The sequence below is a fragment of the Pseudoalteromonas sp. UBA6610 genome (assembly GCF_002433295.1).
In the GTDB taxonomy this organism is placed as follows: domain Bacteria; phylum Pseudomonadota; class Gammaproteobacteria; order Enterobacterales; family Alteromonadaceae; genus Pseudoalteromonas; species Pseudoalteromonas atlantica.
This window is the reverse complement of the sequence record NZ_DJHW01000013.1, coordinates 1-42047: the sequence shown is the minus strand read 5'-3', so window position 1 is coordinate 42047 and position 42047 is coordinate 1. Positions and strand designations below refer to the sequence as shown.

Genomic DNA, 42047 nt, shown 5'->3' with positions numbered 1-42047 from the left:
CGTATTAATCTAATGAAAGCGACACATACCTTACAATTAAAACGACTATATATAAGTACTTTACTGCTAAGTGCATTAGCTGGCTGCGGCCAAAGCGGGCCTTTGTATTTACCAGAGCAACAGGCTGAGCAAAACACACCCCCTAATACGGCACAGCCAACGCCCGTAAAAAAAACCAACACCGAGCAAGTGCAGGAGCAATAAATGGATTATTTTAACTATCAAAACAATCAATTATTTGCCGAAGATGTCAGCATTGCCACAATTGCTCAGCACTATGGTACGCCGTGTTATGTGTACTCGCGTGCTACTTTTGAGCGCCATTATTTAGCCTTTGCAAATGCCACTAAAAATCATAAAAGCTTGGTGTGCTACGCAGTTAAAGCTAATTCTAATATTGCAGTATTAAATATATTAGCGCGTTTAGGTTCAGGGTTTGACATAGTGTCTAAAGGTGAGCTGGCGCGTGTAATAAAAGCCGGCGGTGATGCCAGTAAAGTAGTGTTTTCAGGTGTGGCTAAAACCGCCGACGAAATTGCTTATGCACTAAAGTTAGGCATTAAATGCTTTAACGTTGAGTCGGCCTCAGAGCTTGAGCGTATTTCTGAGGTAGCGTGCGAGTTAAATTTAGAAGCCCCTATTTCTATTCGTGTAAACCCTGATATAGATGCCAAAACACACCCGTATATTTCTACCGGTTTAAAAGAAAACAAGTTTGGTATCGATATTCAAACGGCTGTGAGCGTTTATCAGCATGCGGCGTCTTTACCAGGTCTAAAAGTAACAGGCGTAGATTGCCACATAGGCTCGCAATTAACTGAGGTTAAACCTTTTTTAGAAGCACTTGATAAGCTAATGGCATTAATAGATGAGCTTAAAGCAAATGGTATTGAGCTTACTCATTTAGATATTGGCGGCGGGTTAGGCGTTCCTTATAATGATGAACAGCCACCTCACCCAAGTGAATATGCTGCGCAAGTTACCGAGCGCTTAGCCAATTACAAACACCTTGAACTTATTTTTGAGCCAGGGCGCGCTATAGCCGCTAATGCTGGAATTTTAGTAACCCAGGTTGAGTTTATTAAGCAAAACCAGGATAAATTTTTTGCCATTGTCGATGCAGGTATGAACGACATGCTTCGCCCTTCGCTTTATCAGGCATGGCAAAAAATCATTCCTGTATCGGTGCGCGATGACGACACCCCAACACATAACTTTGATATTGTGGGCCCAGTGTGCGAAACCGGCGACTTTTTAGGAAAAGACCGCGAACTAGCCCTTAAACAAGGCGACTTATTGGCGCAGCGAAGTGCTGGTGCCTATGGTTTTACAATGAGTTCAAACTACAACTCTCGCCCACGCGTGGCCGAAATAATGGTAGATGGTGAGCAACACCACCTTATTCGCCAACGCGAAACCATCGAGAGCCTTTATCAAGGTGAGAAAATTTTACCATAAACGTTTTTGTTAAGGCGCTGCTCTGTGGCATGATTAGCGCAGAGCAAACCCGAATTAGAGCGCTATGTTAGTTAATTTTTCCAAAATGCACGGCTTAGGCAACGACTTTGTTGTAATTGATAACATTACACAAAATGTATTTTTGTCTCGCGATCAAATCAAAAAACTGGCTGATCGCCACTTTGGTATTGGCTTTGACCAATTACTTATGGTTGAAGCCCCTTACTCCCCTGATCTCGACTTCCATTACCGTATATTTAATGCCGATGGCAATGAAGTAGAACAATGCGGAAATGGCGCACGCTGTTTTGCCCGCTTTGTGCGCATGAAAGGCTTAACTAACAAGCACAAAATTAGTGTCTCGACTAAGTCGGGCAACCTCACGCTATATATAGAAAAAGACGGCCAAGTGACGGTAAACATGGGCCATCCTAATTTTGAGCCTGCTAAAATCCCGCTTAAAGCCAGCAAGCGAGAACTAACTTATATAATAAGAGCTCAAGAGCACACAGTATTTAGTGGCGCTGTGTCTATGGGTAACCCGCATTGCGTGTTAGAAGTTGACGATATAGCTACCGCACAAGTTGAGGTGCTTGGTCCGCTGCTTGAAAACCACGAACGTTTTCCAAATCGTGCCAATATTGGCTTTATGCAAGTGGTCTCGCAAGATCATATTAAACTTAGAGTGTGGGAGCGCGGCGTTAGTGAAACCCTAGCGTGTGGCACGGGTGCCTGCGCAGCAATGGTAATTGGCCACATTCAAAGCAAACTTAACACCACGGTACAAGTTGATTTACCCGGCGGCACATTACAAGTACGTTGGAGCGGCGAAGGCCACCCTGTCCGCATGACCGGCCCAGCCGAGCATGTATTTGATGGGCAAGTTGCCTTATGAGCGAGCTAACAAAAGAGCAAGTCGCTGAGTATTTAGCGCGCCACCCTGATTTTTTAATAGAGCAGCCAGAGCTGCTTGCACAACTTGAGTTACATCACAAAACGCAAGGCGCCACCTCGCTTGTGCACATACAACAGCGCCAATTGCGCGAGCACAATACTCAGTTAAAAAATCAAATACACAGTATGAGCGAACACGCTACGCAAAATGAGCTAGTGTATCGCTTGTTTAGCCAATGCCACCGCCAACTGTGGACAAACTATGACTTTAATACGCTTGCCGCAAATTTGCGCAATATTATTTGTACCAGCCCACACATTAGCGAGTGTAGGTTGGTTAAATACAACAACACTTTAGATGGGCTTATTGAGCACCGCCTTAGCCAATTTGGGCACTACTTAGGACGCGTTAATCAGCAAGAGCATGAGCTATTATTTTGCGAAAACACGCAGTCTTCTGCTATTTATCTTATTGGTTGCGCTGAAAAACCCGTCGCTATATTGGCCTTTGGCAGCCATGATGAAAACCATTTTGAACCCGCACAAGATAACCTATTCGTGCTTGATTTTGTTCATGCATTGCAACTTAGGCTGTTGGAATTGGCATGAGCGACGAGACGCCTAACACTGAGCAATTAAGTGAGCATTGGCGTACACCCATTCATTTATTTAGTGACTATTTAAAGTACGAAAGACAGTACTCAGAGCACACTGTAAATCAGTATGTTAGCCAACTAAACTTTGCCGCCCTGTATTTTAGTAAATTATGTGATGACTGGTTTGGCGTACAAGGCGAGCATATTCGCCGCTACAGCATGGCGCTTCGTTCAAAGCAATTAAGTGGGCGCACCATTAGTTTAAAATTAAGCTGCATTCGTAGTTTGTATAAATTTTTAAAAGCCAAAAACATTGCTCAGCATGCGCATTATCATAATCCGGCACAAGGCATTAAAGGGCCTAAATTTTCTAAGCCTTTACCTAAAAATCTCGATGTAGATCAGATGGCAAGTCTATTGGAGATTAACGATGACGATCCATTAGCCATACGAGACAAGGCTATGATGGAGCTTATGTATTCATCTGGGTTGCGCATTAGCGAGTTAGTTGGCACCAACTTACGCGATATAAACGCCGCGAGCGGCGAAATATTAGTCAAAGGTAAAGGTAACAAAGAGCGCCTCATTCCCGTAGGTCGTAAAGCGCTCACAGCGTTAAAAAATTGGCTCAACATACGAGGGCAATTTGCAAAGCCTGACGAAATGGCGGTGTTTTTAAGCAGTAAAAAAAATCGTATTTCGGTTCGCCAAGTTCGCTTACGCATGCAAGAGTGGGGAATAAAACAAGGCATTAGCTCACAAGTGCACCCGCATAAACTTCGCCACTCGTTTGCCTCTCATATTTTAGAATCATCTGGCGATTTACGCGCTGTGCAAGAATTATTAGGGCACAGTAGTTTATCGGCTACGCAAGTATATACGCATTTAGATTTTCAGCATTTAGCAAAAGTGTACGACAACACTCATCCGCGTGCTAAAAAACAAACCGATTAGGAATGTAATTATGATCCGATTTAATCGTGCTCCTCGCCCTTTTTCAGTTATGAGCTTTGATTTAGACGACACCCTGTATAACAACCACCCCATAATAAAAGCCGCGGTTAAAGCCCAGCAAGATTATTTAAACGCGCTACCCAGCTACTTACAACAAGGCCCAAAATACTGGCAACAATGCCGCAACGAGGCTGTATTACAGTTACCAGAGCTTGCTGATAATGTAACTAAATGGCGCCAACATACGCTTCGCTTAGCTCTTTCAAAGCTAGATTTAAATGAGCAAGAGGTAGAGCATCATGCCGATGCTGCCTATAACGCTTTTGCCGATGCGCGCAGTAAAATAGTGGTAACTGACGACGTACTAAAGCTGCTAGATAACTTAGCCCAGCACTTTACGCTGGTTGCAATAACCAATGGCAATGTTGAAATTGAGCGCTTTAACTTACGCGATAAATTTGAGCTGGTATTGCAAGCTGGTATGCACGGTAAAGCCAAACCCCACGGTACACTGTTTGATAAAGCCGCCGCGCATTTAAACGTGGCTAAAAGTGAAATTTTACATATTGGCGATAGCCTAGATACCGACGTACAAGGCGCTAATAATGCAGGCTGCCAATCGGTTTGGTTAAACGACCAAGGCGCGGCTTATCACTACAAAGGCCTTGCCGATGTTGAAATTGCGAATATTCATGCCTTAGCGCACTTTATCAAATAGCCTAAATAGAACGAAGAGGTTGCAATGAGCCATTATACCAAGCTAATTACCTTGCTATTAATAGGCTCGCTTAGCCTAAACGCTTACTTATTGTGGCCACAAAAACAGCCTGTAGTTGGCACACAAAAAATCCACAGCGGCAAGAGCATCAAAGCGCCAAAAAGTAACCTGCTCAGCCAAGCTCAACAGCAATTTACACAACACAAATTTGATGATGCTCTAAATACGTATCAGCAACTAAATCTAAACGCTCCAAAAAAAGCACATACTTTATACGCTTCGTGGGTAGCACAACTAAAGCAATGGCTAAACACAAACCTACCGCTTAGCCAGTCATTGTTAAATGCACTTTTAAATAAAGACCCTTACAATACCGAGTTACTCACTTTACACGTAGATTACCTAGTAAAAAGCGGGCAACGGCAAAACGCAATTATTGCGCTATTTGAGCTCTACCCATTGTTAAATAAGCACCAACAAGGCCCTGTAGATAGGCGCCTTGTGCATTTAACGACTAACGAACTGCATAGTTTGAGTGAGCAGCAAAATTGGCAAACAATTATTGAACAAACTCAAATTTGGCTCGACTATCAAAACGACAATAGCCATTTTTTATACGCACTCGCTCATGCTTATTATCAACTAGAGGACTTTATTAGCGCCTTAACAACTATTGAGCGCATGCCATCAAATCACCCACTACAAGCCGAAGTAACTGCCTTACACGCAATGATAGAGAAAGCTCAATCGCAAGATGACTTTATTGCGCTTACCCCCTACGGCGCACATTACTTAATTAGCACCGAGCTAAATAGCTCAATCCAAACAGAGCTAATGATAGATACCGGCGCAAGTATTACTTCTCTTTCGAGTGACGTGCTTAACCAACTTTCACCCAGACCACTGTATTTAGGCGATGTAACCGTAAACACGGCGAATGGGCAAATTAGAGTAAAACGCTACCAAATTGAGTCGTTTAAAGTAGGGATGCAAACTATTTACGGTTTTGAAGTGCTCAGTATTGAAAACACCCGCGGCCAAGGTTTGTTAGGAATGAACTTTTTATCTAGATATAAATTTAATATAAATCAACAAACAGATGAGTTAGAGTTGAGTGCTAAATAATTTAAATTTAAGGAAAAAACATGACCCTAAACGATTTTTTACAGCAACTTGCAGACAACCCTAAAAGCATACAATTTAGCGATACCATGGCGGTAATAGAAGCTAATTACGATTTTACCGCGTGTGGATTTAATAACCACGGCTTACTTAGCTCTGCAAGCGAGAACAACGGCTCATGTAAAATTTTTGCGTTTGCTAAATTAAACGATTTAAGCAAGCAAAATACATTGGATTGTTTTGGTAAGTTTTACCGCGAAGACGTACTACAAAACCCTAAAGGCGATGATCACATGAACATTCGCACGTTTATGTTAGCGCCAGAAGCGACTCCATTTTTAGGCCTGAGCTTTGATGGTGAGCCACTAAAAGAGAAATAACACTAAGCTACTAAATTAAAGCGCTTTTTCCATAAAGTAACGCGTACCAGAGCGTGGATAGTTGTTAAGCTGATACTTAACCACGTATCCGCGCTTTTCATAAAAAGGCTTGGCCTGAAAATCGAGTGTATCGAGCTGTGCGGTATTAGCGCCGCGCTCAATAGCAGCAAGCTCAAGCGCATTTATAAGCTTGCCTGCTAACCCCTTGCCCCGCGCGGTATCGCTACACCAAAGCCAGTTAATCATTAGCCAATTACCAAACACATAACCACTCACGCCCGCAATTAAGCTGCCTTTTTCATCTACAAATTTATAGCCTAATGGCACTTTAGCCGCATCAAAATGCTGCGCGTTAAATTCAACTATTTCACTACGCAGTGAAGAGCTTAATGCGTCGGAATGATCAGCTCGTAATTGGTACATATTACGCGTCTTAAAAAGCGAATATTAACAAACTTAATTAAAAAAGGTTATTTTTTCCATAAGGTACTTCTAGCAGATTGCTGCTTGTTTTCTCGGGTTGGCCGCACATTTCATCGTAAGCGCTAGTATGTCGCAGTACCATTTCGGCGTAGGCTATTTTTTCAAAACGTTTTTGAATATGCAGCGGGCTGAGCGCTTTTACAAACTCGCCATTTTCTTCAGTAACGTAATACTCTACGTTATTTATAATGACAGACACTTGATAGAGCGCCATTTCAAGGGAGTGCGCGACCACTTTTTGTAATGGTTCGTGCTTTTTTAACTCAGAAAATTTCATACCCATAACAATCGCCTTTTAATAAAAAGTAACTTTATAGATACGCACCTTTGCTATAATCGCGATCAAATTATTACATCACTGCCTTTTAAGCTTATGAGCAATAAAATTCGACTCGCTAAATACATTGCTCACGCTGGTGTGTGCTCACGAAAACAAGCATCACGCTTAATAGATGATGGGAGAGTAACGGTAAATAATCGCCCTGCTAATCATATTGATCACGTTAATGAGCAAGACGACGTAATAGTTAATGGCCAAGCAGTAAAAGGGGCTGCCGATTTAGTTTATTTTGCGTATCACAAACCTATAGGTATTGACTGCAAATTAAATGAAAATGACCCCGCCAGCCTTATTCACCATTTACCTACCCTCACTCGGGTTTACCCCATTGGCCGATTAGATAAAGACTCTCGCGGATTGCTTATTTTGACCAACGACGGAGATTTTTGTAATCAACTTATTCACCCTGACTTCCACCAGCCGAAACATTATTTAGTCACAGTAAATAAACCTATTAATAATGCGTTTTGTGAAAAAATGGCCGCAGGAATCCCCGTAGATAAACAAGTAACCTTACCGTGTGAAGTAACAAAAATAGCTGACAACCAGTTTAGTATTATTTTAAAGCAAGGGCTTAACAGACAAATACGTAAAATGGCGCAGTACTGCGGCTTTAAAGTAATTGATTTATATCGGGCACAATTTAGCGAACTTGCTCTTTCAAGACTAAACCTACCTGAAAACCACTATATACAAATTAATAAAACAGATATTTCAAAAATCTAACCTTCGTTTAAATAGCGCACAAAAAAGTTAAAATAACCTTGCAAAAATAGATTACAGGTGTAGTCTTAATTTAAAGATTACATTTGTAGGCAATAAAATGATTGAGTTATCAAAAGCAGAATTCGACGTGCTTGATGCGCTTTGGATTAATTACCCAGCAACCGCCAGCCAAATTATTGAGCGCTTAAGCGATGATAAACAATGGCACGAAAAAACCATTAAAACCCTACTGGGTCGATTAGTTAAAAAAGGCGCACTGACCTTTGAAAAAGACGGCCGCCAATATATTTATACTCCTTGTATGGAGCGCGCCGACTACACATTAAAAGAAAGCAAAAACTTTATTGAGCGCTTTTTTAGTGGCCGCATAGCGCCGCTGGTAAGCGGGTTTGCTAAATCAGAGCAGCTTTCGCAACAAGATATAAACGAGTTAAAAAAGGTCATTGATGACTGGGAAAAAAACCAAAAGTAAGGAGTGGCTATGGATATTCAAACCCTGTTTAACTGGTTACTAGAGCAGCAATTATTACTCAGCATAATGCTTGGCGGGTTTATTATATGTGAGCGTTTTAGTTTAAGGCTGCTTGGCCCAGGCTTTGTGTATAAATTAGTATGCCTAATCCCCGTATCGTTACTGGTTGCAAACTTACCAAGTAACATTAAGCCACTGCAAAATAGCGCCATTAGCCATTATTTAATAACGCCTAACCAACCCCTTATTAATAACTTAGGCCTAAATTGGGCCGTGCTTTATGTAGTGGTTAGCCTAGTGCTGTTTAGCATAGCGTTTGTTGTGCATATTCGCTTTATAAAAAATCTGCAGCTCAATTATTTAATTAATAGCGAACACACTCTAACCTCACACATTAAAACCTATACCAGTAACCATATTGCATCGCCAATGGTGGTAGGTATTTTGCAAAGTAAGCTCATACTGCCTAGTAATTACAAAACCCAGTTTGATAAAGCCACTTTGGCACTTATTTTAGAGCATGAGGCTGTGCACATAAAACGCAAAGATAACCTAATAAATGCCCTGCTGTTACTGACTACTATTTTAATGTGGTTTAACCCGCTCGCCTGGATGGCTTACGCAAGCTTTAGACGCTTGCAGGAGCTAACTTGTGATCAGCAGGTACTTGCCAATAAAACCACACACCAACACATTTTATACAGCAAAGCCTTAGTTAACTGCGCGGCGGCAGCGCCCGCAGGCCTAATGGCTTATTCACACTACGGAGATAAAAAAACCATGTTACAACGACTTACCAATATAAAGCACAGTGGCAATCACTCTCGCCTTGCCAAAGGTGGCTTACTGCTAATGGCAACAAGCATGCTTAGCGGTTTAGCCATTGCAAAACAGCCCCAAACTGAAATAACGAAAGAGGATCATATTTCACCAACAATACGCATTGAACCTGTCTACCCAGCCCAAGCCGCTAAGCAAGGCATTGGCGGCTCGGTTGTATTAAAGTACGATATAGCCGCCAATGGCAGAACAAAAAACATTAGTGTCATTCAATCTAAGCCGTCAGACGTTTTTGATAAATCAGCTAAAGAAGCGCTGGCAAAGTGGGAGTATAAAATCTCTGAGGCAGGCTTTAATGATGTACTTGTACAGCTCGATTTTGCTATAAACAGCGAGGTTGCTAATACCGATTTAATCGAGCGAATTAAAGTATCGCATTAATGCTATTTAGTTATTCAAGAGCACAAAGCAAGCGCCCTTTTAGGCCGCTTGCTTTGTGGTTTTACTTATAAAATTAGATACTCACTACAATCATGGCAATGGCAGTTCCTAAGCCAATAAACCATACAAGCGAACGTAAAATATCTAAGTTTAACCAATAAAAAATGCAATACAAAGTGCGCGAGACTATATGGGTAACCGCCAAGGTTTCTGTTACTGCATTTACCGAGTTAGTTCCCAATATCACCGCAATAGCAACGGCAAACACTGCAAGTGATTCAAAACAATTTTGATGAGCAGCGAGCGTTCGCGCACCAAAGCCCGTTAATTTTGCTTGTTGAGAGCGCGGGTGTTTATTGTCGTATTGGCCAAGCTTTGCCATTGCAATGGCCACTGGTATTTTTGCAAAATAAGGCATTAATACAGCAAGTAATGCGCATACTACTAATGTTGTCATAATTTATTCTCTTATCTTAAAACCTAGTTATTTAACCAATACATATAACACACATACACAAAAAAGCCGCCAACACGTTTTATGACATACGCAGGCGGCTAAACAATAACATCATACTTACTATAGCTAAGTTTACCTATAAAGCAGTGCGGCATAATGTCGCAGGTGATGAATATTCACTATTACCCTTAATGCATCGCATTAATAACTAAAGATTGTTAACTTATAGACCTTATTTTTTACCGACGACCCCTATGACCTGGATCTTTTTCACTTTTTTAGCCGCCTTTATGCAAGCATGGCGAAATGCCCTGCAAAGTAAATTAAGCGCACATGCAAGTGTGGCTGGCGTAACCCTTTCGCGCTTTATTTTAGCCGGCCCTATTGCTGCAGTGTATTTGTATGGTCTTTATCAATATGAAGACACAGCCATGCCTACCTTTAATAATGCCTTTTGGGGGTTTGTTATTGGCGCAAGTGTTATGCAAATACTCGCCACCGGCTTAATGGTAAAGCTGTTTAAAATGAATAATTACGCCATAGGTGCAGGGCTTGCTAAAAGTGAGGCGTTAGTAGCGGCTATTTTAGGGGTATTGTTTTTTGGTTCTGCGCTTAGCCTTCTTGGTTGGCTGGGTGTATTTTTAGGCGCTATTGCGGTGCTTTTACTTAGCGGCATAACCAGCGTAAAACACTTTGATGCTAAAACAGCGTTACTTGGCCTAGCCTGTGGTACCAGCTTTGCCCTTACATCACTGTGGGTGCGTGAAGCGAGCTTAAATTCAGGGTTATTGTTTCCACACTCAGCTGCATGGGTTTTACTGTTTGTAATAAGCCTACAAACGCTTATATTACTTGGCTATTTATTACTAAAAGAGCCACACACTGTTGGCAAACTTTGGCAATATAAAGGCACCACTGCCGCAATTAGTACTTTTAGCTGTGTAGGCTCTATTGGCTGGTTTAGCGCGATGAGTTTACAGCACGTAGCGTATGTTAAAACGCTTGGTCAGGTAGAGGTATTTTTTACCATGCTAATTGCTGTACTTTGGCTCAAACAGCCACTTAAAAAGCAAGATACCGCGGGCTTAATACTTATAGCCATTGCCGCTATTTTGGTGATACTGCCAAATTGAGAACATAAAAAAGCGCAGGCTTTTAAACCTGCGCTACTATAAGCTGCTTATAACGTTTAAAGCGAGTATTAAGCGCTCTTTTTAAGAGCTAATTTTTAGCGTTATCACACCGCAAATGATCATGAGTACACCAGCAATACGGCCAAACGTGGCTGCATCACCGTAAAGTAATATACCCACTAAAAACGTACCCGCAGCACCTATTCCGGTCCATACGGCGTAGGACGTCCCCATTGATATTTGCTTTTGTGCAAGCCACAACATAAAACCACTGGCTGTTAAAAATGCAATTGCCATTACTATACCCTGCCAGCGTGTGTCGGGATTTTGTGAAATTTTTAAACCAATTGGCCAGCCTATTTCAAGCAAGCCGGCAATGACTAAATAAATCCATGCCATTAAACATCTCTCTTTTTCAAAATTACGTCGTATAAGTCTTCGCGGCGATCTTTTAAATTGCGCACCGTACCTTCGCTATGAAGAATTTTTAGCTTATCCATATCAAGGTCGCTGAATAGTAACATTTCGGTATTAGGTGTGGCTTCATTTAATGTTGCATCGTGCGGAAAAGAAAAGTCAGACGGGGTCAACACTGCCGATTGCGAGTACTGTACGTCTAGGCTTTCTACCTCAGGTAAGTTACCCACTGAACCTGCAATAACCACATAACATTCGTTTTCGATTGCGCGCGCTTGCGCACAATGGCGAACCCGTAAATAACTATTTTTAGTATCGGTCCAAAACGGCACAAAGAGTATATCAAGCCCCTGCTTGGCTAATATGCGCGAAAGCTCTGGGAACTCTACATCGTAACAAATTTGAATACCTACACGCCCAGCATCGGTATCAAACACGGCAATTTTGTCGCCGCCTTGAATCACCCAATCATTTTGTTCATGCGGGGTTATGTGTATTTTTCGCTGCTCGTCTATTTTACCGCTACGGTGGCATAAGTAACTTACGTTATAAATTTTATCGTCTTCGGCAAGTGGCATAGAGCCGGTAATAATATTGGCGTTATACTCTATTGCCATACGCGACATCGCGTTTTTAAATGTTTCGGTATATTCGGCTAAATAGCGGATTGCTTCGGTTTGATTATTCTGATCGCCTAAACCCATAAGTGGCGCGTTAAAAAATTCCGGAAATAATATAAAATCGCTTTTGTAGTCAGATACCGTATCTACAAAGTATTCTACCTGCTTGAGCATTTCGTCAACCGACTCTACACAGCGCATTTGCCATTGCACCGCACCTATACGCACTATCGATTTAGTTGATTCGAGCACGGTATCGGTTGGCTCGTACATTATGTTATTCCACTCAAGCAAGGTGGCGTAACCTACAGACTCTTGATCCTCCGGCAGGTACTTTTTAAGTAACCGTTTTACCTGAAAGTCGTTAGAAAGCTGAAAACTTAAAATTGGGTCGTAAAGCTCTTTTTGGTCAACCTTTTCAATGTATTCCATTGGCGTCATTTCACTGCTGTGATTGTAATAACGCGGAATACGGCCACCGGCTAAAATAGCGCGCAAGTTATATTGGCGGCACAACTCTTTACGGGCATCGTATAATCTGCGCCCTAAGCGCATGCCTCGGTGGGTTTCGCTAATTGCTACATCTAAACCGTATAGTGCATCGCCGTCGGAGTCACTAAATACCCGGTCGTGCCCATCGGCTATGTCTTCGTAAGTGTGAGGATTTGAAAAACGCGCGTAGTCTACTTGCACGCTTAGTGCTAAGCCCACCAGCACGCCATCATCTACAATGCCTATTTGCCCTTCAGGGAACTGATCTATCAATCTAAAAATAGTATGGCTTGGCCACGCGCCACCTAAATCGGGATAAGCCTGATCCATCAAAGTTTTAATTTGCGGATACTGCTCTTTTGTTAAGTTACAAATTTCTAGGTGGGTTTTTTCTGCCGACATACACAACTCCTTTGGGCATAATAAAATAAAAGCCGAATGTACGCTAAAGTACACTCAGCTTTGTATCATGTTTTTTACGTTACGCGTACTACTTTAAGCTGCGATAAAAAAGTGTAGTCACTTTCTCTTTTGGCAACCAGCCTGCGTATTCAAGGCCAAGCTCTGCCAATGGATCGGCTTTTAGTACTTGCTCTAAGCTTGCGTCATTTTGCATTGCTTTTAGCATTAAATCTTTGGCTTTTTTAACAAGTTTAGCATACGTTTCCAGCCCTGAACGGTCACTTACCGGCCCATGCCCGGGTATCACTATGGTGCGCTCGTCTATTTGCTTAATAACGTCATTTACGGCTGCTAATATTCCGTCAACACTGCCGCCGCTATCTACATCAACAAACGGCAAGCTGCCAAAGTTAAAGTAAATATCGCCCATGTGCACTATGTTATCGTTATTAAAAAATATCACCGAATCACCGTCGGTATGTGCATGGGCGTAGTGCACTACATGGGCGTGTTCGTTATTAAAATGCAGTTTTAAATCGTGGCCAAAGCTAATGCGTGGCAGGTAATCTGAGTTTGCACCGTGTTTTTCTTCTAATCGCTTATGTACGTTGTCGTGCGCAATGACATGCGCACCGGCTTTGGCAAAGTTTTCGTTGCCGCCAGTGTGGTCGCCATGATGATGCGTATTAATTACAAACTCTGCACTACCGGGTTTTAAATCGCTAATGGTTTTTTTAATGTCGTTTGAAAGCTTGGCAAATTGGTCATCAATAATGTAAATGCCATCTTCTCCTACACTTGCGGCAATGTTACCGCCTTGGCCAAACAGTACATACACACTGTCGCTTAGTTTTTCTGCCGTTACCGGATTTTCATCTGCATGTGTTGCATTGCTAAGTAATAAGCCTGTTATTAATGCGGGTAGTATTTTTTTCATTTTAGTTCTCTGTTGATTTATTAATGATTATATAGAACGTGATTAACTGTAATTTAGTTCATCGTGCTGGCTCTATCACTATTTGATGTATTAGCGTTTGTGGCAATAAAGGCGTGTGCTTACCTTCAATGTAGTCACTAAAGCCTGCACGATAAAACGCGGATAGCGGATGCCCCGACTGCCCACCGGGCACTGCCATAATGGCGTTTTCTAAATGCCCTGGTTGGGCAATAAAGCGCTGCGATGCACCAAAGCTTTTGCCTTGTACGGCGGGCATGTAGCTATCGCCAAAAGCTGGCGCTACAGGCATATTTAAAAGCTTAGCCAGTATGGGCATTTGTTTAGCAAACGGGTGCTCAATATTAAGCGCATTAACTTTACCCCACTGCCAATTTTGTAAGTTATCCCCATACTCAGCCCCAAGTGCTGTCACTGTTTGGCTGAATGCACCTAATAACTGCTCGTCCCAATTTTTATACTCAGGGTTTACCCATGAGCCCGGCCTATCTTTAATAAGCTGCCATATAGCTGGTTCTAGATCGCGTTTTACATATCTAAGCGTGGCGTCTTGCTCATTAAGTTTGTTCTCCATGCTTGCAAATACAGTATTAATTAATGTGCTGCGGTAGTGTTTAACTAAGGTGTAACCTACCGAGCTTGCACATGCGCATTGCTGCCAGTTTTCAAGTGCACTTATGTACTGTGCGTTTTTGGCTTTGTCTTTTTTAAGCTGATTAAGTAGCAATGTGTGCCATGGCGTTAAAAAGCGGGCTTGGTTATCAAGCTGTAGCGCGTAAAAGTCGCTCTCAGCAAAGCTTTGTTTTTCAAATAACCTATCACGAATTTGGCTCGAGCGAGCCCCTAGCGCGTACCCGCCATTGCCAAAGCGTGCATTATCAGTGGCCGACACAACGCGGGAATTACCTGTCCATAATCGTCCATTTTGCGGGTTTTTAACATAAGGGCGCTGATGCTCATTTTGCTGCCAGTCGGGTGAGTATTCGTTTGCATTAACACTTAGCTCACTCGGTGTTTTACGCGCCGGTATAGCGCCAATATGTTGCCATGCAGCACTGCCTTGGCTATCTACCACCATTAAATTTTGTACCGGAATACCCACATCGCTTGCCACATCTAGCGCATCATCTACGCTAGTGGCTTGCTCTAGTTTGAGCAGGTCCATGTTTACAGCATAAAGTTGGTGTGCAGCCCAGCTAAGTGCATAAGGCTGTTTATTTATATATTTTACTGGGCCATATTCGCTTAACGTTAATGGGTAGTTTTCTACCTCATCATTTGGCAGCGCTATTGGCTCATTTACTTGCCATGTTTTACTGTCATCATTTAGCGCTATCCAATCAGCGGTATCTATGTAGCCGTTAGTAAAGCCCCAGGCAATTTTATTATTGGTACCCACCACAATAGCAGGGGCGCCAGGTAGTGATACGCCAGTTACCTGAGCTTGCTCGCCATTTTGTGTGTAGTTAAGCTGCGCCCTGTACCAAATAACCGGCACCGCCATAGATAAATGCATATCATCAGAGAGCATGGCTGCTCCCGTTTGGGTATGCGCACCGGTTACTGCCCAGTTATTGCTACCGCGCTCTTGGTTTGCCTGAATATTTTTAACCGTGTGCTGTGCTTGCTCTGGAAGTTGAGGAATGGTGCCTGTAAACGGGGCAAGTTTACTGCCATCAAGCGCCGCTTGGTATTGGCTAGGTTGTGTTAAAAAAGCAACCATGTGTTGTCCGTATGCTTGCTCAATATGCATGAGAGCTTCATCTCGCTCAAAGGTGGCACTTTGCAAATCAAGGTACATGCTAAATATAACTAATAGGCTATCTTCACTTTGCCATGTTTTTTGCGCTCCGCCTGTAAGTAAATACTCAAAGCTTGCAAAACCAACTTGTGCCAGCCCTTCGTTTACACCTTGGGCGTAGCTGTTTAATAGTTGTTTATCGCTTTCGGGTAAGGTGTTTAATATAGCGCGGCTACGTTTTCGCAATTGATGAAAGCGCATTTTTTTATCAAGCCCAAGGGCCGCTTTACCAAATAACCCACTAAGCTCACCTGCGGCGTTACGTCTTAATAAGTCCATTTGAAAAAAACGGTCTTGCCCATGCGCATAACCTAACCCGTATGCAGCGCTATTGCGGTTTTCGGCCTTTATAACCGCCTGTCCTAGTGCATCACGCGAAATAGTAACCGGCTTATTAATTGCTGTACTTTGACCTTTACCATCAAGTGTGGGCATACTTAAACTTAATACGCCATACACAAGCGCTGTAACAGCTAAGCCTAAAACCACAACGAGTAATACTAGCCATTTGATTACTTTAAACATTAATTTGTCCTTTGCACCATTTGTTGCACATATAATAACCATAGTTTTATTAAATAATAATGTTCTTACTCGCAAAGGGTGAAATAAACATCAAAATCCACGATAATAGCCATTCCACATTTTGTGCAGATCTAGTTGAGACTCATATGACTGAAAAAACATTTATCAAAGGTAAAGACCGCGACCTAGAATCGTCTATCTCTACCATGCAAAACAAGCTAAAAGCGCTAAACATCAATGTTGAAGAAGCACTTTGGCTTAACCCTGTAGCTAACTGTTATTCAGTTCATATAAAAGACAGCGACTGCGGTGTTATGTTTACCAATGGTAAAGGCGCAACCGATAAAGCATCTATTGCCTCTGCGTTAGGTGAATACTTTGAACGATTAAGCTGTAATTACTTTTTTGCCGACTTTTACCTAGGTGAAGAATTTGCAAACAGCGACTTTACTCATTATCCAAATGAGAAATGGTTTAAAGTTCAAGGCAATGAAGTGCCAGAAGGCATAATGGACGAAAGCCTTTGGGATTACTTTGACCCAGAGCGTGAGCTTGATGCCTCACACCTTTTTGACTTTAACTCAGGTAATAACGAGCGCGGCATTTGTACATTGCCATACACACGCCAACGCGATAACCAAGACGTATACATTCCGGTAAACGTAATTGGTAATATTTTTGTTTCTAACGGCATGAGCGCTGGTAATACTAAGTTTGAAGCACGCGTACAAGGGCTATCAGAAGTATTTGAGCGCGCCATTAAAAACCGTATTATCGCAGAAGGTATTTGTTTACCTATCGTCCCTGAAGAGGTTGTAAAGCAATACCCTAAAATTCACGAGGCGTGTGAAGAGCTACGCAGCCATGGTTTTCATTTACGTATTGCCGATGCATCACTAGGCGGTAAATACCCTGTAATGAGCGTAACGCTTATTAACCCTGTTGATGGCTCTGTGTTTGCCTCATTTGGTGCTCACCCATCATTTGAAGTTGCCCTTGAGCGTACGGTTACCGAGCTACTGCAAGGACGTCGCCTTGATCAACTTGATGTGTTCCAACCAGCTACTTTTGATAACGATGAAGTTGCAACGCCTGAAAACATTGAGCTGCACTTTATCGACTCAAGCGGTTTAATCTCGCATGACTTTTTCCGTGCCGACGCCGACTTTGACTTTGTTCATTGGGACTTTAGCGGTACTACAGAGCAAGAATACAACTTCTGTACTGACTTAATTCACAGCATGGGCCACGACATTTACATTATGGATTACACACACTTAAACGTGTATGCATGTCGTATTTTAGTACCAGGTATGTCAGACATTTACCCAGTAGATGAACTAATTTGGCGTAACAACAACGAAGGCGCTAAATTCCGTGAAGCATTCCTATCGCTTGATCAGTACGATGCGCAGCAGTGGATGGACATTTACGACAGCCTAGAAGAAGCAGGCCACAGCGATATTATCCGTGCTGCTGAATTTATTGGCCTTGCCACCGATGCCGACACACCATGGCATACACTGCGTATTGGTGAGCTTAAAGCGCACTTATGTTTAGCCGCAGGCAACGAAGAAGCTATTGATTGGGTAGACTGGATACTACACACAGGCCAAGTAAACGAAGATGCAATGCGCCACTTCCGCTGTTTAAAAGCCATTCTTGAAATTAAATACGATGACGAGCGCGACTACGCCGACTACCAAGATGCACTGGGTTTAATGTTTGGCAGCGATAACGTAACGCTGGCTATTGAAATAGCAGAAGGCCGTAAATTATTTAATGGTTTAACCTTCCCAGGTTTATCGCTTGAAGGCTTTAAAAAGCATGCAGCACTACTTGATGGTTACCGTAAGTTACATGTCGCTAAGCAAAACCATTGGGCACGTGAAGTAACCGACGCTTAATAGTTAAACTACTAATTATAAAAATAAAACGGCGCTAATTTATCAGCGCCGTTTTTATTTATACAATAAATTAGCTATAGTTAAATTGCCTAAAATAACAGCATGACTTAGCCAATGCCGCCAAAAAATAACAACAAAAAAAACACTATTAGCAACTATAAGCTGACCTTTTGGTTATCGCTTACGCTAATAATATTAGTGAGCATTGTGTTAGATAGAATTAACTACAATCGCGCAAAAGACGCCCACCGCCTACAAATTTTATCTCAAGTAAGTACATACCGTGCACAACTAGAGGCCACCTTGGTATCAAACATTCAGCTAGTTCGTGGATTAGCGGTTGCTGTATCAGCTGAACCTGAGTTACAACAAGCACGGTTTGAACAAATTGCCGCGCCTTTGTTTAAAACCTCCAGTGAGCTGCGCCATATTGGTGGTGCACCCGACATGATAATTCGTATGTCTTACCCACTAAAAGGTAACGAAAAAGCCATTGGCTTAAACTTTTTAGAAAACAAAAACCAACGCCTAGATGCCATTAGAGCCCGTGATACCAATACTATTGTTATGGCAGGACCACTTAAACTAGTGCAAGGCGACATTGCCCTTATTGCCAGAGTGCCTGTTTATATTCCGCCCGAAAACCGCTTTTGGGGGTTGTTATCGGTGGTGCTCGACATTGAAAAAGTATATAAAAACTCAGGCATAAAAGAGCTTGAAAAAAACTACAACATTGCTATTCAAGGGCGTCATGGTTTAGGCAAAAAAGGCGAGTTTTTTTATGGCAATAACAATATAACCACACAAGAGCCGCTTGATTTTACGCTTAATTTTCAAGGGGGAAGCTGGCAATTATACGTAGCCCCTAAAGAAGGTTGGAGCCCTGCACCTTCAACTATATGGCCGCTTAGAATTGCCATTATAATTATTTGCGGATTACTAATATGGGCGTTCTTATTCTTTTTAAAAATGCTAAACCGCCAGCAACAAAACGAAAAAATGCTGGAGGCAATGAGCGACCTTGCCCAAATTGGGGCGTGGTCATTTAATTTAGAAACCAAACAAGTGTATTGGTCAGATATGACCAAAAAAATCTTTAAATACCCGCTAAATAAAGAGCCTACCTGGCCTACAAACTTAAATTACTTTAAAGCAGGCGAAAGCAGAGAACGTATCACTCAGCTGGTTGAATCTGCAATTAAAGAAGGCAAAAGTTACGAAGCCGAACTTGAAGTAATTGACTCTGAAGGGCGCGAAATGTGGGTGCTTATTCATGGTGAAGCTGAGCGAAAAAACGAGCGCTGTGTAAGAATATTTGGCTCATTGCAAAATATTGATACCCGTAAGCGCATTGAACTTGAAAACAGCAAAATTGCCCTACATAACGAAATTTTAGCGTCGCTTACAGCCAACGACCTTATTTTAAGTGGCCAATTAAGCCAATCTAAACAAGTTATTACTGAATCTATTTGCCATGCTCTAAACATTGAGCAAGCCAGTATTTGGTTTTTTAATAGCTCAAAAACCTCATTGAGTCCTATAGCATCCCATAATATTGAAAACAGAATGGGTAATAATAATGCGGTTTGGCTTAAAAAAGAGGCGCCAGATTTTTTTGAAGCCATCGAAAAACACGCTGTGTTTAGCACCAGTGATGCCCAAAATCACCCTCTACTAAAACCCCTTAAAGCGCATTACTTTGCGCCGCTCAATATTAATGCCATGCTGTGCGCAATCATACCGGCGGGAAGTGGCTCCATTGGCATAGTATGCGCTGAGCAATGTGCTTCAATGCGCCCGTGGTCACGTAACGAAGAAAGCTTTTTAATTGCTGTAGCCGCCCTCGTGGGCAGCTTGCATTCAAGTCAGCAACGTATTGAAACAGAGCAACAGCTAGTCACCGCCAAAGAAGCTGCAGAGCAAGCAGTAATGGCTAAAAGTGAATTTTTAGCCAGTATGAGCCACGAAATCAGAACCCCCATGAACGGCGTACTGGGCATGCTAAATATTATCAAGCGCACTCAGCTCAACCAACAGCAGGAGCACCATATTGAGCTTGCACAATCTTCAGCTCAGTCGCTCTTAAATATAATTAACGACATTTTAGACTTTTCTAAAATTGAAGCAGGTAAACTTGATATAGAAAATGTGCAATTTAACTTACCTAAATTACTTGGTGAAGTTGTTGAGTCGTTTGCGCTTAAAGTGGAGCAAAATAATACCAATCTCATTTTAGATGCCACCCAAATTACTATCAGCGAAATAATTAGCGATCCGAATAGGTTGCGTCAAATTTTAAATAACCTGATTGGCAATGCCGTTAAGTTTACTATTGATGGGCAAATTCTGGTGACCGCGCAGATAGATGAAACCACCGATGGCAGTTTTTTACATTGCTCTATTATTGATACCGGCATAGGAATAGACGCAGAAAAACAAAAAACTTTATTCGACTCATTCACTCAGGCCGATGCCTCAACCACCCGCCAGTTTGGCGGCACAGGCCTTGGCCTAGCTATTGTTAAGCAGCTTTGTGAACTAATGGAAGGCGAAGTAAGCGTAACCAGCATGCTAAATGAAGGCAGCACTTTTTCGTTTTCTATAAAAATACAGCCCCGTTTAACTAAAGCGCAAGATTTACCCAGCCACTTAATTAATAACAAACATATTTTAATTATTGATGCCTGCACACTTAACGCCAATATTGCCGCCAAACAATTACGCGTATGGGGCGCACACGTTAATATTTTAAATGACTATAGCGGCATCATTAATTATTTTGATAACTGCGATACCCAACCAGACGCATTGCTAGTCGATTATCATTTTTTTGAGCAAGCTGCACATCCGCAAATAAATACATTAAAAAACCGAGTAACCACCAAGCAAAGCAAACTGGTTGTTATGGCACCAATGAGTTATTCGCAAGAGCATAACAACATTGGCATAAATATAGATTGCCTGATATTTAAACCGCTCACCCCCTCAGATTTATTTGATTCACTCACTAACGATAAATACATTGAGCAACAACAGCGCCAAGCACAACTGCAAAATGAGTTAACCGAAAAGCCCAAAGAAATATCAGCGCACGCGCAAGTGCTTTTAGTCGAAGATAACAAAGTAAATCAGGTGGTGGCCTCAGCGTTGTTAAAACAAGTTGGGCTTACCTTTGATATTGCACAAAACGGCCAAGATGCACTAGATAAGCTAAACAGCAGCCAAGACAAAAAATACCAGTTAGTTTTAATGGACTGCCAAATGCCCGTGATGGATGGCTACCAAGCCACGCAAGCTATACGCGAAGGAAAAGCGGGCAAGCATAATAAACATATTACAATCATTGCGTTAACGGCAAACGCAATGCAGGGCGACAAAGAGAAGTGCCTCGATGCAGGAATGAACGATTATTTAACCAAACCTTTAGATTCAGCAGCTCTAGAGCCTAAATTACAACAATGGCTTGGTACACAATAAAGGTGTAAGCTAAAAATACTGTTTACTAATAAAGAAAAGCCATGCATTTATCAGCAAATCAGCAGCGCGTTATTGGCTGCCTTTTAGAAAAACAAAGCACTACACCCGAGCATTATCCACTGTCGTTGAACGCACTGACGAATGCGTGTAACCAAAAATCAAATCGAGACCCGGTTGTAAACTTGAGCGAAAGTGAGGTGCAACAAACACTTGATGAGCTTATAAGTCAGCGCCTTGTAACGCTAGACGAAGGGCTTTCGGGACGAGTTAATAAATACGATCACCGTTTTTGTAATACAGAATTTAGTAGCTTACAGTTAAGCACGCAGCAACGGGCAATTATATGTTTACTGCTGTTACGCGGCGCACAAACACCCGGTGAGCTAAGAACGCGCAGCGCTCGCCTAGCTGAATTTACAAACGTTAGCGAAGTAGAAACCGCCCTGAGCACGTTAGCAAAAGATGACTACGTAACAAAGCTTGAGCGTGAGCCTGGCAAACGAGAAAGTCGCTACATGCACCTTTTTGCTGACCCAGCAGTAGCGCCAAGCCCAGTGCCAGCTACAGAAGTCGCAGAAGTTAAAAACGATGAAATTAACGAGTTACTTGCAGAAATTGAGGAACTAAAAGCTGAGCTTAGCCGTATAAAAGCACATTTAGGACTTTAATTAATAACCACTAAACCAGATAATGTAAGCCTATTTAAAAACAACTTATTAAATAACGAGGAGCTGGCCATGCGCGCCGAAATTATGGCTGAAATGAAAGTTCAGCCAACTATTGATGTAAACGCCGAAATTACCCGTCGAGTTAACTTTATAAAAGCACGTTTAGTGGCAGCCCATAGTGTATCGCTAGTGCTTGGAATTAGCGGCGGTGTTGACTCATCGACCTGCGGGCGCTTGTGCCAATTAGCCGTAGATGAACTAAACGCAGAGCAAAACACTAATAAGTACCAATTTATTGCGGTTCGTTTGCCATACGGTGTACAAGCAGATGAAGACGAAGCGCAAATGGCCGTTGATTTTATCAAGCCAAGTAAACGCATGACCGTTAACGTAAAACCTGCTGCCGATGCATTACACGAGCAAGCTATGGCGGCAGTAGTAGGCAGTGGTGAAGATCTACCAGAGCAAGCTAAAATTGACTTTGTAAAAGGTAATGTAAAAGCACGCCAACGCATGGTAGCGCAATACGAAATAGCTGGTTTTTGCCAAGGCCTCGTTGTAGGTACCGATCACAGCGCTGAAAACATTACTGGTTTTTACACCAAATTTGGTGATGGCGCATGCGATTTAGCCCCGTTATTTGGCTTATCAAAACGTCAAGTTCGAGCACTTGCAACTGCCTTAGGTGCGCCTGAGCTATTAGTAACAAAAGCCCCAACAGCTGATTTAGAAAGTGACCGCCCAGGCCTCACCGATGAAGAAGCATTAGGACTGAGCTATGATCAAATTGACGACTTTTTAGAAGGCAAACCGGTGGCTGCAGAGGTTGAGCAAAAGCTAACTGATATTTATGTTCGCACTCAGCATAAGCGCCAACCCATTCCGACTATTTACGATGATTTATAACGGCTAAACAGCTAGTGCTGCATATGCACTAGCTGATCTATTCGCCGTAATGTTACGTAAAACAAAAAAACTGATTTATAGTTAATTTTAACGCCTGCCAAAGAGAAAACTGCATTACATGACATCTCCTATTTTAATAACAGGCGCTGGTCAACGTATTGGCCTTGCGCTTGCTAAGCACTTTTTATCGCAAGGCCAAGCTATTATTATTACCTATCGTACGCGCCACGATGCAGTCGACGACTTAGAACAACAAGGCGCCGTATGTATACACGCCGACTTTAGCAGCGATGCCGGTATAGCTAGCTTTATTGAAACACTCAAACAGCAAACTCACTCTTTACGTGCTATTGTACACAATGCCTCTAGCTGGGACTGCGAAGCCAGTAACCCTGATTTTTCGAGTTTGTTTGATAACATGATGCGCATTCATGCCAAAACACCGTATTTAATTAATAATGCCTGTGCACAGCTATTAATGGCATACCAAGCTGATGCTTGCACACCGGCTGACATTATTCATCTTACCGATTATGTTGTTGAAACAGGTAGCCCAAAGCACATTGCCTATGCCGCAAGTAAGGCTGCACTTGATAACTTAACCAAGTCGTTTAGCGCTAAGTACGCACCAAATATAAAGGTGAATTCGGTTGCGCCATCGTTGATTATTTTTAATCAGCACGATGACGAGGCTTACCGTGCTAAAACCCTTAAAAAATCTCTTATGGGTATAGAACCAGGTTGCCAAGAAATTATTAATAGTATTGATTTATTACTGCGCAGCCACTACATCACAGGCCGCGCTTTGCCTGTGGATGGCGGCCGCCATTTAAAGTAGAACACACATTAAACTGAGAAATTTATGCATGACGATTTAAAGCAAAGCTACCAAAATATTATTACCGCTGTGGGTGAAGATGCAGGCCGAGAAGGTCTTCTCGATACACCAAAACGTGCAGCAAAAGCCATGGAGTATTTAACCAAAGGGTATCGTCAAACGCTTGATGAAATCACCAATAATGCTGTGTTTAGCTCAGACGCTGATGACATGGTACTTGTCCAAGATATAGAGCTTTATTCTATGTGTGAGCACCACCTATTACCTTTTATTGGGCGTTGCCATATTGCTTATATTCCCGATGGCAAAGTACTAGGTTTATCTAAGTTTGCGCGTATTGTTGATATGTTTGCTCGTCGCTTTCAGATACAAGAGCAACTTACTCATCAAATTGCTAAAGCCGTTGAAGAAGTAACCGGCGCAAAAGGCGTGGGCGTTATTGTTGAAGCTAAACACATGTGTATGATGATGCGCGGTGTAGAAAAGCAAAACTCAAGCATGCGTACCTCTGTAATGCTAGGTAACTTTAGAAGTGACTCTAAAACGCGTAACGAGTTTTTACAGCTTATTAAGGGTTAATTATGGCCAACGCAATTATTAACGTAACCAACTTACGCTTACGTACATTTATTGGTTTTAACCCAGAAGAACGGGAAAAAAAGCAAGATGTAGTGATTAATTTAGAAATTCACTACCCTGCTGATGACGCCTGTAAAACAGACGAAGTAGACCAAGCGCTTAACTATAAAGTGATCACCAAAGAGGTGATAAACCTAGTAGAGCAAGGGCACTTTTTGTTGCTTGAAAAGCTGGTTGCCGAAATACTTGCAGTATGCCACAAACACCCAAGCGTACATTACGCAAAAGCCAGAGTAGATAAACCGCATGCACTGCGCTTTGCCGACTCAGTTTCGCTCACGCTTGATTGGTCAAAGTAACTTTACAAAACCGCTTGTGCACCACTGGCAAGGGCAATAACGGCTAAATACCGCGCGCCTTTGCCAATGCTCACTAATAATAAAAACAGACTAAAACGCACTTTAAATATGCCGCCAATTACCGTTAGTGGGTCGCCAACAATCGGCAGCCAAGCAAACAGTAAGCTATATACCCCATATTTTTTAAATTGAGATTGCGCTTTTTCAAGCCCCTTGGCCGATACCGGAAACCACTTTTTGTGCTTAAAACGCAGTACATGAGTTCCCAACCAATAATTAACACAACTTCCTAATACATTACCTGAAGTAGCGGCTAACCACAGCAGCCACAGATTAGCTTTTGCTTGGCTTATCATGGTAACAAGTACCACTTCTGAAGAACTTGGTAATAAAGTAGCGGACACAAACGCACTAAAAAATAAGGTGATATAAAGCATTAAGTACTTAAAGTAAAAACCCAGCATACAGCTGGGTTTATTAAAGGGTCGTCATTTATTTTATCAAATTTAGACTCAGTGGGTAATTAAACTCTTTCCCTTCGTTGGCTTTAATACTGGCTAAAACCACCATGATAAAAGAAAAAATAGCCACTAAAGGCAGCAAAACGAGGCCGATTACGGCAAATACTAGTAAAAAACATACAAAGTAAGCTATAGCCATAGTAATTTGAAAATTAAGCGATTTTTTACCGTGTAAATCGACAATTGGCATTTCATCTTTTTTAATAAGCCATACCACTAATGGCCCAAGTATAGAGCCAAACGGAATAACAAAACCGGCTACAGCGCTTAAATGGCAAAGCATAGCCCATGTTTTTTCGTCTTTTGATAACGGCTCAAGCTGTTGATTTTCTTCCATTACGCTCTCCTTATTAGTTAATATATACTGCCTTTTTATTGAGCAGGTGTCTATATAGAGGTAGCTATATTGTTAAATAACACGCCCTAACCCGCTGTGATAAAAAAGTGATAACTTTGTGAGAGTTTCTTGAGGTGGTTATTCAATACTTAGCCTGAATCATCACTTACAGGAAATAATAATGAAAGCTTCAGCATTTACAGTTGCAACCCTTTTAGCAGTAGCTAGCCAATCAACATTGGCAGCAGAGCTAGAAGTAGAAATTACTAACCTTACTAAAGGCCTTTATTTTACACCGGTACTAATAACAGCACACGATAGCGAAGATAAATTATTTGAAGTTGCAACCGAAGCCTCTGCTGCACTGCAAGCAATGGCTGAAGGCGGCGATATATCAGCACTTGTTACTCAAGCGTCAGCATCGAGCAGCGATATTGCAGAAAACCCAGCGGCAGGCCTTTTAGCACCCGCGGCATCTGCAACAGCAGAGCTCACAACTACCGATGGTAACGAATACCTATCTGTAGCGGCTATGTTACTGCCAACCAATGATGGCTTTGTAGGTCTAGATAGCTGGAAAGTTCCAACAGAAGCAGGCACCTATACTGTTTACCTCAATGGTTATGATGCAGGTACAGAAGCAAATAACGAACTTGTAGTAGAAGGCTCGGGTGCACCTGGTGTATTAGGTATTCCTGCTGCGCCGGGCGGCCAAGCAGGCACTAACGGTACAGGTATTACAACTGGCGATACAAATACGATGGTGCACATTCACCCGGGTGCCCTTGGCGATGATGACCTAGAAGGTGGAAACAGTGATTTGAATAACACTGTACACAGATGGTTAAACCCCGTTGCAAAATTAACTGTGACGGTTAAATAGGAGAGTTAATTATGTCATCTCTTTCTAATTTTAAAAAAAGTGCGCTTATTTTACTGTTAGCCAGCTCAATAGCCGCATGTGGCGATAACGATAATAACGACTCTATTGAAGATCAAGAACCTGTGGTTGTTGTAGAGCCCGAACCTGTTGTTTATGAGTTTACTATCACTTTTAGTAACTTAACGGCTGGACAACCACTATCACCACTCTCGGTCATTGCATTTGATGAAACCCCACCATGGAAATTTGGTGAGACGGCTTCTGTCGATTTAGAAATGATTGCAGAAAGCGGCGCTAATGAAGAGTACCTTAGCGATGAAAATGCACTTGCTTCAGCCTCGGCTGAAGGCGGCATTGGCCCTGGCGAAACAACCTCTGTAACCCTTTTAGTTGATGCACAAGATGTTCTTAATTTATCTTTTGCTGCCATGCTTGGGAATACAAATGACGCTTTTACCGGTCTTAGTTCTGTAGATGTATCAACATTGGAAGTAGGCAGTTCAATATCACGAACGACGCCCGCTTACGATGCAGGTACGGAGGCGAATACAGAAACAGCTGACACTGTGCCTGGTCCCGCTGCTGGCGGCGAAGGGTTTAACGAAATACGCGACGATATTGCCGATATAATCACAATGCACCCAGGTGTTGTGTCTAATCAAGATGGCTTATCAAACTCTGCACTAGGTGCTGAACATAAGTTTGATAACCCAGTATCAAAAATCGTGATCACTCGTACACAGTAAAACAGCTTGTAATGGGGATGTGAGGCGACACGGATGTCCCTTTTTTACGAGGTTAACCATGCGGCACGAAAAAATACTGGTAGTAGAAGACGACAGAGAAATAGGGCAATTAATAACAACTCAACTTGCTGCGTTAAATTTGCATGTTGACCATGTTGTAAGCGCTGAGCTCGCACTTAAAAAAATAGCAAAACAACCTTACGGGCTTATTTTACTAGATATAAACCTGCCACAAATGGATGGCTTGAGTTTATGCCGTAAAATTAAAGAGCACTACCCTACCATTTCCGTTATTTTACTTACCGCGCTCAGTAGCGATATGGACCGTGTAATTGGTCTTGAAATGGGTGCTGATGACTATATTTGCAAACCCTTTTTTGCTCGCGAATTACAAGCCCGCGTTAAAACACAACTACGCCACCGCTCACAGCTTCTAGCAATTCAAAATAACGAAAACGACAGCCCGTGCAGCGAACAAAGGCTAAATATCGGCTCACTCAATATTGAATTTAGCTCACATCAAGTTTATTTAGACGAACAAGCACTTAACCTCACCGCCACTGAATTTGATTTACTGGTATATTTTGCTCGCCACCCAAACCATGTTTTTAGCCGCCAGCAATTACTCGACAAAGTATGGGGGTATCAGCACAGCGGGTACGAGCATACCGTTAACTCACATATAAATAGGTTACGCGCCAAACTTGAGCTACATCATCAAGCGCCTATTATCGAAACCGTTTGGGGCGTTGGCTACAAACTAAATCCAAGCCAACTTACTTAAGAGCCTTATTATGAACCTATCTTTGTATCAAAAATTAGCGGTGTCGTTGGTGGTTATATTTTGCTTTATTTGTGCACTCGTTTACAGCTGGAGTAAACAACTAGAGCTCACCTCAAAACATCATGGCGAGCAAAACCTGCACTTAGCCCTAGCTGAGCATTTAGTACAAGATAACCCATTAATAAAAGAGGGTGTATACGACTACGCAGCTCTAGAAAACCTATTTCATACCTTAATGTTATTAGGCCCCGCATTTGAGTTTTATTTTGTAGATGAAAACGGAAAAATCCTCACTTACTCAGCAAAGCCTGGTAAAGTTAAACGCACTCATATTAATTTAGCCCCCTTAAAAAAACTGATTAACAACCCAGCTGCAGCGCCAATTTATGGTGATGATCCAAGAAATAAAGCGCAGCAAAAAATATTCTCTGTAGCGCCTGTTTTTAATAACGATAAGCTACAAGGGTACTTGTATGTAATTATTGGCGGTGAAGCTTACGATACCTCTTTAAACACAATTAAAAATAATGACAAACTATGGCTTGCCGCATTATGGCTTGGAGCTGCACTTGCATTTTTACTGATTGCGATGCTTATTTTACTGCGCTTTTTTACCAATCCTATTCAGCGATTAGCCCGTGATGTAAGCAATATTGAAGCAGCTAATTACAGCCTTACCGATACCAAGCTCAGCAACTATTCGACCCAAAAAAGTAACGAAGTGCACAGTTTAGGCCGTAACATTCAAGCCATGGTTACCCGTATTGACGAGCAATTTAAAGCACTTGAGCAAAGCGATAAACAGCGCAAAGAGTTGCTTACCCACTTATCTCACGATTTAAGAACCCCCCTTGCCTCTTTGCAGGGGTTTTTAGAGGTGCTTAATCAGTCGGGGTCACAATTAAGCGCTCAAGAGCAACAAGAATACTTACATGTATCCCTTAATAACTGCGCGCAGCTTAAACAGCTTATTGAACAAATTTTTGAATTAGCCCATTTAGAAAACGGCGAAATAAGCATTCACAAAGAAACCTTTAATTTAGGTGAGCTTATTTACGATTGCATTGCTAAGTTTTCTCTAACCGCTGAGAAAAAAGGCCTTAACTTAACGGTAAAGCCTGCAATTTGCGATTTTCCTGTTGTAGCCGATATTGCAAAACTTGAGCGTGTTTTAAGTAATTTAATTGATAACGCAATAAGGCACACACCTAAAGGCGGCAGCATAGCTGTAAACGTTAAGCGTATTGATGAAAAGCAATTATTTGTGCAGGTTTCTGATACCGGCGTGGGTATTAAGCATGATGAGCTAAACGCTATTTTTAATCCGCATTACCAGGCTTCAAATTCAAATAACGAAGGGCGCCAACAAGGTGGCTTAGGGCTGGCTATTTGTAAGGGGTTACTAAAACTTATGGACAGTGAAATAAATGTACAAAGTGAGCTGGGCAAAGGCACTATGTTTAGCTTTAACTTGCCGCAAAAAATAAAGGTATAGCCAACGGCTATACCTTTAGAACATTACTTAATTTTGATTTTGTTAGTTTTTAATACCGGCTAAATCAAGCATAAATGCATAGTTTAGCGCAGTATCTTCTAGGCGTTTAAAGCGACCAGACGCCCCGCCATGGCCGGCTTCCATATCTATTTTAAACAGCAGTTTATTATCATCTGTTTTATAGTCACGCAGCTTTGCAACCCACTTAGCTGGCTCAAAATATTGAACTTGTGAGTCATGTAAACCGGTAGTCACTAACATATTAGGATACGCTTGCTTTGAGACTTGATCATACGGCGAGTACGACAGCATGTAATCGTAATATTCTTTTTCATTTGGGTTACCCCACTCACCATACTCATTGGTAGTAAGTGGTATGCTTGCATCAAGCATAGTGGTAACTACATCAACAAAAGGCACTGCTGCAACCACCCCTTTATATAGCTCTGGTGCTTGGTTAACCACCGCGCCCATTAATAAACCACCAGCACTACCACCGTAGGCAAATATTTCGTCTTTTGCGCCATAACCTTGTGCCACTAATGATTTGGTTACATCAACAAAGTCGTTAAAAGTGTTCTTTTTAGTTAATAATTTTCCGTCTTCATACCATGGGCGCCCTAACATTTGCGAACCACGCACATGCGCTATAGCAAACACAAAGCCACGGTCTAATAAGCTTAAACGTGAGCTTGAAAAAGTAGGGTCCATGGTAGCGCCGTACGAGCCATAACCATATTGCAGTAATGGGTTTGTGCCATCCTTTTTAAATGCATCTTTACGGTACACTAAGCTTACCGGCACTTTTATACCATCGCGCGCACCTACAAAAATACGCTCCGAGGCATAGTTATCTGCGTTAAAATCACCTAACACGGCTTGCTGTTTAAGCAGGGTTTTATCACCCGATTTAAGGTCAATATCGTACGACGAAACCGGTGTCGTCATACTGGTATAATAAACACGTAATTTGTCGCTGTTTATATCGTTGTTGCCATAGCTTGCAATGGTATAAGCACTGTCGTTAAAGCTTAGCGTGTGCTCATCTCCAGTCGTTAAATGGCGTACAATAAGGCGCGACTGACCCAGTTCTCGCTCTTGATATACAAGGTAGTCTTTAAATAAATCAACGCCTTCTAGCTTAATATCATCGCGCGGCGCAATTACCGTTTGCCAATTTGCTTTATCATGCGCTTTATCTACATCCACCTTCATAAGCTGAAAGTTAACCGCATTTAAGTTAGTGACGATGTAATACGTATTGCCAAGCTTTGAAATACTGTATTCTAGGTCGTCCTCACGCTCAATTAAGCGCTTAGGTTTTGCTTTATTATCATCTGCGCTGAGTACCGACATACCAGAGGCATTGGTGCTGCTGTGCCAAATATATATTTCTGAGCCATCTTTGCTCTTACTAATACCCGTGTAATAACTTGTATCAGCTTCTTCGTAAATAAGTTCATCATCGCTTTGCGGTGTACCTAACGTATGGCGAAAAACTTGATAGCCAAGTAAGGTTTGTGCATCTTTTTTAATGTAGTAAAAGGTTTTATTATCGTTTGCCCAAATAACGCCGCCATTTGTTCCCTCAAGCGTGTCTTCGAGTAAATGACCTGTGGTTAAATCTTTTACCTTTATGGTGTAAATTCTACGGCTAACGGTGTCTTCCCCATACGCCATTAAATTTCCGTTAGTACTTACAGATAAGCCACTTACAGCAAAGTAGTCGTGATCTTTGGCCAACGCATTTACATCTAAAATAACTTGCTGATCAGTGCCTTTAAAATCGCTACTGCGAACATAGGTAGGGTATTCGTTTTCGCCACGCGTTTGCGATGAATAAAAATAGTCGCCTTTTTTAACAGGCACCGAGTCATCGTCTTTTTTAATACGCCCTTTTAACTCTTCAAATAACTTATCTTGCAATGTTTGAGTATGCGCAAGCATTGCCTCGGTATAAACGTTTTCAGCATTTAAGTAACTTATAACGTCTGGTGCTTTACGCTCGTCGTCACGCAACCAGTAGTAATCATCAATACGCGTATCGCCATGAATCGTCATTTCATGAGGTACTTTTTTAGCAATTGGCGCCACGGCGCTCACTGGTTTTTCTGTTTGTTGTGTTTGCATAGTAGTTGCTGTATCTGAAGGTGTACTTTTAGGCGCATTATCACAGCCGGCTAGCACAGCGAGTGATAACGCGGCTAGCGTGAATGAAGAACGAATCATTATGAAATCTCTATAGTTTTTATTATTGGTGCTATTAAATATACCTAATAATAAAGCGTGGTGTAATTTAGTTTGTGAAGCTATGTAAAAAGGGAGCCGAGGCTCCCTTTAAAATAACGTGCTAGTTATAAAATTACTTTTGTTTACGACGACGCATAAATGCAAACGGCGCAGCAAGTAATGTTAACCAAGCTAGTGAGCCCGATGAACCATTGCTTTCAGGCTCTGGTGTTGGCGTCACTGGCTGAGGGTCTGCAATGGTATCGTTAACAACGATTGATACCATAGTTTCTTCGGCGCTAGTGCCTGATGCTTCACGCACTGTGTATGTAAAGCTATCTTCACCAGAGAACTGTGCATTTGGCGTATAATCAATCGTGCCATCTTCATTCACGGTTGTAGAGCCATTTGCAGGTGCAGAAACCACCTCAACAGTTGATGCCACTAAGCTGCCTTTAATTCTTACACCTTTATGGGCAGAGAATTCTGCGTTTTCTGTTTCTGAAGAAGCTACTGCGTCAAATACAAAACGCGACTCAGCCATATCATTAGCCAATACATCAATAGTCACTGTTTGTTCTTCATCAACTTCTACTGCATCTGCAGCTGTGTAATGGCTGCGATCTTTTGCAAAAGCTTGATATTGAATATCAACAACACCGCCTTTGATTTGATCGACTAAGTAGCCACTACCAATAGCATTACCCGTTGGAACTGTGTCCAGCATTGCACCTACGTTGCCATCAGCAGACTCTACACCCGCTGAGTAAGGTGCAGGTAAAGCAGGCACATCAATGTAGTTCATACGAACTTCATCAGTGCCTTCTTTTAAGATCACTTGGAACGTGTACTTATCACCTAAAGAACTACCCCAAAGCTCAACGTCATGCCATTCTACAACTACATAGCCGCTATCAAATTTAGCCACATAAAGATCACCGCCACCGCTCGTGCCACCGGCTAAATCAAAGTCAGCCCAAAGCGGCGCAATAACACCATTAGGTGTACGTGCATTAGGCATTGCTTGAGGGCTCCAAGAGTTAGTTGTATTTACATCTGCACCAACAGCAATAAAGCCGTTATCTGAGATAGTAAATGCTGAGTACTCTTTCCCATCAAAAATAAAGTCAGCTTCAACCGTAATGGTTATCTCATCACACCCGTCAGGACACGCTTGTGGTTCAATGCCTTCATCAGCCAATGAGAAGGTACCTAAGAAATCACTGCTGTTAATAGCAAATTCTTTTGGCCCTAATGTGCCCGTCCAAGTTAGTTCTTTATTGTCTTCACTTAATGTTACTTCACCTGCACCATTAGTCACTTCAACAACAGGGGCTGCACCTTTAAGAAGTTCTGCATTTTCATCAAGTTTAACATTTACTGATAGCTCGTCAGTGAACAGAGTATTATTAAATTGCACGCCCACTTTTGCTGGAGTAGAAGAATTTAAAGAATCGGCATCGACTGTTGCACTAAACACACTGCTATTTGTTGCTTCGTTATCGTAGATAGCAAATGGTAAGTGAGCGATTTGACCTGTCTCAGTATGAGTCCACACTACATGGCCAAAGTTCCAACCTTTAACATCGTTAAATGTTGAATCAATATCTAAGTTAAATTCAGCCATGTCTGTGCTTGTTTCTGCACCTTCAGAGTCTGTAGAGGTAGAACCGTGCGCGCCAAGCATAACGGTGCTAGGCGAAACCGTAATTTCAGCGCCTTGCATATCGGTTACTACTTTTGCAGTCCACTCACCAGCAACATCAGTCATATTTTGCACGGTATTTGAGAAGCTACAAACGCTTAAACAACTTGGATCGGCGTAAGAGCCATGATCAAATGTAAGTGCTGCCTCTAGCGCATTAGGCATATCTAATCGGCCGGCACCTACATCAAATGCATCAGCTTTGGTTACTAAGTCTTCTTTATGTAGGCCATCCATTTTAGATGAGCTCATAAGCGCCGTTTTGATTTGTACCGCATTCCACTCTGGGTGAGCTTGCTTCATCAATGCTGCTGCACCAGCAACATGAGGGCTCGCCATACTTGTGCCTGAAATAGCATTAAAGGTAATACCATTACCTTCATCTGGCGAGTACGCAGATAAAATATCTGTACCTGGCGCTGCAATATCAGGTTTTAAGAAGCTAGGCTCACCATTAGGACCACGCGAACTTGAAGAGTTTACTGCATCAGTAAATTTCTCTTGAATTGTTCTTTTAACACTAGGGTCGAGTGAAGCAATAACCGGCTCTTCAGCTGCAGTTAACAGCTCAACCAAGCTTAAACCATCTTCTTGACTAATCGCTGAGGCTGGAATTGTGGCGTCATCCATAGACATACCCATTGCACCGCCAGCAACATTGTTGTGGATAATTACCGCTGTTGCACCTGCTTTCGCCGCATTTTCAGCTTTGGCTGAAAACGCACAGCTACCACGAGAGATAAGCGCTACAGAGTCTGCAAATGAGATATCTTCAGCAAACTCTTCACACCCTTCAAAATTATCAGGAGCAATCACTTGCGCCGAAATAATAGGAAGTGAAATAGGGTCTGTTAATAAACCATTGCTTCCTTCAATACTTAAATAGGTTTCACCTGCCACTTCAATTTGCTGAGAGAAGAAACGCCCTGTTTGCGTATTGGCAACTGTTAAACCAGACTCAATACAGCTAGGACAACCAATAGTTTGTGCGCCGTTACCATCGTTACCTGCTGCGGTTACAACCACTACACCCGCTTCTTCTGCAGCAGTGAATAAATCACTGTATGCACTGCTTGATGGATTACCACCAGCACCACCGCCCCACGAGTTATTAATTACGTCTGCGCCATCTTTAATGGCCGCTTCTAATGCCCCCATTAGTGCAACGGTAGTACCGCTGCCTCGTCCATCAGCTGTGTGCCAAAGCGCTTTATAAGCCATTAACTGTGCCGCTGGTGCAACACCTGAAATTGACACGTTATTGTCTTGGTAAGTAATTTCAATTGGGTTACCTACAGCAGTACCAGCAACATGCGTTCCGTGACCGTCGTAACCGAGTGGAGAACCAATATATTCATCAGGGTGAACATCACTTGGTGTTGGGCCAAATGCACGCGCCACTATTAATTTATTATTACAAAAATCGGCTTCACCACCCTCTATACGACAGTAATCGGGGTTTTCTGCGATGTAAGCCGCTTCTTCTTCACTAAACTCTGCAGCTGCAAAACCCACATCTGAAAACATAGGGTTTTCTGGGCGAATACCCGAGTCAATAATAGCAACTTTAACGCCTTTACCAGCTTCAGATTGACCACCAAGCGCCTGCCATGCCTCAACGCCTCTAATCACATCAATAGAAGCATCCATTAATGTGTGGTACTCAGTATCTAAAAATACTTTTTTTACACCCGCAAGTTTAGCGAGCTTTTCACGTTGACCTTGCTCACCTTCTACCACGATACCGTTGAATAACGTACTAAATGAATGTGAAACCGAGCCACCGCTAACAGATGCGGCTACTTGCGCTACACTTTTTTGTTTTGCTTTTAAGTAGCTGCTGTACTTTAACGCAGGTGCTGAAGATAGATTAACTTTACTATCCCCAGTTACTGCTGCAGAGGTTGCTTCAAGCCCTGCAATGCCGCCTTTGTAGGTTGCTAGCGGCTCGTCTTCAAGCTGGATAATATAGCGTGCTTTAGTAGAAATGGTTTTATCTTGAGAGTATGTTTTTACACTTGATGTTTCTGGGACATATCCTTTAGATAAATCAGGTGCGGCGGCTGCACCGTATGACATCATAGCTAAACCTATAGCTGATGAAATAGCGGTTCTTTTCAGTGTTATATTAGACATTATTTCCCCTGGAGTGAGTTTTATATTATTGTATTTACTCAATTCAATGTGATTAGAATTGTGATTTTAATATAGAACTACAGCCCTCAGGCTAGCAACAACTCAATTACAAGTGGATTACAAAACTGCAGGAATAGCATCGCAAAAACATCACAACAAACTAATTTTAAATAAGTTTTTCCATTTCTGTGATTTGTAAATCACTGTAAACAAAACCTAACTTCTCTATGGAAAATGAATGAGTAACGACGTTATAAATATTTTAACCATGGCTAAAGTAATTCAGACTGCCGTCGCCCCTGTCTTTTTAATTACGGGTATTGCTGCCACGCTCGGGGTTTTATCTAATCGCTTAGCCCGCATTACTGACCGTGCGCGACAACTTGAGCGAAAACTCAAGGTAAGCACCGATGAAGACTTTAATAAAACCCTAGCCACAGAGCTGCGAGCCCTGTTAAAACGCTCTCGATGTATTCATATTGCTTTTAGTATGAGCGTGCTAAGCGCCTTGCTAGTATGCGCTGTGGTTATGCTGCTGTTTTTATCACACATTCAGTCTATTAATTTAGGGGTAACAATTGCCAGCTGTTTTGTGGCTGCAATGGCCTTATTAATATGTGGTTTTATGTCGTTACTTGGCGAGGTATTTTTGGCCACACGTAGTATGCGCCGAGGGATGATATTTGCTGATATTAACGATTAGCAATAAAAAAGCCCGAGATTTTCTCGGGCTTTTATCACAACATTTTAATTTTATTGTGCAGTATAAATAGTCTCTAGCACTTCAATTCGCGCTTCTTTAGTATAATCAGATGACTTTAATTGCTCTGCAGCAGCTAAAATATCTTGACCCTCATTAACAGCTAAAACCGCTATTTTAGTACCTGGGAAAACAGACACTACCTTTAAGCCAGACAGCTGAGCTACCTCTGTTGCGTTCATGCCATCTTTAAGCAAAACAGTAATATTGCCAGAAAGCGACGTTAAGTTGTTTGTTAGGACATTACGTACCAGTGTACCTTTTGTTACTAACGATGAAGCCTCAGAAGACTCAACAACCGCCATCTCACCTTTGGTAGAAACAACATACTCATCAGCAGCAACACTTGTTGGTACTAAACGTAAGTTTTTTTCTACAACGTAAGAGCCAAAGTCGGTTTTGCTGTATTTCACACTATTTACCGGCTTTTTTGGAAGTTGCAGCTCTTTATCTGCTACTGAACTCGCTGTTGCACTTAGAGAAATACACGCAGCAGCACCTAAAATAACTAATTTATTCATTTTCATATCTATATTCCTTACTCTTGACCTGCGTGACCAAATGCTCTCAACGAAACGCCTTCTAAAACGCTTGCGGCACGGTTATTTGAAATACCTGTAACTTCAAGACCATTATCAGTACCATCAGTAAAAGCAAAGCTATCTGCTGCAGCATCAAGAACACGAATAGTCCAAGTACCTTTTGTTGTCTCGCCATAGAAAGCATTAGACAGTAGTACCGCATCTTTTAAAACATAGCCTGTGTTCCAACCGTTAGTAAAGCTATAAGCTGGGTAAAATAGAGCTTGCTTAGACGCTAGTAATACACTGCGTGTGCCTGATGGAGACGTCACTTCAATTGCTAAATCGGTACCAGCAGATGTTTGCGTACCATCCGCTAAACCAAAGCCCATTTCAGTATTGCTCACATCAAACTTAAACTGCATTGCTTCAATGTTTAGCTCTTCTTCAACAATAATTTGCTGTGTAACACCCGCGGCACTGTTATCTGGGATTTCTAGCGTAAGAGCCTCTTCTTCAACAACAGAGCCAACACCACTCCAATCTGTAATAACTTGCTCACCTAATGCTACGTCGTACTCTTTTGCCATCGCAACGGCAGCACCAGCATCTACACGTCCAAAACCATATAAGTTATTAAAGTTATAACCTGCGGCATTTTCAACCCAGCCGTCATGCGCTACAAATTCACCTTCACCAACGCTTAGCGTTACAACTTCATCTTCTGCATCGTTGACTGTGCTTGTAGTAGCTAAGATATGACGAACATCACGCCATGTTAGCTCTGAATTAGCTGATAAAATCAGTGATACTACACCTGACGCATTAGGTGCTGCCGAAGAAGTACCATTAAACGTAGAGGTATAGTTACAGCTAGCGTTATCTTCATGTCCTGGGTAGTTGAATGGGTATTGCGATGCAGCAAAGTCTTCACCATATGCTGCAGCCCATGCCGTAATCGAGCTACCATTAAAGCCTGAGTACCCATTAATACAGGTCATTTGATCAGTTGTTACCATGGCAGGCGCCCAGCGCCCATATTCACCCGCAGGGGCTGAAACCATTAAGTTAGCACCACCGCTTGAGTAGCTTGTATGCGTACCATCAGCATTTACAGCTGCAACGCTTAAGTAATATGGATGACCTTGGCTTGGCTCAAACGCGCCGTTATAACAAGTAAGACCTAGCTCATTTGCGCCATTATCGGCACATAATGACCCTTCACCGCTACCATCTACAAACGAGTTACCGCTCGATTTCATGTTTAGGGCACCTTTACCATCACGAAGGTTAAGGTTAGGGTAAGACTCGATAGCTTCATCTAGCTCTGAGTAGCCAATAAACGTTGGGAAGGTAATACCGTAGCTGCGGTTAAAAGCAGAAATATTTTCTGACGTGCTAATGCCGCTACCTGGGAAACCATGCGCGAGTAAATCAGTTTGCTCAATTTTATCGCCACCTAGGTAGTTCATGCCAATTAGACCAGCATCTGGTGCAACACCGCGCCCGCCCTTACCATTCCAACCTTTCGCTGCAATTAAGCCTGCAACACTGGTACCGTGGTCGCCACTGTTTGACATACTTGTAGGGTCGGTGCGATCCAACACATCAACATCTAAATTTAAAGAACGGTTTGGTAAAACGTTATCAACTAAGTCTTCGTGACGAATTTCCATACCAGAGTCAACAACAACCGCCGTTACGCCAGCACCTGTAACACCTTGAGCGTACGCAGCTGCTACGTTCATATCTTCGCCAGCAACCAATTCTTCTGCTTCTGATTCAGCAAAATCCTCGTCAAAAATAGTTTGCGCTTCTTCTTCGCTGTAACCTAATTGGTTGACATATAAATCAATTAGGCCTTGTTTCATTTCATCGCTTAGAGCGTACGACTTTTGACCTGTGTTACGCAGGTGCCATTGCTGATTAGCCAAAGGATCTGACGCAATATCACTAATTGTTAATTGCGCAGACGCCGATTTACCATTTGCATTAGCGGTGTAATCAATTACCGCGTCTTCGCCTGAAACAGGAACGTAAGTAAAGGTATCGCCTTCAACAGTTAGTAAGCCATGGCTAAAAGTATATACGCCATCCTGCGCTTCAACCGCTTCACCATTTTCAGTAAATGTATAACTAAGTGTATCGCCATCGTTATCATTTGCATTAAACTCAGCAGTTACAGGTACCCATTGCTTTAAACCGGCAACGGCTACATCGCTTGCTTTTGGTGCAACATCAGTTACTACAGCAACTTGGCTATTATTGTCATTGTCGCTGCCACCACACCCTGCTAGCGTCATAACTACTGCGGCAGAAAGTGCCGACATTTTAAAAATATTATGCTTCATAAACTTCCTTCGTTAATTATTTTTATGATGACTCAAGGTACACAACAGGGGTATTAATAGCAACTCACCGTTTACAGTCGTTAACAATAAACTGACAAGGTGTAATGATATATTCAGAAAACAAGCTGCGAGACATTAAAGTTTCACTTGAATAAAATAAGTAATCGATTCAAGATGTCTAATTTAGTAGATATAATTTCTTACAGGGGCAAAACATGAAATTAAAACAATTTTTAGCAGGGGTTGCTTTAGCAACATGTACACTTAGCGTATCTGCAAATACTGCATTTAAAGAGCCAAGTGATGCTATTGAATACCGTCAAGCTGCGTTTTCTATGATTTCAGTTCAAATTAGCGATATGGGCGCGATGCTAAAAGGTAAAATTCCTTTTGATGCAGAGCAATTTAAAATGCGCGCTAATAACGCAGCAGCCCTTTCTAAAATGCCATGGGAAGCGTTTTACGAAGGCACTGATAAAGGCGATACAGCAGCATTAGCTGATGTATGGTCTGATAATGCAACCTTTGTTAAAAAAGCCAATGCCTTTGCTGCCAATGCAGATAAGCTAGCTTTAGCAGCTCAATCTGGCGATAAGGCGGTAATTGGTAAGGCATTTGGCGCATGGGCCAAAGGCTGTAAAGATTGCCACAAGCAATTTAAAGACTAATTACAATTAAAACAATACACACTAAAACGGCGCTTTATGCGCCGTTTTGTTTTTTTGTTAGCTATTAACTTAGCAAATAACTAAGTGGTTCTTTGCCCCACGTAACTGCCAGTAGCACTAACAATCCAACAAAAATAGCCCACGCCAACCAAGGAGCTTGCGTGTTATCTATATTAGTTTGAGTGGCTTGCTCGCTGTTAGCCTGTTTACCGGTGATCATTGCTTTGACAAGTGGTTTTCCTTTTATTTTATACACAACAATGGCAGTAACATGCAGACAAATGGCATAAAATAAAATATCGAAATTAAGGCGGTGCAGCCAATTTGCAAAATCAACCGTTGAGCTCGACACATACTCAACCAAAGGCCCATCAGTCAAAATGCCATCACTGCTCATTAGCCCGGTCACTAACTGCACTATAATAAGTACAAAAAACAACAAAACCATGTAGCTACCTGGCGCCGAATGACCCACCCCTTTACTAGGATTTTTAAACTCTTTAAATACTGCTATTGGCGAGTGCAGTAACGCGCTTAACTTTGCCGTTTTACTGCCCACCAGCCCCCAAACTAAACGGGTCACTATTAATGCGATTGCGAAAAAGCCAGCCACAAAATGAAGCTCAATCATGCCCTCGTCAATGCTAAAGTAAAGCACAGCAATATTAATCACTAATAACCAATGAAAGCTTCTTATAAAGCCATCCCATACTTTTATACTTTGCATATACATCCTCAACTTGTTGCCAGGCTCTGGCACATTATTTTGATACTAAAGCCATTATTCCAAAGTTTTACTACCGCTGCATTAATGATATTACATAAAGCGCTATTTATGGCACACTAAACGCACAAACTTATTACTTACTTGTATTAATGAATATAACTAAACGCGCAGTATTAAAAGGTTTTTTTGATATGCTCCCGCTTTGCCTGGCGGTCGTTCCTTGGGGAATATTATGTGGCTCTTTAGCGATTCAAAATGGCTTTAGTGCCTTTGAAACACAAGCAATGTCATTACTTGTATTCGCGGGTTCTGCACAATTAGTTGCAATTGAACTAATGGCCGGTAACACCCCTTTACTGACTATTTTATTTACCACATTTATTATTAGCTCTCGGCATTTTTTATACGGTTTAGCCGTACGCCATAAAGTTATTTCACAGCCATTACGGTGGCGCTTACCAATAAGTTTTGTACTAACCGACGAGCTGTTTGCCTTTTCGCATCACCGCAAAGCCTATAAAACAAAAGCGCGCCTAATATACGCTTTAAGCGCGGGTTTTAGTTTTTATATTGCATGGAACCTTTGGACACTCATAGGCATAGTTGCAGGAAGTGTGCTCCCTGATTTAACAAATTTAGGGCTCGACTTTGCTATTGCAGCTACATTTATAGCTCTTGTGGTACCGGGCATAAAAAATTTAGCCTCGCTGGTTACTGTGATTGTTGCGGGTATTAGCGCCACAGTTTTAAAAAGCACGGGGTTTGAGTTGTGGTTGGTTTGTGCTGCTCTACTTGCAATGAGTGCAGGCTACTTTACTGCAAGGCTTACACAAAAAAAGGACAACCCATTATGATGCTCACTATATTATTAATGGCGTGTATTACCTTTTTTACTCGTTACTTATTTTTACATCAACGCCTTGGTTTTAAAGTGGGCCCTAAAATGCAGCAGTTTTTAAGTTTTAGCGCACCCGCTGTACTAACCGCTATTTGGGTACCCATTATTTTTATAAATGAAGACGGGCTCAACCTAAACTGGCATAACCCTTATTTAAGCGCAGCTATCGTTGCCATTATTGTTGCCTACAAAACACATAATATTTATTACACAACGCTTGCCAGTATGGGGTTATTTTTAATTTTAAACTAGGGCGTGTTGACCTTTGGCGTTTGAATTTGCAGCAGTATGTTTGGTTTTTAGGCAAGGCAGAGCCTGTGAAGTGTGGTTATTCCCCATAAATAGGAGATAACGCAGCATAAATGCCAAACATGCGCTGCCCTTCG

The 42047-nt window shown here is 42.0% G+C and carries 41 protein-coding genes; 27 read left to right on the top strand and 14 right to left on the bottom strand.

Going from position 1 to position 42047, the window contains the following annotated elements:
- Positions 1–12: 12 nt before the first annotated feature.
- From lptM to B4F91_RS01500, 8 genes are all read left to right on the top strand, one after another.
- Entirely contained in the window at positions 13–204 is a 192-nt protein-coding gene (gene lptM, locus B4F91_RS01535; protein ID WP_004588978.1) for an LPS translocon maturation chaperone LptM, read from the top strand.
- The gene (gene lysA, locus B4F91_RS01530) at positions 205–1458 is read left to right on the top strand and encodes a diaminopimelate decarboxylase (RefSeq protein WP_029773748.1); all 1254 of its coding nucleotides are present in this window, start codon (positions 205–207) and stop codon (positions 1456–1458) included. It abuts the gene before it with no gap.
- A 64-nt stretch (positions 1459–1522) separates the two neighbouring features.
- The gene (gene dapF, locus B4F91_RS01525) at positions 1523–2353 is read left to right on the top strand and encodes a diaminopimelate epimerase (RefSeq protein ID WP_004588980.1); all 831 of its coding nucleotides are present in this window, start codon (positions 1523–1525) and stop codon (positions 2351–2353) included.
- Entirely contained in the window at positions 2350–2961 is a 612-nt protein-coding gene (locus B4F91_RS01520; RefSeq protein ID WP_286937147.1) for a DUF484 family protein, read from the top strand. The genes dapF and B4F91_RS01520 overlap by 4 nt, the downstream gene beginning before the upstream one ends.
- Positions 2958–3902 (top strand): tyrosine recombinase XerC, encoded by a 945-nt coding sequence (locus B4F91_RS01515; protein WP_004588982.1) that lies wholly within the window; start codon positions 2958–2960, stop codon positions 3900–3902. Before B4F91_RS01520 ends, B4F91_RS01515 begins: the two co-directional genes overlap by 4 nt.
- A 10-nt stretch (positions 3903–3912) precedes the next feature.
- Positions 3913–4620 carry an HAD-IA family hydrolase gene (locus B4F91_RS01510; RefSeq protein ID WP_286937148.1) on the top strand — a complete coding sequence of 236 codons (708 nt, stop codon included), beginning with the start codon at positions 3913–3915 and terminating at the stop codon, positions 4618–4620.
- Between the two features lie 24 nt (positions 4621–4644).
- Positions 4645–5745 carry a retropepsin-like aspartic protease gene (locus tag B4F91_RS01505; protein WP_273587978.1) on the top strand — a complete coding sequence of 367 codons (1101 nt, stop codon included), beginning with the start codon at positions 4645–4647 and terminating at the stop codon, positions 5743–5745.
- Positions 5746–5765: 20 nt separating this feature from the next.
- Complete coding sequence (locus tag B4F91_RS01500; RefSeq protein WP_096040956.1) at positions 5766–6122, top strand: HopJ type III effector protein; 357 nt, start codon at positions 5766–5768, stop codon at positions 6120–6122.
- A 15-nt stretch (positions 6123–6137) separates the two neighbouring features.
- On the opposite strand, the gene B4F91_RS01495 is transcribed toward B4F91_RS01500, so the two are convergent.
- Both B4F91_RS01495 and B4F91_RS01490 read right to left on the bottom strand, forming a co-directional pair.
- Positions 6138–6545 (bottom strand): GNAT family N-acetyltransferase, encoded by a 408-nt coding sequence (locus B4F91_RS01495; RefSeq protein WP_273587977.1) that lies wholly within the window; start codon positions 6543–6545, stop codon positions 6138–6140.
- A gap of 37 nt (positions 6546–6582) precedes the next feature.
- The gene (locus B4F91_RS01490) at positions 6583–6888 is read right to left on the bottom strand and encodes a DUF6482 family protein (RefSeq protein WP_004588987.1); all 306 of its coding nucleotides are present in this window, start codon (positions 6886–6888) and stop codon (positions 6583–6585) included.
- 90 nt (positions 6889–6978) lie between these two features.
- On the opposite strand from B4F91_RS01490, the gene B4F91_RS01485 reads away from it, so the two are divergent.
- The 3 genes from B4F91_RS01485 (at position 6979) to B4F91_RS01475 (ending at position 9364) form a co-directional block, all read left to right on the top strand.
- Positions 6979–7671 carry a pseudouridine synthase gene (locus tag B4F91_RS01485; protein WP_273587976.1) on the top strand — a complete coding sequence of 231 codons (693 nt, stop codon included), beginning with the start codon at positions 6979–6981 and terminating at the stop codon, positions 7669–7671.
- A 97-nt stretch (positions 7672–7768) separates the two neighbouring features.
- On the top strand, positions 7769–8143 hold the full coding sequence (locus B4F91_RS01480; protein ID WP_004588989.1) for a BlaI/MecI/CopY family transcriptional regulator: 375 nt from the start codon (positions 7769–7771) through the stop codon (positions 8141–8143).
- A 9-nt stretch (positions 8144–8152) separates the two neighbouring features.
- Complete coding sequence (locus B4F91_RS01475; RefSeq protein ID WP_273587975.1) at positions 8153–9364, top strand: M56 family metallopeptidase; 1212 nt, start codon at positions 8153–8155, stop codon at positions 9362–9364.
- A gap of 73 nt (positions 9365–9437) precedes the next feature.
- Here B4F91_RS01475 and B4F91_RS01470 read toward each other — a convergent pair whose 3' ends face one another.
- On the bottom strand, positions 9438–9821 hold the full coding sequence (locus B4F91_RS01470) for an MAPEG family protein (protein ID WP_273587974.1): 384 nt from the start codon (positions 9819–9821) through the stop codon (positions 9438–9440).
- 254 nt (positions 9822–10075) lie between these two features.
- On the opposite strand from B4F91_RS01470, the gene B4F91_RS01465 reads away from it, so the two are divergent.
- A complete protein-coding gene (locus tag B4F91_RS01465) occupies positions 10076–10954 on the top strand; it encodes a DMT family transporter (RefSeq protein ID WP_273587973.1) in 879 nt (292 codons plus the stop codon).
- A gap of 81 nt (positions 10955–11035) precedes the next feature.
- Here the strand turns inward: B4F91_RS01465 and B4F91_RS01460 are convergent, their stop codons facing one another.
- From B4F91_RS01460 to B4F91_RS01445, 4 genes are all read right to left on the bottom strand, one after another.
- On the bottom strand, positions 11036–11353 hold the full coding sequence (locus B4F91_RS01460) for a DMT family transporter (RefSeq protein WP_248533348.1): 318 nt from the start codon (positions 11351–11353) through the stop codon (positions 11036–11038).
- Positions 11353–12885, bottom strand: a complete 1533-nt coding sequence (locus tag B4F91_RS01455) for a bifunctional GNAT family N-acetyltransferase/carbon-nitrogen hydrolase family protein (RefSeq protein ID WP_029773759.1) — start codon at positions 12883–12885, stop codon at positions 11353–11355. Before B4F91_RS01455 ends, B4F91_RS01460 begins: the two co-directional genes overlap by 1 nt.
- A gap of 88 nt (positions 12886–12973) precedes the next feature.
- Positions 12974–13822, bottom strand: a complete 849-nt coding sequence (locus B4F91_RS01450; RefSeq protein WP_286937153.1) for an MBL fold metallo-hydrolase — start codon at positions 13820–13822, stop codon at positions 12974–12976.
- A 58-nt stretch (positions 13823–13880) separates the two neighbouring features.
- The gene (locus B4F91_RS01445) at positions 13881–16166 is read right to left on the bottom strand and encodes a penicillin acylase family protein (protein ID WP_286937154.1); all 2286 of its coding nucleotides are present in this window, start codon (positions 16164–16166) and stop codon (positions 13881–13883) included.
- A gap of 146 nt (positions 16167–16312) precedes the next feature.
- On the opposite strand from B4F91_RS01445, the gene ycaO reads away from it, so the two are divergent.
- From ycaO to folX, 7 genes are all read left to right on the top strand, one after another.
- Positions 16313–18073, top strand: a complete 1761-nt coding sequence (ycaO, locus tag B4F91_RS01440) for a 30S ribosomal protein S12 methylthiotransferase accessory factor YcaO (protein ID WP_286937156.1) — start codon at positions 16313–16315, stop codon at positions 18071–18073.
- 114 nt (positions 18074–18187) lie between these two features.
- Complete coding sequence (locus B4F91_RS01435; RefSeq protein WP_286937158.1) at positions 18188–21550, top strand: ATP-binding protein; 3363 nt, start codon at positions 18188–18190, stop codon at positions 21548–21550.
- A 41-nt stretch (positions 21551–21591) separates the two neighbouring features.
- Positions 21592–22218, top strand: coding sequence for a YceH family protein (locus B4F91_RS01430; protein ID WP_286937159.1), 627 nt, complete (start codon positions 21592–21594; stop codon positions 22216–22218).
- Positions 22219–22287: 69 nt separating this feature from the next.
- The gene (gene nadE, locus B4F91_RS01425) at positions 22288–23124 is read left to right on the top strand and encodes an ammonia-dependent NAD(+) synthetase (protein ID WP_064384534.1); all 837 of its coding nucleotides are present in this window, start codon (positions 22288–22290) and stop codon (positions 23122–23124) included.
- Between the two features lie 118 nt (positions 23125–23242).
- Positions 23243–23962 carry a dihydromonapterin reductase gene (gene folM, locus B4F91_RS01420; RefSeq protein ID WP_096040946.1) on the top strand — a complete coding sequence of 240 codons (720 nt, stop codon included), beginning with the start codon at positions 23243–23245 and terminating at the stop codon, positions 23960–23962.
- Between the two features lie 24 nt (positions 23963–23986).
- Positions 23987–24541, top strand: coding sequence for a GTP cyclohydrolase I FolE (gene folE, locus B4F91_RS01415; RefSeq protein WP_004589001.1), 555 nt, complete (start codon positions 23987–23989; stop codon positions 24539–24541).
- A 2-nt stretch (positions 24542–24543) separates the two neighbouring features.
- Positions 24544–24900 carry a dihydroneopterin triphosphate 2'-epimerase gene (gene folX, locus B4F91_RS01410; RefSeq protein ID WP_029774035.1) on the top strand — a complete coding sequence of 119 codons (357 nt, stop codon included), beginning with the start codon at positions 24544–24546 and terminating at the stop codon, positions 24898–24900.
- A 2-nt stretch (positions 24901–24902) separates the two neighbouring features.
- On the opposite strand, the gene B4F91_RS01405 is transcribed toward folX, so the two are convergent.
- Positions 24903–25337 carry a YqaA family protein gene (locus B4F91_RS01405; RefSeq protein ID WP_024032092.1) on the bottom strand — a complete coding sequence of 145 codons (435 nt, stop codon included), beginning with the start codon at positions 25335–25337 and terminating at the stop codon, positions 24903–24905.
- Positions 25338–25392: 55 nt separating this feature from the next.
- Complete coding sequence (locus B4F91_RS01400) at positions 25393–25758, bottom strand: DUF4870 domain-containing protein (RefSeq protein ID WP_024032093.1); 366 nt, start codon at positions 25756–25758, stop codon at positions 25393–25395.
- A gap of 181 nt (positions 25759–25939) precedes the next feature.
- Between B4F91_RS01400 and B4F91_RS01395 the strand changes: the two genes are divergently transcribed.
- Genes B4F91_RS01395 through B4F91_RS01380 form a run of 4 tightly spaced genes read left to right on the top strand, consistent with a single transcriptional unit; the run spans position 25940 to position 29666 of the window.
- Positions 25940–26641 carry a spondin domain-containing protein gene (locus B4F91_RS01395; protein WP_024032094.1) on the top strand — a complete coding sequence of 234 codons (702 nt, stop codon included), beginning with the start codon at positions 25940–25942 and terminating at the stop codon, positions 26639–26641.
- Positions 26642–26652: 11 nt separating this feature from the next.
- Entirely contained in the window at positions 26653–27387 is a 735-nt protein-coding gene (locus tag B4F91_RS01390) for a spondin domain-containing protein (protein WP_286938632.1), read from the top strand.
- A 58-nt stretch (positions 27388–27445) separates the two neighbouring features.
- Positions 27446–28171: a response regulator transcription factor gene (locus B4F91_RS01385; protein ID WP_126005436.1), complete on the top strand. Its 726-nt coding sequence runs from the start codon at positions 27446–27448 to the stop codon at positions 28169–28171.
- Between the two features lie 10 nt (positions 28172–28181).
- Positions 28182–29666, top strand: a complete 1485-nt coding sequence (locus B4F91_RS01380; RefSeq protein ID WP_286938631.1) for a sensor histidine kinase — start codon at positions 28182–28184, stop codon at positions 29664–29666.
- A gap of 42 nt (positions 29667–29708) precedes the next feature.
- On the opposite strand, the gene B4F91_RS01375 is transcribed toward B4F91_RS01380, so the two are convergent.
- Together B4F91_RS01375 and B4F91_RS01370 are read right to left on the bottom strand one after the other, a co-directional pair.
- A complete protein-coding gene (locus tag B4F91_RS01375) occupies positions 29709–31895 on the bottom strand; it encodes a S9 family peptidase (protein ID WP_288635338.1) in 2187 nt (728 codons plus the stop codon).
- 133 nt (positions 31896–32028) lie between these two features.
- Positions 32029–35736 (bottom strand): S8 family serine peptidase, encoded by a 3708-nt coding sequence (locus B4F91_RS01370; RefSeq protein WP_286938629.1) that lies wholly within the window; start codon positions 35734–35736, stop codon positions 32029–32031.
- Positions 35737–35974: 238 nt separating this feature from the next.
- Here B4F91_RS01370 and B4F91_RS01365 point away from each other — a divergent pair, with 238 nt between their 5' ends.
- A complete protein-coding gene (locus B4F91_RS01365) occupies positions 35975–36439 on the top strand; it encodes a DUF2721 domain-containing protein (protein ID WP_004589012.1) in 465 nt (154 codons plus the stop codon).
- Positions 36440–36489: 50 nt separating this feature from the next.
- Here B4F91_RS01365 and B4F91_RS01360 read toward each other — a convergent pair whose 3' ends face one another.
- Both B4F91_RS01360 and B4F91_RS01355 read right to left on the bottom strand, forming a co-directional pair.
- Positions 36490–37023: a S8 family serine peptidase gene (locus B4F91_RS01360; protein WP_004589013.1), complete on the bottom strand. Its 534-nt coding sequence runs from the start codon at positions 37021–37023 to the stop codon at positions 36490–36492.
- An 11-nt stretch (positions 37024–37034) separates the two neighbouring features.
- Positions 37035–39368: a S8 family serine peptidase gene (locus tag B4F91_RS01355; RefSeq protein WP_286938628.1), complete on the bottom strand. Its 2334-nt coding sequence runs from the start codon at positions 39366–39368 to the stop codon at positions 37035–37037.
- Positions 39369–39583: 215 nt separating this feature from the next.
- Between B4F91_RS01355 and B4F91_RS01350 the strand changes: the two genes are divergently transcribed.
- The gene (locus B4F91_RS01350) at positions 39584–40036 is read left to right on the top strand and encodes a c-type cytochrome (RefSeq protein WP_024032101.1); all 453 of its coding nucleotides are present in this window, start codon (positions 39584–39586) and stop codon (positions 40034–40036) included.
- 64 nt (positions 40037–40100) lie between these two features.
- On the opposite strand, the gene B4F91_RS01345 is transcribed toward B4F91_RS01350, so the two are convergent.
- Complete coding sequence (locus B4F91_RS01345; RefSeq protein WP_096040936.1) at positions 40101–40763, bottom strand: cytochrome b/b6 domain-containing protein; 663 nt, start codon at positions 40761–40763, stop codon at positions 40101–40103.
- A gap of 149 nt (positions 40764–40912) precedes the next feature.
- Here B4F91_RS01345 and B4F91_RS01340 point away from each other — a divergent pair, with 149 nt between their 5' ends.
- Positions 40913–41617, top strand: coding sequence for an AzlC family ABC transporter permease (locus B4F91_RS01340; protein WP_096040935.1), 705 nt, complete (start codon positions 40913–40915; stop codon positions 41615–41617).
- On the top strand, positions 41614–41913 hold the full coding sequence (locus B4F91_RS01335; RefSeq protein ID WP_004589018.1) for an AzlD domain-containing protein: 300 nt from the start codon (positions 41614–41616) through the stop codon (positions 41911–41913). The genes B4F91_RS01340 and B4F91_RS01335 overlap by 4 nt, the downstream gene beginning before the upstream one ends.
- Positions 41914–42047: the final 134 nt, after the last annotated feature.

Excerpts from the sequence above, each read along its gene's own strand:
- lptM (WP_004588978.1), top strand. The coding sequence starts at position 13 with ATGAAAGCGACACATACCTTACAATTAAAACGACTATATATAAGTACT.
- lysA (WP_029773748.1), top strand. The coding sequence starts at position 205 with ATGGATTATTTTAACTATCAAAACAATCAATTATTTGCCGAAGATGTC.
- dapF (WP_004588980.1), top strand. The coding sequence starts at position 1,523 with ATGTTAGTTAATTTTTCCAAAATGCACGGCTTAGGCAACGACTTTGTT.
- B4F91_RS01520 (WP_286937147.1), top strand. The coding sequence starts at position 2,350 with ATGAGCGAGCTAACAAAAGAGCAAGTCGCTGAGTATTTAGCGCGCCAC.
- B4F91_RS01515 (WP_004588982.1), top strand. The coding sequence starts at position 2,958 with ATGAGCGACGAGACGCCTAACACTGAGCAATTAAGTGAGCATTGGCGT.
- B4F91_RS01510 (WP_286937148.1), top strand. The coding sequence starts at position 3,913 with ATGATCCGATTTAATCGTGCTCCTCGCCCTTTTTCAGTTATGAGCTTT.
- B4F91_RS01505 (WP_273587978.1), top strand. The coding sequence starts at position 4,645 with ATGAGCCATTATACCAAGCTAATTACCTTGCTATTAATAGGCTCGCTT.
- B4F91_RS01500 (WP_096040956.1), top strand. The coding sequence starts at position 5,766 with ATGACCCTAAACGATTTTTTACAGCAACTTGCAGACAACCCTAAAAGC.
- B4F91_RS01495 (WP_273587977.1), bottom strand. The coding sequence starts at position 6,545 with ATGTACCAATTACGAGCTGATCATTCCGACGCATTAAGCTCTTCACTG.
- B4F91_RS01490 (WP_004588987.1), bottom strand. The coding sequence starts at position 6,888 with ATGGGTATGAAATTTTCTGAGTTAAAAAAGCACGAACCATTACAAAAA.
- B4F91_RS01485 (WP_273587976.1), top strand. The coding sequence starts at position 6,979 with ATGAGCAATAAAATTCGACTCGCTAAATACATTGCTCACGCTGGTGTG.
- B4F91_RS01480 (WP_004588989.1), top strand. The coding sequence starts at position 7,769 with ATGATTGAGTTATCAAAAGCAGAATTCGACGTGCTTGATGCGCTTTGG.
- B4F91_RS01475 (WP_273587975.1), top strand. The coding sequence starts at position 8,153 with ATGGATATTCAAACCCTGTTTAACTGGTTACTAGAGCAGCAATTATTA.
- B4F91_RS01470 (WP_273587974.1), bottom strand. The coding sequence starts at position 9,821 with ATGACAACATTAGTAGTATGCGCATTACTTGCTGTATTAATGCCTTAT.
- B4F91_RS01465 (WP_273587973.1), top strand. The coding sequence starts at position 10,076 with ATGACCTGGATCTTTTTCACTTTTTTAGCCGCCTTTATGCAAGCATGG.
- B4F91_RS01460 (WP_248533348.1), bottom strand. The coding sequence starts at position 11,353 with ATGGCATGGATTTATTTAGTCATTGCCGGCTTGCTTGAAATAGGCTGG.
- B4F91_RS01455 (WP_029773759.1), bottom strand. The coding sequence starts at position 12,885 with ATGTCGGCAGAAAAAACCCACCTAGAAATTTGTAACTTAACAAAAGAG.
- B4F91_RS01450 (WP_286937153.1), bottom strand. The coding sequence starts at position 13,822 with ATGAAAAAAATACTACCCGCATTAATAACAGGCTTATTACTTAGCAAT.
- B4F91_RS01445 (WP_286937154.1), bottom strand. The coding sequence starts at position 16,166 with ATGTTTAAAGTAATCAAATGGCTAGTATTACTCGTTGTGGTTTTAGGC.
- ycaO (WP_286937156.1), top strand. The coding sequence starts at position 16,313 with ATGACTGAAAAAACATTTATCAAAGGTAAAGACCGCGACCTAGAATCG.
- B4F91_RS01435 (WP_286937158.1), top strand. The coding sequence starts at position 18,188 with ATGCCGCCAAAAAATAACAACAAAAAAAACACTATTAGCAACTATAAG.
- B4F91_RS01430 (WP_286937159.1), top strand. The coding sequence starts at position 21,592 with ATGCATTTATCAGCAAATCAGCAGCGCGTTATTGGCTGCCTTTTAGAA.
- nadE (WP_064384534.1), top strand. The coding sequence starts at position 22,288 with ATGCGCGCCGAAATTATGGCTGAAATGAAAGTTCAGCCAACTATTGAT.
- folM (WP_096040946.1), top strand. The coding sequence starts at position 23,243 with ATGACATCTCCTATTTTAATAACAGGCGCTGGTCAACGTATTGGCCTT.
- folE (WP_004589001.1), top strand. The coding sequence starts at position 23,987 with ATGCATGACGATTTAAAGCAAAGCTACCAAAATATTATTACCGCTGTG.
- folX (WP_029774035.1), top strand. The coding sequence starts at position 24,544 with ATGGCCAACGCAATTATTAACGTAACCAACTTACGCTTACGTACATTT.
- B4F91_RS01405 (WP_024032092.1), bottom strand. The coding sequence starts at position 25,337 with ATGCTTTATATCACCTTATTTTTTAGTGCGTTTGTGTCCGCTACTTTA.
- B4F91_RS01400 (WP_024032093.1), bottom strand. The coding sequence starts at position 25,758 with ATGGAAGAAAATCAACAGCTTGAGCCGTTATCAAAAGACGAAAAAACA.
- B4F91_RS01395 (WP_024032094.1), top strand. The coding sequence starts at position 25,940 with ATGAAAGCTTCAGCATTTACAGTTGCAACCCTTTTAGCAGTAGCTAGC.
- B4F91_RS01390 (WP_286938632.1), top strand. The coding sequence starts at position 26,653 with ATGTCATCTCTTTCTAATTTTAAAAAAAGTGCGCTTATTTTACTGTTA.
- B4F91_RS01385 (WP_126005436.1), top strand. The coding sequence starts at position 27,446 with ATGCGGCACGAAAAAATACTGGTAGTAGAAGACGACAGAGAAATAGGG.
- B4F91_RS01380 (WP_286938631.1), top strand. The coding sequence starts at position 28,182 with ATGAACCTATCTTTGTATCAAAAATTAGCGGTGTCGTTGGTGGTTATA.
- B4F91_RS01375 (WP_288635338.1), bottom strand. The coding sequence starts at position 31,895 with ATGATTCGTTCTTCATTCACGCTAGCCGCGTTATCACTCGCTGTGCTA.
- B4F91_RS01370 (WP_286938629.1), bottom strand. The coding sequence starts at position 35,736 with ATGTCTAATATAACACTGAAAAGAACCGCTATTTCATCAGCTATAGGT.
- B4F91_RS01365 (WP_004589012.1), top strand. The coding sequence starts at position 35,975 with ATGAGTAACGACGTTATAAATATTTTAACCATGGCTAAAGTAATTCAG.
- B4F91_RS01360 (WP_004589013.1), bottom strand. The coding sequence starts at position 37,023 with ATGAAAATGAATAAATTAGTTATTTTAGGTGCTGCTGCGTGTATTTCT.
- B4F91_RS01355 (WP_286938628.1), bottom strand. The coding sequence starts at position 39,368 with ATGAAGCATAATATTTTTAAAATGTCGGCACTTTCTGCCGCAGTAGTT.
- B4F91_RS01350 (WP_024032101.1), top strand. The coding sequence starts at position 39,584 with ATGAAATTAAAACAATTTTTAGCAGGGGTTGCTTTAGCAACATGTACA.
- B4F91_RS01345 (WP_096040936.1), bottom strand. The coding sequence starts at position 40,763 with ATGCAAAGTATAAAAGTATGGGATGGCTTTATAAGAAGCTTTCATTGG.
- B4F91_RS01340 (WP_096040935.1), top strand. The coding sequence starts at position 40,913 with ATGAATATAACTAAACGCGCAGTATTAAAAGGTTTTTTTGATATGCTC.
- B4F91_RS01335 (WP_004589018.1), top strand. The coding sequence starts at position 41,614 with ATGATGCTCACTATATTATTAATGGCGTGTATTACCTTTTTTACTCGT.